General features: G+C 54.0%; 48 protein-coding genes (1 of these 48 only partly in view). 28 read left to right on the top strand and 20 right to left on the bottom strand.

Annotated elements, in window-relative coordinates; translation table 11 throughout:
• Nucleotides 1-291, top strand: the end of a protein-coding gene (gene dusA / locus ACQE3Y_RS14145) for a tRNA dihydrouridine(20/20a) synthase DusA (RefSeq protein WP_426973126.1). The gene continues 756 nt to the left of window position 1, outside the view; only the last 291 of its 1,047 coding nucleotides appear in the window; its start codon lies off the left edge, out of view; its stop codon occupies nt 289-291.
• Nucleotides 292-619: 328 nt separating this feature from the next.
• Here dusA and ACQE3Y_RS14140 read toward each other — a convergent pair whose 3' ends face one another.
• Complete coding sequence (locus ACQE3Y_RS14140; protein WP_426981931.1) at nt 620-1,603, bottom strand: quinone oxidoreductase; 984 nt, start codon at nt 1,601-1,603, stop codon at nt 620-622.
• A gap of 96 nt (nt 1,604-1,699) precedes the next feature.
• Between ACQE3Y_RS14140 and dnaB the strand changes: the two genes are divergently transcribed.
• The 6 genes from dnaB (at nt 1,700) to ACQE3Y_RS14110 (ending at nt 6,779) form a co-directional block, all read left to right on the top strand.
• Nucleotides 1,700-3,106: a replicative DNA helicase gene (dnaB, locus tag ACQE3Y_RS14135; RefSeq protein WP_426981930.1), complete on the top strand. Its 1,407-nt coding sequence runs from the start codon at nt 1,700-1,702 to the stop codon at nt 3,104-3,106.
• A 108-nt stretch (nt 3,107-3,214) separates the two neighbouring features.
• Complete coding sequence (locus ACQE3Y_RS14130) at nt 3,215-3,706, top strand: Lrp/AsnC family transcriptional regulator (protein ID WP_426981929.1); 492 nt, start codon at nt 3,215-3,217, stop codon at nt 3,704-3,706.
• Nucleotides 3,707-3,931: 225 nt separating this feature from the next.
• Complete coding sequence (locus ACQE3Y_RS14125) at nt 3,932-4,546, top strand: YitT family protein (RefSeq protein WP_085069661.1); 615 nt, start codon at nt 3,932-3,934, stop codon at nt 4,544-4,546.
• Between the two features lie 35 nt (nt 4,547-4,581).
• Nucleotides 4,582-5,775, top strand: a complete 1,194-nt coding sequence (locus ACQE3Y_RS14120) for an amino acid aminotransferase (RefSeq protein ID WP_426981928.1) — start codon at nt 4,582-4,584, stop codon at nt 5,773-5,775.
• A 246-nt stretch (nt 5,776-6,021) separates the two neighbouring features.
• Nucleotides 6,022-6,438, top strand: a complete 417-nt coding sequence (locus tag ACQE3Y_RS14115; RefSeq protein ID WP_426981927.1) for a secondary thiamine-phosphate synthase enzyme YjbQ — start codon at nt 6,022-6,024, stop codon at nt 6,436-6,438.
• 2 nt (nt 6,439-6,440) lie between these two features.
• Nucleotides 6,441-6,779 carry an MmcQ/YjbR family DNA-binding protein gene (locus tag ACQE3Y_RS14110; protein WP_085069667.1) on the top strand — a complete coding sequence of 113 codons (339 nt, stop codon included), beginning with the start codon at nt 6,441-6,443 and terminating at the stop codon, nt 6,777-6,779.
• A gap of 35 nt (nt 6,780-6,814) precedes the next feature.
• Here the strand turns inward: ACQE3Y_RS14110 and ACQE3Y_RS14105 are convergent, their stop codons facing one another.
• Nucleotides 6,815-7,879 carry an NAD(P)-dependent alcohol dehydrogenase gene (locus ACQE3Y_RS14105; RefSeq protein ID WP_426973134.1) on the bottom strand — a complete coding sequence of 355 codons (1,065 nt, stop codon included), beginning with the start codon at nt 7,877-7,879 and terminating at the stop codon, nt 6,815-6,817.
• 233 nt (nt 7,880-8,112) lie between these two features.
• Nucleotides 8,113-10,944 carry an excinuclease ABC subunit UvrA gene (gene uvrA, locus ACQE3Y_RS14100; RefSeq protein ID WP_426973135.1) on the bottom strand — a complete coding sequence of 944 codons (2,832 nt, stop codon included), beginning with the start codon at nt 10,942-10,944 and terminating at the stop codon, nt 8,113-8,115.
• Between the two features lie 224 nt (nt 10,945-11,168).
• Here uvrA and ACQE3Y_RS14095 point away from each other — a divergent pair, with 224 nt between their 5' ends.
• Complete coding sequence (locus ACQE3Y_RS14095) at nt 11,169-11,720, top strand: single-stranded DNA-binding protein (RefSeq protein ID WP_426981926.1); 552 nt, start codon at nt 11,169-11,171, stop codon at nt 11,718-11,720.
• A gap of 849 nt (nt 11,721-12,569) precedes the next feature.
• Complete coding sequence (gene traT / locus ACQE3Y_RS14090; protein ID WP_426981925.1) at nt 12,570-13,301, top strand: complement resistance protein TraT; 732 nt, start codon at nt 12,570-12,572, stop codon at nt 13,299-13,301.
• A 45-nt stretch (nt 13,302-13,346) separates the two neighbouring features.
• Here the strand turns inward: traT and ACQE3Y_RS14085 are convergent, their stop codons facing one another.
• The 7 genes from ACQE3Y_RS14085 to ACQE3Y_RS14055 all read right to left on the bottom strand — a co-directional run bounded on the left by ACQE3Y_RS14085 (nt 13,347) and on the right by ACQE3Y_RS14055 (nt 21,974).
• The gene (locus ACQE3Y_RS14085; RefSeq protein WP_426973137.1) at nt 13,347-13,646 is read right to left on the bottom strand and encodes a hypothetical protein; all 300 of its coding nucleotides are present in this window, start codon (nt 13,644-13,646) and stop codon (nt 13,347-13,349) included.
• 99 nt (nt 13,647-13,745) lie between these two features.
• Nucleotides 13,746-15,353: an inorganic phosphate transporter gene (locus ACQE3Y_RS14080; protein WP_426981924.1), complete on the bottom strand. Its 1,608-nt coding sequence runs from the start codon at nt 15,351-15,353 to the stop codon at nt 13,746-13,748.
• Between the two features lie 119 nt (nt 15,354-15,472).
• Nucleotides 15,473-16,480, bottom strand: a complete 1,008-nt coding sequence (locus ACQE3Y_RS14075) for a LacI family DNA-binding transcriptional regulator (protein WP_426973140.1) — start codon at nt 16,478-16,480, stop codon at nt 15,473-15,475.
• 31 nt (nt 16,481-16,511) lie between these two features.
• Nucleotides 16,512-17,921 carry a sucrose-6-phosphate hydrolase gene (locus ACQE3Y_RS14070; protein WP_426981923.1) on the bottom strand — a complete coding sequence of 470 codons (1,410 nt, stop codon included), beginning with the start codon at nt 17,919-17,921 and terminating at the stop codon, nt 16,512-16,514.
• Nucleotides 17,918-19,291 carry a sucrose-specific PTS transporter subunit IIBC gene (locus tag ACQE3Y_RS14065; protein WP_426973142.1) on the bottom strand — a complete coding sequence of 458 codons (1,374 nt, stop codon included), beginning with the start codon at nt 19,289-19,291 and terminating at the stop codon, nt 17,918-17,920. Before ACQE3Y_RS14065 ends, ACQE3Y_RS14070 begins: the two co-directional genes overlap by 4 nt.
• A gap of 32 nt (nt 19,292-19,323) precedes the next feature.
• The gene (locus ACQE3Y_RS14060) at nt 19,324-20,820 is read right to left on the bottom strand and encodes a carbohydrate porin (protein ID WP_426981943.1); all 1,497 of its coding nucleotides are present in this window, start codon (nt 20,818-20,820) and stop codon (nt 19,324-19,326) included.
• A 242-nt stretch (nt 20,821-21,062) separates the two neighbouring features.
• Nucleotides 21,063-21,974, bottom strand: a complete 912-nt coding sequence (locus ACQE3Y_RS14055) for an aminoimidazole riboside kinase (RefSeq protein ID WP_426981922.1) — start codon at nt 21,972-21,974, stop codon at nt 21,063-21,065.
• 373 nt (nt 21,975-22,347) lie between these two features.
• Between ACQE3Y_RS14055 and ACQE3Y_RS14050 the strand changes: the two genes are divergently transcribed.
• The 3 genes from ACQE3Y_RS14050 (at nt 22,348) to ACQE3Y_RS14040 (ending at nt 25,946) form a co-directional block, all read left to right on the top strand.
• The gene (locus ACQE3Y_RS14050) at nt 22,348-23,895 is read left to right on the top strand and encodes a methyl-accepting chemotaxis protein (protein WP_426973146.1); all 1,548 of its coding nucleotides are present in this window, start codon (nt 22,348-22,350) and stop codon (nt 23,893-23,895) included.
• A gap of 144 nt (nt 23,896-24,039) precedes the next feature.
• Entirely contained in the window at nt 24,040-24,867 is an 828-nt protein-coding gene (locus tag ACQE3Y_RS14045; protein WP_426981921.1) for an AraC family ligand binding domain-containing protein, read from the top strand.
• A gap of 113 nt (nt 24,868-24,980) precedes the next feature.
• Nucleotides 24,981-25,946 (top strand): DMT family transporter, encoded by a 966-nt coding sequence (locus ACQE3Y_RS14040; protein ID WP_426973148.1) that lies wholly within the window; start codon nt 24,981-24,983, stop codon nt 25,944-25,946.
• Between the two features lie 918 nt (nt 25,947-26,864).
• Here ACQE3Y_RS14040 and ACQE3Y_RS14035 read toward each other — a convergent pair.
• The gene (locus tag ACQE3Y_RS14035; RefSeq protein ID WP_085069697.1) at nt 26,865-27,263 is read right to left on the bottom strand and encodes a transposase; all 399 of its coding nucleotides are present in this window, start codon (nt 27,261-27,263) and stop codon (nt 26,865-26,867) included.
• 531 nt (nt 27,264-27,794) lie between these two features.
• Here ACQE3Y_RS14035 and ACQE3Y_RS14030 point away from each other — a divergent pair.
• Nucleotides 27,795-29,051, top strand: coding sequence for an oligosaccharide flippase family protein (locus ACQE3Y_RS14030; RefSeq protein ID WP_426973150.1), 1,257 nt, complete (start codon nt 27,795-27,797; stop codon nt 29,049-29,051).
• A 7-nt stretch (nt 29,052-29,058) separates the two neighbouring features.
• Nucleotides 29,059-30,015, top strand: a complete 957-nt coding sequence (locus ACQE3Y_RS14025; RefSeq protein ID WP_426973151.1) for an ATP-grasp fold amidoligase family protein — start codon at nt 29,059-29,061, stop codon at nt 30,013-30,015.
• 68 nt (nt 30,016-30,083) lie between these two features.
• On the opposite strand, the gene ACQE3Y_RS14020 is transcribed toward ACQE3Y_RS14025, so the two are convergent.
• Nucleotides 30,084-30,365, bottom strand: coding sequence for a YjcB family protein (locus ACQE3Y_RS14020; RefSeq protein ID WP_085069703.1), 282 nt, complete (start codon nt 30,363-30,365; stop codon nt 30,084-30,086).
• 539 nt (nt 30,366-30,904) lie between these two features.
• Between ACQE3Y_RS14020 and ACQE3Y_RS14015 the strand changes: the two genes are divergently transcribed.
• The gene (locus tag ACQE3Y_RS14015) at nt 30,905-32,185 is read left to right on the top strand and encodes a diguanylate cyclase domain-containing protein (RefSeq protein ID WP_426981920.1); all 1,281 of its coding nucleotides are present in this window, start codon (nt 30,905-30,907) and stop codon (nt 32,183-32,185) included.
• A 38-nt stretch (nt 32,186-32,223) separates the two neighbouring features.
• On the opposite strand, the gene soxS is transcribed toward ACQE3Y_RS14015, so the two are convergent.
• On the bottom strand, nt 32,224-32,652 hold the full coding sequence (gene soxS, locus ACQE3Y_RS14010) for a superoxide response transcriptional regulator SoxS (protein WP_250651039.1): 429 nt from the start codon (nt 32,650-32,652) through the stop codon (nt 32,224-32,226).
• Nucleotides 32,653-32,740: 88 nt separating this feature from the next.
• Between soxS and soxR the strand changes: the two genes are divergently transcribed.
• The 4 genes from soxR to ACQE3Y_RS13990 all read left to right on the top strand — a co-directional run bounded on the left by soxR (nt 32,741) and on the right by ACQE3Y_RS13990 (nt 37,388).
• Nucleotides 32,741-33,208 (top strand): redox-sensitive transcriptional activator SoxR, encoded by a 468-nt coding sequence (soxR, locus tag ACQE3Y_RS14005; RefSeq protein ID WP_085069709.1) that lies wholly within the window; start codon nt 32,741-32,743, stop codon nt 33,206-33,208.
• A gap of 41 nt (nt 33,209-33,249) precedes the next feature.
• Entirely contained in the window at nt 33,250-33,918 is a 669-nt protein-coding gene (locus ACQE3Y_RS14000) for a glutathione S-transferase (protein ID WP_426981919.1), read from the top strand.
• 263 nt (nt 33,919-34,181) lie between these two features.
• Nucleotides 34,182-35,531: an NCS2 family permease gene (locus tag ACQE3Y_RS13995; RefSeq protein WP_085069713.1), complete on the top strand. Its 1,350-nt coding sequence runs from the start codon at nt 34,182-34,184 to the stop codon at nt 35,529-35,531.
• A 207-nt stretch (nt 35,532-35,738) separates the two neighbouring features.
• A complete protein-coding gene (locus ACQE3Y_RS13990; protein WP_426973155.1) occupies nt 35,739-37,388 on the top strand; it encodes a Na+/H+ antiporter in 1,650 nt (549 codons plus the stop codon).
• Nucleotides 37,389-37,415: 27 nt separating this feature from the next.
• Here ACQE3Y_RS13990 and ACQE3Y_RS13985 read toward each other — a convergent pair whose 3' ends face one another.
• Nucleotides 37,416-38,318 carry a LysR family transcriptional regulator gene (locus ACQE3Y_RS13985; RefSeq protein WP_426981918.1) on the bottom strand — a complete coding sequence of 301 codons (903 nt, stop codon included), beginning with the start codon at nt 38,316-38,318 and terminating at the stop codon, nt 37,416-37,418.
• 107 nt (nt 38,319-38,425) lie between these two features.
• On the opposite strand from ACQE3Y_RS13985, the gene ACQE3Y_RS13980 reads away from it, so the two are divergent.
• Both ACQE3Y_RS13980 and ACQE3Y_RS13975 read left to right on the top strand, forming a co-directional pair.
• Nucleotides 38,426-38,851, top strand: coding sequence for a CidA/LrgA family protein (locus ACQE3Y_RS13980; protein ID WP_426973157.1), 426 nt, complete (start codon nt 38,426-38,428; stop codon nt 38,849-38,851).
• Entirely contained in the window at nt 38,844-39,545 is a 702-nt protein-coding gene (locus ACQE3Y_RS13975; protein ID WP_426973159.1) for an LrgB family protein, read from the top strand. Before ACQE3Y_RS13980 ends, ACQE3Y_RS13975 begins: the two co-directional genes overlap by 8 nt.
• An 81-nt stretch (nt 39,546-39,626) precedes the next feature.
• Here the strand turns inward: ACQE3Y_RS13975 and actP are convergent, their stop codons facing one another.
• The 3 genes from actP to acs all read right to left on the bottom strand — a co-directional run bounded on the left by actP (nt 39,627) and on the right by acs (nt 43,682).
• On the bottom strand, nt 39,627-41,288 hold the full coding sequence (gene actP / locus ACQE3Y_RS13970) for a cation/acetate symporter ActP (protein ID WP_426973161.1): 1,662 nt from the start codon (nt 41,286-41,288) through the stop codon (nt 39,627-39,629).
• Nucleotides 41,288-41,596 (bottom strand): DUF485 domain-containing protein, encoded by a 309-nt coding sequence (locus tag ACQE3Y_RS13965; RefSeq protein WP_085069725.1) that lies wholly within the window; start codon nt 41,594-41,596, stop codon nt 41,288-41,290. The genes actP and ACQE3Y_RS13965 overlap by 1 nt, the downstream gene beginning before the upstream one ends.
• 130 nt (nt 41,597-41,726) lie before the next feature.
• On the bottom strand, nt 41,727-43,682 hold the full coding sequence (gene acs / locus ACQE3Y_RS13960; RefSeq protein ID WP_250651031.1) for an acetate--CoA ligase: 1,956 nt from the start codon (nt 43,680-43,682) through the stop codon (nt 41,727-41,729).
• 511 nt (nt 43,683-44,193) lie between these two features.
• Here acs and gltP point away from each other — a divergent pair.
• The 4 genes from gltP (at nt 44,194) to ACQE3Y_RS13940 (ending at nt 50,209) form a co-directional block, all read left to right on the top strand.
• Nucleotides 44,194-45,495 carry a glutamate/aspartate:proton symporter GltP gene (gene gltP, locus ACQE3Y_RS13955; protein WP_426973164.1) on the top strand — a complete coding sequence of 434 codons (1,302 nt, stop codon included), beginning with the start codon at nt 44,194-44,196 and terminating at the stop codon, nt 45,493-45,495.
• A gap of 162 nt (nt 45,496-45,657) precedes the next feature.
• Nucleotides 45,658-46,575, top strand: a complete 918-nt coding sequence (murQ, locus tag ACQE3Y_RS13950; RefSeq protein ID WP_426981917.1) for an N-acetylmuramic acid 6-phosphate etherase — start codon at nt 45,658-45,660, stop codon at nt 46,573-46,575.
• 292 nt (nt 46,576-46,867) lie between these two features.
• On the top strand, nt 46,868-48,412 hold the full coding sequence (locus ACQE3Y_RS13945) for a methyl-accepting chemotaxis protein (protein WP_426981916.1): 1,545 nt from the start codon (nt 46,868-46,870) through the stop codon (nt 48,410-48,412).
• A gap of 159 nt (nt 48,413-48,571) precedes the next feature.
• A complete protein-coding gene (locus ACQE3Y_RS13940; RefSeq protein WP_426981915.1) occupies nt 48,572-50,209 on the top strand; it encodes a dihydroxyacetone kinase subunit DhaK in 1,638 nt (545 codons plus the stop codon).
• 172 nt (nt 50,210-50,381) lie between these two features.
• Here ACQE3Y_RS13940 and sbmA read toward each other — a convergent pair whose 3' ends face one another.
• Entirely contained in the window at nt 50,382-51,608 is a 1,227-nt protein-coding gene (gene sbmA / locus ACQE3Y_RS13935) for a peptide antibiotic transporter SbmA (protein WP_426981914.1), read from the bottom strand.
• A gap of 312 nt (nt 51,609-51,920) precedes the next feature.
• Here sbmA and ACQE3Y_RS13930 point away from each other — a divergent pair, with 312 nt between their 5' ends.
• The 3 genes from ACQE3Y_RS13930 to ACQE3Y_RS13920 are packed head-to-tail and all read left to right on the top strand — an operon-like array spanning nt 51,921 to nt 55,782.
• Nucleotides 51,921-52,661: a gluconate 2-dehydrogenase subunit 3 family protein gene (locus tag ACQE3Y_RS13930; protein WP_426981913.1), complete on the top strand. Its 741-nt coding sequence runs from the start codon at nt 51,921-51,923 to the stop codon at nt 52,659-52,661.
• Between the two features lie 2 nt (nt 52,662-52,663).
• The gene (locus ACQE3Y_RS13925; RefSeq protein WP_085069742.1) at nt 52,664-54,445 is read left to right on the top strand and encodes a GMC family oxidoreductase; all 1,782 of its coding nucleotides are present in this window, start codon (nt 52,664-52,666) and stop codon (nt 54,443-54,445) included.
• Between the two features lie 11 nt (nt 54,446-54,456).
• Nucleotides 54,457-55,782, top strand: a complete 1,326-nt coding sequence (locus ACQE3Y_RS13920; protein WP_426981912.1) for a c-type cytochrome — start codon at nt 54,457-54,459, stop codon at nt 55,780-55,782.
• Nucleotides 55,783-55,852: 70 nt separating this feature from the next.
• Here the strand turns inward: ACQE3Y_RS13920 and ACQE3Y_RS13915 are convergent, their stop codons facing one another.
• A complete protein-coding gene (locus ACQE3Y_RS13915) occupies nt 55,853-56,176 on the bottom strand; it encodes a cupin domain-containing protein (protein WP_250651024.1) in 324 nt (107 codons plus the stop codon).
• Nucleotides 56,177-56,180: 4 nt separating this feature from the next.
• Nucleotides 56,181-57,365: an oligogalacturonate lyase family protein gene (locus tag ACQE3Y_RS13910; protein ID WP_426973176.1), complete on the bottom strand. Its 1,185-nt coding sequence runs from the start codon at nt 57,363-57,365 to the stop codon at nt 56,181-56,183.
• Nucleotides 57,366-57,671 lie beyond the last annotated feature (306 nt).

Below are 57,671 nucleotides of genomic sequence, written 5' to 3'. Positions count from 1 at the left end.
AACCCTGGCCTGCTGGCGCAGGTCGATCGCGTACTGTTTGGCAGCACTGCGCCGGATGCCGATCCGGTTGCCGTGGTCCGCGCTATGTATCCTTATATTGAGCGCGAACTGGCGCAGGGAACGTATCTGGGTCATGTTACGCGCCATATGCTGGGTCTGTTTCAGGGAATTCCCGGCGCACGACAGTGGCGTCGTTATTTAAGCGAGAATGCGCATAAGGCCGGAGCAGGGATAGAGGTCGTTGAAAAAGCGCTGTCGCTGGTCGCAGATAAGATGACCACCGAAGTCTGACTTGTTTCGCTTATGTTAAAACCCGTGCGGCTGCCGTACGGTTTTTTTTATTTCCACGCTTATGAGCGCCGGCAAAAACCAGACCTTTAGTTTGCTAATTATCAATAAGTTAGCTATCTGAAAGCGGCCAATATGAGGCGTAGATCACAGAGTGACATTTTGCTTCGTTATTTTTCGCAATTAAACATATTTTTTACTTATGAATTCTGCGAGACTATTTCTCGTTGAGTCGAAACACATTATCGTCGCTGTACCCTACAACAGTGCGAATTAAAAAAAGCAAAAGGGCTTCCTTCGGGAAGCCCTTATTGTTTGTACATCCGGCGGCTCAGGGGATCAGCAGGCTGGAACCCTGCGTTGCGCGATTTTCCAGCTGCGTATGCGCACGCTGCGCCTCGCGCAAGGGGAAGCGCTGGCTATCCGGAACTTCTACTTTAATCGCGCCGCTGGCAAGCATCGAAAACAGATCGTTACTGGCGCGCTGCAGCTCGTCCCGCGTGGTGATATAACCGTTAAGTGAAGGGCGCGTCAGGTAAAGCGAGCCTTTCTGGTTCAGAATCGCCAGGTTAACGCCGGTCACCGGACCGGAGGCGTTACCGAAACTCACCATCAGGCCACGTCGCTGCAGGCAGTTAAGCGAGGCTTCCCAGGTTGCCTTGCCTACCGAATCGTAAACCACGCGTACCTTTTTACCGTCGGTCAGCTCGCTGACGCGCTGTGCGATATCTTCTTCACGATAGTTGATTGTGGCCCAGGCCCCGCGATCTTTAGCCAGCCGCGCTTTTTCCTCTGAGCCAACCGTCCCAATCAAATGCGCACCCAGCGCCTTTGCCCACTGACAGGCGATCAGTCCTACGCCGCCAGCCGCTGCGTGAAACAGAAAGATCTCATCTGCCTGCACTTCATACGTTTGCCGTAGCAGATAGTGTACGGTAAGCCCCTTCAGAAACGAGGCCGCCGCCTGTTCAAAAGAGAGGGCATCAGGCAGCAGCGCAATCTTATCCTGATGCACATTATGGATTTCACTGTAGGCGCCCAGCGCAGACTGCGCGTAAACCACGCGATCGCCGGGCTTGATCGCTGTAACCCGGTTGCCAACTTTTGTTACCACGCCTGCGGCTTCGGTGCCGATACCGGAAGGCAGCTCAGGCACAGGATAAAGCCCGGAGCGTACGTAGGTATCGATATAATTGATGCCGATAGCTTTGTTCTCTACCTGCACTTCATCGTCAGCGGGGTCGGAAGGATTGAAGTCGATCCATTGCAGCGTTTCCGGGCCGCCATACTGGGCGATTTGAATACGTTTTGCCATTGTCCCTCCTGCTGGTTTCCAGTTACGACATGACGTCAAGCTGGCGAAAAACGGGTATACTTGCGCGTCACTCACACATTCGGTATTGCATTCACTATGGCAGGAAATAAACCCACCAACAAATCCAACGAGGTTCGCGATCGCCAGGTAGAAGGGCTGAAATTGCCGCCCCATTCGCTGGAAGCGGAGCAGTCGGTGCTGGGCGGGTTGATGCTGGACAACGAGCGCTGGGATAACGTCTCAGAGCGCGTGGTGGCCGAAGACTTCTACAGTCGCCCTCATCGTCTGATATTCAGTGAAATGCAGCGGCTGCTGGAAGCCAGCCAGCCCATCGACCTGATTACGCTTTCTGATTCACTGGAGCAGCGCGGCGAGCTGGATATGGTCGGCGGCTTCGCCTATCTGGCGGAGCTGTCAAAAAATACCCCCAGCGCGGCAAACATCAACGCCTACGCCGATATCGTTCGCGAGCGAGCGGTGGTGCGCGAAATGATCGCGGTAGCGAACCAGATCGCCGATGCCGGTTATGATCCGCAGGGGCGCAGCAGCGAGGATCTGCTGGATTTCGCTGAGTCGAACGTCTTTAAAATCGCTGAACAGCGCGCGAATAAAGATGAAGGCCCGAAAAACATTGAGCAGATTCTTGAGGCGACCGTTTCGCGCATCGAGTCGCTGTATCAGAAGCCGCATGACGGCGTAACCGGCGTAGATACCGGTTATCAGGATCTCAACAAAAAAACCGCCGGTTTGCAGGGTTCCGACCTGATTATCGTGGCGGCGCGTCCGTCAATGGGTAAAACCACCTTCGCCATGAACCTGTGCGAAAACGCCGCGATGCTGCATGAAAAACCGGTGTTGATCTTCAGCCTGGAGATGCCCAGCGAGCAGATTATGATGCGTATGCTGGCGTCGCTGTCACGCGTTGACCAGACACGCATACGTACTGGCCAGCTGGATGATGAGGACTGGGCGCGTATTTCCGGCACCATGGGCATCCTGCTGGAGAAAAAGAACATCTATATTGATGACTCCTCTGGCCTGACGCCAACGGAAGTACGCTCGCGTGCACGCCGCATATTCCGTGAGAATAACGGCTTAAGCCTGATTATGATCGACTACCTGCAGCTGATGCGCGTACCGTCGCTTTCTGACAACCGTACGCTGGAGATCGCTGAGATTTCCCGCTCGCTAAAGGCGCTGGCAAAGGAGCTGAACGTGCCGGTGGTGGCGCTGTCGCAGCTTAACCGCTCGCTGGAACAGCGCGCCGATAAACGTCCGGTAAACTCCGATCTGCGTGAATCTGGCTCGATCGAGCAGGATGCCGACCTGATCATGTTTATCTATCGTGATGAGGTTTACCACGAGAACAGCGATCTGAAAGGGATCGCCGAGATCATTATCGGTAAACAGCGTAACGGTCCGATCGGGACAGTACGTCTGACCTTTAATGGGCAATGGTCGCGTTTTGACAACTATGCCGGGCCGCAATACGACGACGAATAGTATGCACGCTTTGTGCATCTCTTTGGGTCATCAAAAAATTGTGTTGGACATTTGCCGCTTAATTGCGTTTATCTGTAACGATTTAAGCGCTAAGAGCGGCAAATCAAGATGGCACAGCTTGACGATTACGATCTGAAAATTCTGACCTTACTCCAGGCCAATGGGCGCTTAACCAATCAGGAACTGAGCGACCTGGTCGGCCTGTCCGCCTCGCAGTGTTCCCGCCGCCGCATCACCCTTGAGCAGGGAAATCTTATACTGGGCTACCATGCGCGCGTCTCACCTGACGCCGTTGGGCTGGGTATGATTGGCCTGATTGAGGTGCGCCTGATTAATCACACCTCCGATTATGTAGAGAGCTTTCACCACATGGTGGCAGAGCAGAGCGCTATTGTGGACGCTTATAAAACCACCGGTGATGCGGATTATCTCCTGAAGGTAGCCGTTAACAGCCTGGCTGAGCTAAGCGCATTAATCAGCGTGCTGGTGGCGGGGCATCGCAGCGTATCGCACGTTAAAACCTCTGTGGTGCTAAACCGGCTGAAAGAGAACGGTCTGACCATCGCGGCGCCCGCGCTGCTGCACCAAAAAAGTGCCTGACGCACAGTTAGAGTGCATTCAGCGGAGTTAAGCGCACAGTTTGTGCATAAATAGCGCTCAGGGTGCGCAGCTTAAGCGTCATCAGGCTAAACAGAGCAGGTAACGTGCGGTTAATTATTTATTTAATCAGGCGGTTACTGGCAAAGCATCAATTTATGCCGCTAAAGCCTGCCGTTATGGTGCGATTCTTGCTGGCCGTTATCTTTTTCTTCGGTAAACAGCCCTATGGATAATATCGTTCAACCCGCCCGCGTTCCGCACACGCTGCTGGAAGATGCGCTGGCGCTGCTGTTTGGCACGCTGATGGTATCGTTCGGTGTGGTCATGTTAAAGCAGGCTGGCGCACTGACCGGCAGCACGGCAGGCATCGCTTTCCTGATCAGCTATCTGACCTCTTTTTCCTTTGGCACGCTGTTTTTTGTTATTAACCTGCCGTTCTACTGGCTGGCGGTAAAGCGAATGGGGTGGGCATTTACCACCAAAACTTTCTGCGCCGTCGCGCTGGTTTCACTCTTTACCCGGCTGCATCCACTTTTCATTCATTTTGACGCGCTTAACCCGTTTTATGCGACAGTGTTCGGTAACATTATTATGGGCGTTGGGTTTATTGTGTTGTTTCGTCATAAGGCCAGCCTGGGCGGCATCAATATTCTTGCCCTGTGGTTGCAGGATCGGTTTGGCATTCGTGCCGGCAAGCTGCAAATGGCGGTAGACAGCTGCGTGGTTTTGGCCTCATTGTTTGTGGTTTCGCTGCCAATGCTGGCGGCGTCAATCGCTGGCGCGCTGATGCTGAATTTGATTATCGCGATGAACCATCGGCCCGGGCGTTATGAAGTTTGAGCTGATAAAAGAGACTATCACTAGGGAGATTTACCGTGTTTCAAAAAGTTGATGCCTACGCTGGCGATCCGATTCTTACGTTAATGGAGACCTTCAGGCAGGATCTGCGCCCGCATAAGGTTAACCTGAGTATTGGCCTCTTTTACAACGAGCAGGGCATTGTTCCGCAACTGCAGGCGGTAGCCGAAGCGGAAGCGCGTCTGAATGCTCAGCCGCAACAGGCATCACTCTACCTGCCGATGGATGGGCTGGCCAGCTATCGCCAGGCGATTGCACCGTTGCTGTTTGGCGCGCAGCACGCGGCGCTACAGGAAAAACGCATTGCAACGATTCAAACCGTGGGCGGTTCCGGCGCGCTGAAAGTGGGTGCGGATTTTCTGAAGCGCTATTTCCCGCAGTCGCAGGTTTGGGTCAGCGATCCGACATGGGAAAACCATGTGGCGATCTTCGCGGGTGCTGGTTTTGATGTGCATACCTATCCCTGGTATGACGCACAAACCCACGGCGTTAAGTTTGATGATTTTCTTGCCACGCTGAAGTCGCTTCCCGCTCAGAGCGTGGTGCTGCTGCATCCCTGCTGCCATAACCCGACCGGTGCCGATCTGACTAATGGGCAGTGGGATCGCGTTGTTGAAGTGCTACAGGCGCAGCAGCTGATCCCTTTCCTGGATATTGCCTATCAGGGCTTCGGGGCCGGTATGGAAGAGGATGCCTATGCTATTCGCGCCATCGCCGCTGCGGGGATTTCGGCGCTGGTCAGCAACTCCTTCTCAAAAATCTTCTCGCTATACGGTGAACGCGTCGGCGGCCTGTCGGTGGTCTGTGCGGATACGGAAGAGGCGACGCGGGTTCAGGGACAGCTGAAGGCCACGGTGCGCCGCAACTACTCTTCACCACCAAACTTTGGCGCTCAGGTCGTGGCCTGTGTGTTGAATGACGAAGCGCTGAAGACCCACTGGCTGGCGGAAGTAGAAGCGATGCGTCTGCGTATTCTGGATATGCGCCAGGCGCTGGTAACGGCACTGAGCGCCGCGCTGCCCGGCAAAAACTTCGATTATCTGCTGAAGCAGCGCGGCATGTTCAGCTATACCGGACTGAGCGCTCAGCAGGTCAATCGTCTGCGTGAAGAATTTGGCATTTACCTGATCCACAGCGGACGCATGTGCGTAGCGGGCCTGAATCGTAACAATGTTCATCAGGTCGCAGAAGCTTTCGCGGCAGTGATGTAAGCGCAGTCGTTAAAGGCGGTGCCAGCCGCCTTTAACCATTATTCCATTGCCAGACTCCCCGTTTGCCCGGCCACCGGGAAATGTAGCCTCTTCAGTGCAGCATCTTCCTCTTAAACGCATGCAATAACGAAGCGGCCAAAGCGAACCGCAACGTCCAGGCCGTTAATAATTTTTATCTTTTGCAGGTTTACCTTTGCGCCACATGCTGCACACTTAACGGAGTCTTTTAAAAAGGAGTATGGCGTAATGTGGCACCAACAGACCCTGTCGCTAAGCGCGAAAGCGCGCGGCTTTCACCTGATTACCGATGAAATTCTCGGGCAATTGCCGGTAATGCGTGAAATCAATACTGGGCTATTGCATCTGCTGCTACAGCACACTTCCGCCTCACTAACGTTAAATGAGAATTGCGACCCCACAGTACGCAGCGATATGGAGCAGCATTTTATGCGGCAGGTGCCGGAAAATGCGCCTTACCAGCATGATTATGAGGGCGTGGATGATATGCCTGCGCACATTAAATCATCGCTGCTTGGCGTTTCGCTATTGCTGCCGGTTAACCGTGGGCGCCTGGTGTTAGGTACGTGGCAGGGCATCTGGCTGGGGGAACATCGCATACAGGGCGGTTCACGCCGCATTATCGCCACGCTGCAAGGAGAGTAAAAATGAATACGTCAGATCTGCTGTCATATTGTATGAGTAAAGCGGGCGCGGAACAGCGTGTCCACAGCGACTGGAAGGCAACGCAAATCCTGGCGGACGGCGTGTTATTTGCCATGGTGCATGAGCCAGAAGGGCGGCCGGCCGTCTCGCTAAAAACCTCTCCGGCGCTGGCCGATCTGCTGCGGCAGCAGCATGCCGACGTTTTTCCCAGTGCGCATTTGAACAAATCTCACTGGAGCACGCTTTATCTGGATGGCGGTTTAAAAGATTCGCAGATTTACTATCTGGTGGATGCGTCGCTACAGCAGGCGCTGGCGACGAAAGCGGCGGGCAATCATTAAACTGTCGCTGCGGACTGGCCGCAGCGACAAGATTTTTAGGCGGCAGATTCCTGACGCAGCGTATCAATATCGATAACAAAGCGGTATTTCACATCGCTTTTCAGCATACGCTCATAGGCTTCGTTAATCTGGTTCATGGCGATCAGCTCAATATCGGAGGTGATATTGTGCTTGCCGCAGAAATCGAGCATCTCCTGCGTTTCAGCGATGCCGCCAATCAGCGAACCCGCCACGCTGCGACGTTTTAAAATCAGATCAAACACATGTGGTGCCGGATGATCGTTTTCCGGTGCGCCAACCAGCGTCATATTACCATCGCGCTTCAGCAGGTTGATAAACGGATTAAGGTCGTGCTGCGCCGCAACGGTATTCAGAATAAAGTCGAAGCTGTTAGCGTGCTGCGCCATCTGCTGGGGATCTTTAGAAATCACTACCTCATCAGCGCCCAGACGCTTGCCGTCTTCGATTTTAGACGGTGAAGTGGTAAACAGCACCACATGCGCGCCCAGGGCATGTGCCAGCTTCACACCCATATGACCCAGACCGCCCAGGCCAACGATACCGACTTTTTTGCCCGGACCCACGTTCCAGTGGCGCAGCGGGGACCAGGTGGTAATGCCAGCGCACAGCAGCGGCGCTACGCCTGCCGGATCGAGGTTTTCCGGTACGCGCAGCACGAAATCTTCATGCACAACGAGGCTGGTGGAGTAACCGCCGTAGGTGACTTCCTGCGTTTCGCGGTCCTGGCCGTTGTAGGTAGGCACCATACCGTTTTCGCAATACTGTTCCAGACCTTCCTGGCAGCTGGGACAGGTACGGCAGGAGTCAACCATGCAGCCCACGCCAACCAGATCGCCTACGCGATATTTTTGCGTATGAGCGCCTGTTGCGGTAACGCGGCCGACAATTTCATGACCCGGCACGACGGGGAAAATGGTGTTATGCCATTCATCGCGCGCCTGATGCAGGTCTGAATGGCAAACGCCGCAAAATAACACTTCAATTTGTACATCATGCGCGCGCAGTTCACGCGGCTTATAGTCAAAAGGCGCGAGTCTGGATTTCGCATCCTGGGCAGCATAAGCGTGCGTAATATTCATGGTGTCTCCTGTTATTGAAGCCGTTGTAAAGCTAAGGAAAAGCATTGCGCTCCGGTTAAACCGGGCGTTTCGCAGCACGTGCGATAAGAGCTAATAAGGATAACAGCGTGGAGAAGAGCAGCCAGACCTGAAAGTGTCTAAATCTTGCCTGATTCTGCATGAATGCCCAGGAAAGAGGCAAGGCGGGTGAAAAGCCCCTGAGGCAGAGCGCATCAGGGGCGGAGAACAGCCGTTTAGCGCTGTTCCAACAGCGGCTTCAGGAAGCGGGCGGTATGTGATTCTTCACATTTGGCGACGGTTTCCGGCGTACCGGCTACCAGAATCTGCCCGCCTCCGCTGCCGCCTTCCGGGCCAAGATCCACAATCCAGTCGGCGGTTTTCACCACGTCAAGGTTATGTTCAATCACCACGATGGTATTGCCCTGATCGCGCAACTGATGCAGCACCGTCAGCAACAGCTGAATATCAGCAAAGTGCAGGCCGGTAGTCGGCTCATCAAGAATATAGAGCGTCTGGCCGGTGCCGCGTTTCGACAGCTCGCGCGCCAGCTTCACGCGTTGCGCCTCGCCGCCTGACAGCGTTGTCGCAGACTGACCCAGACGAATATAGGAGAGGCCCACATCCATCAGCGTTTGCAGCTTACGCGCCAGCGCAGGCACGGCATCAAAAAATTCACGTGCCTCTTCGATGGTCATATCCAGCACTTCGTGAATGTTTTTGCCTTTGTATTTAATCTCCAGCGTCTCGCGGTTATAGCGCTTGCCTTTACACTGATCGCACGGCACATAAATATCGGGCAGGAAGTGCATCTCTACGCGCAGCACGCCGTCGCCCTGACAGGCTTCGCAGCGTCCACCACGCACGTTGAAGCTGAAGCGGCCTGGATTATATCCGCGTGAACGCGACTCCGGCACGCCAGCAAACAGCTCACGAATCGGCGTAAAAATGCCGGTGTAGGTGGCCGGGTTAGAGCGCGGCGTACGACCAATTGGACTTTGATCGATATCGATAACCTTATCGAAGTTCTCCATGCCGGTAACTTCACGATAGGGCGCAGGCTCGGCAATGGTCGCTCCGTTCAGCTGACGCTGAGCGATAGGAAACAGCGTATCGTTGATCAGCGTGGATTTACCGGAGCCGGACACGCCAGTGATGCAGGTAAACAGCCCGACCGGCAACGTTAACGTCACATCTTTCAGGTTATTGCCACGCGCGCCGCTCAGCTTCAGCACTTTAGTGGGATCGGCCGGTACGCGCTGCTCCGGCACGGCAATCTTTCGCTTGCCGCTCAGATACTGACCGGTCAGCGAGGCTTCTACCTGCATAATCTCTTCGGCGGTGCCTTCCGCCACTATCTGACCACCATGCACGCCTGCGCCTGGACCGATATCGATGATATGGTCAGCGGCGCGGATGGCATCCTCATCGTGCTCGACCACAATCACCGTATTGCCAAGGTCGCGCAGATGAATCAGCGTGTCCAGCAGGCGTTCGTTATCACGCTGATGCAGACCGATAGAAGGCTCATCCAGCACATACATCACGCCAACCAGCCCTGCACCGATCTGACTGGCCAGACGAATACGCTGCGCCTCGCCGCCGGAGAGGGTCTCCGCCGAGCGCGACATAGAAAGATAGTTCAGGCCGACGTTAACCAGGAAGCTCAGGCGATCGCCAATCTCTTTCAGCACTTTTTCAGCAATTTTTGCCCGCTGACCGCTTAACTTCAGGTTGCGGAAGAAATCCATCGCATGGCCGATGCTCATATCAGAAATGGTCGGCAGCGTGGTGTTTTCTACATAAACGTGGCGCGCTTCGCGACGCAGACGCGTGCCTTCACAGGTGGCGCAGGCGCGGTTACTGATAAATTTCGCCAAATCTTCACGTACCGCGCTCGACTCCGTCTCTTTATAGCGACGCTCCATATTGTGCAGCACGCCTTCAAACGGATGACGGCGCACCGAAGTATCGCCACGATCGTTAATATATTTAAATTCGATGCTTTCTTTGCCTGAGCCATACAGGATCACCTGCTGCGCTTTCTCGTTCAGGGTATTGAACGGCGCTTCGACATCGAAATTCAGGTGTTCCGCCAGTGACCGGAGCATCTGGAAATAGTAAAAATTACGGCGATCCCAGCCGCGGATCGCACCGCCAGCCAGCGACAGCTCCGCATTTTGCACCACGCGATCCGGATCGAAATATTGCTGTACGCCGAGGCCGTCGCAGGTAGGGCATGCGCCCGCCGGATTGTTAAATGAGAACAGGCGTGGCTCCAGCTCGCTCATGCTGTAGCCGCAAACCGGACAGGCGAAGTTGGCAGAGAACAGCAGCTCTTCTGCATCGGGATCATCCATATCGGCCACGATTGCCGTACCGCCGGAAAGCTCCAGCGCGGTCTCAAACGATTCCGCCAGCCGCGTCGCCAGATCTTCACGTACCTTAAAGCGATCGATAACCACTTCAATGGTATGTTTCTTTTGCAGTTCCAGCTTTGGCGGATCGGAGAGATCGCACACTTCGCCGTCGATACGGGCGCGGATATAACCCTGCGTCGCCAGATTCTCCAGCGTTTTAGTGTGCTCGCCTTTACGATCTTTCACCACCGGCGCCAGCAGCATCAGGCGCGTGCCTTCCGGCTGCGCCAGCACGTTATCGACCATCTGGCTAACGGTTTGCGCCGCCAGCGTAACGTCATGATCGGGACAGCGCGGCTCGCCAACGCGTGCAAACAGCAGGCGCAGGTAGTCATGAATTTCGGTGATGGTGCCCACGGTGGATCGCGGGTTATGGGAGGTTGATTTCTGCTCGATCGAAATCGCTGGCGACAGCCCTTCGATATGATCGACATCCGGTTTTTCCATCAGCGAAAGAAACTGACGTGCGTAAGCGGAAAGCGATTCCACATAGCGGCGTTGACCCTCAGCATAGAGCGTATCGAACGCCAGTGAGGATTTACCGGAACCTGACAGGCCGGTGACAACGATCAGTTTGTCGCGAGGGATGATCAGGTTGATGTTTTTCAGGTTGTGGGTGCGAGCACCCCGGACTTCAATCTTATCCATTCACATTTCCCGGATTAGCGCAGACTCACCATGCCCGTAACGATACGGCAGGACTAAACAGGTCATTATGGCACAAAAAATAACTGAATGTATATCCAGTAGTCAGTTGCAACCCTGCAAAAAGATCTTCATTATTGGAAGCTTGCTCGGAAGTATGATCGGGCAGCCTGGCGTGATAGAATTTACCGTTTAGACTTAATGAATACTCATCGGGAGACGCGAACATGGCCAGCAGAGGCGTTAACAAAGTGATTCTTGTCGGGAATCTGGGTCAGGATCCGGAAGTGCGTTATATGCCTAATGGTGGAGCCGTAGCGAATATTACGCTGGCTACCTCCGAAAGCTGGCGTGACAAGCAGACCGGAGAGACCAAAGAGAAAACGGAATGGCACCGTGTCGTGCTGTTCGGCAAACTGGCGGAAGTGGCGGGCGAATACCTGCGTAAAGGTTCTCAGGTTTATATCGAAGGTTCTCTGCAAACGCGTAAATGGCAGGACCAGGGCGGCCAGGAACGTTATACCACGGAAGTGGTGGTTAACGTTGGTGGCACCATGCAGATGCTGGGCGGCCGTCAGGGCGGCGGTGCAGGCGCGCCGGCAGGCGGCGCTATGGGCGGCGGCAACAGCAACAACAATAATGGTTGGGGCCAGCCTCAGCAGCCGCAGGGCGGCAGCCAGTTCAGCGGCGGCGGTCAGGCACCTGCTCGTCCGCAGCAGCAGAGCGCACCGGCTAACAATGAACCGCCGATGGATTTCGACGACGACATTCCGTTCTGATCGGCTTGTTTCTGTGAAAATTCGGTGTTTGAAAGCCCTGCTACGGCAGGGTTTTTTTTGAGCTAATTTAGCAGGCAATTAATAAAACCTATCTAAAATCACTCTTTATTTATACCGCTACATATCCAGTGCGGTTTAATTTCACCTGTTCCTTACTTTAAAAAACTGGGTTAGGGTAAACGGCTGTTGGTTTTTTATCCTTTTATCCAGCTTTCGCTTATCTCATGGAATCAGAAGATGCATCGCTTGCCTTGCATAGGGTGGCGTCAAAAAAGCCGATATTTCGATGGCGGCGCGCTAATATAGCGCCGGTTTTACTAAATTAACTTTTCTCGCTCATTCTCTCTGCCTGCTCAGGCTCACAAACCAGCGTCAATAAACACGCCCGGCATATGGCCCATCAGCTTGCAAAATAATAATGCGTTTGAAGAAATTATAATGTGAAAGCTGGATATAAAGCTTTGGCGACTGCTGCCGATAAAAGCAGGTTAATCATTATTTTGCAGATAAAAAAACAGCAGAAGTGAGCGCAAGCTTAGCTGCCACAGCTTTATTTTTATGTTAGATTACGCCGAAATTTCGAAAGGCATGGTGCTGCTTTCTGGCGGCGCGAAGCCTTATTAGCTGAAATGCTGAATTCACTATTTAAAATCTATGTGTGTGAATAGAAATATAACGAAATAGTCACCTTGAGCAAATAATATTTCGCGATTTCTGTTTCGCTTTTTATTTCACGCATTATCAAACTGTGGTTTCACCATAGCGATTATTTGTTTGCATTTTATTGGTAGCAAATAACAACTTTACTCAAATTCGGAGCATTTTGCTCTTTCCATTAAGGACAGGAAAATGGAATATAAAAAACACGCGGTAGTTGCCCTGGCTCTTTCAGCCGTTCTGCTTTCCGGCTGTAGCGCAATGAGCACGGCAATTAAAAAGCGTAACCTTGAAGTAAAAACGCAGATGAGTCAGACCATCTGGCTGGAGCCTTCCTCTGAGAAAACCGTTTATATCCAGGTCAAGAACACCTCTGACAAGGATATGAGCGATCTTCCCGAGCTGCTGGCGCAGGACCTGCGTGCTAAAGGTTATAACGTAGTGAATTCTCCGGATAATGCTTATTACTGGATTCAGGCTAACGTCCTGAAAGCCGACAAGATGGATCTGCGTGAAGCTCAGGGCCTGTTAGGCAGCGGCTATGAAGGCGCGGTTGCAGGCGCGGCGCTGGGCAGCGGTATTACTGCTTATAACAGTAATTCAGGCGGTGCGGTGTTGGGTGCGGGTCTGGCGCTGGGCCTGGCCGGTATGGCAGCGGATGCGCTGGTGGAGGATATTAACTACACCATGGTTACCGATCTGCAGATTTCCGAGCGCAGTAAAGAGAATGTCACCACCGATAATATTGCCGCGCTGCGTCAGGGAACCTCTGGCGTTAAGCTGCAGTCCAGCAAAGCTGATGGCAATCGCATGAAATACCAAACCCGCGTGGTTTCCAATGCCAACAAGGTCAACCTTAAGTTTGAAGAGGCGAAACCGGTACTGGAAGCGCAGCTGGCGAAGTCCGTTGCGGCTATTCTGTAATGCAGCAGGGCGACCTCTGGTCGCCCTGTTTTGCTCTGTCAGCGGTTAACGATTTTCTTGATAGTGTTGTTCACAGCGCTCTTTTGCCTCCTGGCGTAAATCACGCAGGTCCGGCATGCTGTCGCCAGACCCATAACCCATCGTGCCGCTTGTAGCTTCTTGCTTCTCTTCCGCTACGGCAAACTCAAGTTTGCCATCCTGTTGCCAGTCATCGCTATCGCTCTGACGGATAAAGATAAGCGCATATTCCGGCGTCGATTCATCAGCGCCATAAATTTCATATTTATAGGCCGCAGCATCTTCATCGCCCAGTTCCAGCGTATCAATCAGTTGTAAGTCCGCCATCGGTGCCTCCTGTTAACTAAAAGCAAAGTATAGATAATTTATCGTTATCTGAAGGCAAGGAACCGGACTGACGATCCATTGACCTGCCGGGACCGTACGCTAAAGGCGTATAAACAGCATAAACAACAGGGCGGAAATCATAATCGAGACCGGCAGCGTCAGCACCCAGGCGATCAGCAGATTGCGTAACGTCGCCATTTGCAGACCGGAGCGGTTAGCCGCCATGGTGCCTGCCACGCCGGACGACAGAACATGCGTGGTAGAGACCGGCAGACCAAAGGCGTCAGCGGCACCAATGGTGGCGACCGTGACCAGCTCTGCGCTGGCGCCCTGTGCATAGCTTAAATGCGTTTTGCCGATCCGCTCGCCGACGGTAATCACAATGCGTCGCCAGCCCACCATGGTGCCCAGGCCAAGCGCCAGCGCCACCACGATTTTTACCCAAAGTGGAATAAAGCGGGTTGCATTATCCAGCTCGCTTTTCATCGCGTTAAGGTTGTTCTGCATCTCTGCCGGGAACGGCGCTTTTGCCGCCTTTAGCTGCTTAATGCTTTCCGCTGCCAGATACATATCATTACGGGTATTGGCCACCAGCTGTGCCGGAATATTCTCCATCGAACCATACTGCTTGATCTGTCGGCCAGTTTTATCCAGCAGCGCGCCCAGCGCTGGCGCAACCTGCGGATTGTTTTCGCCGCTGCGCATAAACTCCATCAGCACGTCACGCGGCACATACTGCGGCGGCAGCGTATGCTCTGCTGTCAGCTGCTGACTGGTAATCTGCGCCAGTGCCGCCACGCGCGGGATCTGATCGGGCGGGACAGAGCGGTTAAGAGCATAGGCAATCGGCATTGCGCCCACCAGAATCAACATAATCAGTCCCATGCCTTTTTGTCCGTCGTTAGATCCATGGGCAAAAGAGACGCCGGTGCAGGTGAGGATCAACAACGCACGGATCCAGCCCGGCGGCGGCTGTGGTCCTTCTGGCGCGCTATAGAGCTGGCGATTGCGCAGCCATTTTTTCATCACCAGCAACAGCAGCGCAGCGCTGGCAAAGCCAACAAGCGGCGAAAACAGCAGCGCGTAAGCAACATTAAGCGCCTGATCCCAGTTAACGCCTTCCATGCCGCTACGCCCGTTATTGATAGCGTTCGCCACCCCGACGCCAATAATTGAGCCAATCAGCGTATGGGAAGAAGAGGAGGGCAAACCCAGATACCAGGTGCCGAGATTCCAGGTTATCGCAGAAAAGAGCAGGGCATAGATCATGGCGAAGCCATTACCGCTGCTGGCCTGTAGCATTAACTCCATGGGTAGCAATGAAATAATGCCGAAGGCCACCGCGCCGCTGGAAAGCAGCACGCCGCTGAAGTTACATAAGCCGGACCAGAGGATCGCCGCACCGGGCGGCAGTGAATGGGTATAAATCACCGTGGCTACCGCATTGGCGGTATCATGAAAGCCGTTAACAAACTCGAACGCCAGCGCAATCACCAGCGCCAGGCCTAACAGCACAAAAGGAAAGTAGCTGGTAACGACTTGCCCGGACTCTTCCACATCGGCAAACAGGTTCACCCCGGCAAAAACGAGTCCGGCGACGATCAGCACGATCACGGCCAGTGCGGTTTTTTTACTGTGTTTACTGCTCAGATCGGGACGCGCCGACGCAGGCGATGACGCGGCGTGCCAGGTTTGATTCTCGCTCATGACGGGCCTCGCTAAAGAAGTAATATCGCAGCTCTGGAGTGTTACTTGCGCGATATGACAGTGCGATGACCCTAACGGTAAAAAAGCCTCAATTACAGATAATGCCTGGCGACGCGCGATCAGGCGCTGCGCCATTTCAGCCGTGCCGGCAAGTAACGCTGCAGATTTTCCGGCGTTTCGCCTTCCATTAAGGCTGTGACGATTTCGAAGCAGTTCCACGCCAGCATTCGCTCATCCTGTACCACCGTATCGATTTTCACCGACAACGCATCATACAGATAGTGATCGTCAAAGCTGCACAGGCGGATCGGCTGATCCAGCAGGCCATGTTGGCTAAGATAGCGCAGCACGCCCTCTTGCAGACCGCAGGCGGCACAGAACAGCGCCTGCGGTACGCGGCCCAGACGCATATAAAGCTCGGCAAACATCTCATAACCGGAGCTGGCATGGTAATGACCGTGAATAACCCACTCCGGCTTTAACGCCATGCCAGCCCGCGCCAGCCCCTGACGGAAACCTTCCAGCCGATCGCGGGTTGGTGAAATGCGCGGCTGGCCACCGAAGAAATAGAATTCGTCAAAGCCTTCCCGGGCAACGCTTTCAACCAGGCTGGCAGTGGGCTCCACCGCCTCGGTGATCACCAGCGGCAGCGAAGATTCGCCCAGATGACGATCGAACAGCACCACCGGGATCTGCTGATTAATCTTCTGGTATTCCGCATCGTTCAGCATGCTGGATGCCACGATTAACCCATCGACCTGGCGCTGGATCAGGTTATTCACCGCCAGCGTTTCCTGACTGGCGTTCTCATCCGTACAGGCGATCAGCAGCTGTAGTCCGGCATCGCGGCACAGGGTTTCCAGCGCATGGGAAAAGGTGGCAAAGCCCTGATTGGTCATTTCCGGCACTACCAGACCCACGGTATGGCTGCGGGAAGAGTTTAATGCGCGGGCATGAATGCTGGGCTGATAATGTGCCTGGCGAGCAATATCCATTACCCGCTCGCGCGTCGCTTCCGACACGCGCAGTTCCTTGCCTCTTCCGCTGAGAACCAGGCTGGCGGTAGACTTGGAGACGCCCGCCAGCTGGGCGATATCTTTAATCGTGACGCGTTTTGGTTTATTCACTGTCGGCTACATCAGGGTGATTTGATGGCGGTTATACTATCACGCCCGCTTCCAGTCGCCAGTAATGCAGCCTGACATTCGTCTCGCCTTCCAGCCGCAACTGCGGCGTCACCGTGGGAAAATAGCGGCTGGACATCACCGCCTCACCATCGTTGATAAAAATCTCAATGCTGGAACGGTCGCAAAAAATATGCAGACGGGCAAGGCTGCCGTGCCAGTAACGATGCTCTTCAACGCCGCTACGCGGGTTGCGCCGCGACAGTTGTAGTTCTTCTCCATTCCAGCTCAAGCGGAGCGCATCAGCGAAATGCAGCATTAGCGCGCCCTCTGGCTGCATCAGCAATTCGGCGCTGCTGATATCAAGCGGCTCCAGCTGTTGCGCTGCGCCCTGTAATGTCAGCGGTGAATGGCGCAGCTGCTGCAGCTCACGCGCCGGGCGTTGCCGCAGGCTGCCCTGTTCCAGCGTCAGCTCGCGTGGGCAGGTCATTTGATGGATCCAGCCGTAAGCGATGGTGGGCTGATAAAACTCATCGCCATCGGGAATACCCATCCAGCCAAACAGCAGCCTTCTTCCGTCGCTGCTGGCGGTGGTTTGCGGAGCATAAAACTCAAAGCCAAGGTCGAGTTCATGGAAGTCGCCATGCGGGAAACGGGCGTGCTGATAATCCAGTTCACCAATAAAATAGCCGCTCTGAAAGGTATTGAGCCAGCGTTTCTGCTGAGGTGCCAGTCCCTGCGGGCAGGTAATCAGGATATCGCGCTCGCCCAGACGGAAGAGATCCGGGCACTCCCACATATAGCCAAAATCGCCCAGCCCATTAAGCTGGCTGCCGGCGATTTCGCCCAGCAGTTGCCAGCTATGCAGATCTTCACTGCGCAGCAGCAGCACTTTGCCTTCGCCTGCCAGGTTTTGCGCGCCCAGTACCATGTACCACTGCCCGTCGTCATGCCGCCACACTTTCGGGTCACGCACATGGCCGCTGTAACCCTCAGGCAGAGCCAGAACCGGGCCCAGCTTACGACAACTGCCGTCTTCTTCCAGCGTGGCCAGGCACTGCCAGGCGGTGCGGCCTTCCGCAAACTTGACGTTGCCGGTATAGATCAGCGTCAGCACGCCATCATTATCTACCGCAGAACCCGAGTAACAGCCGTGGCTTTCATACTCTTCTGACGGCACCAGCGCGATCGGCTCATGTTGCCAGTGGACCAAATCGGCGGAACGCCAGTGGCCCCAAAATTTTGCGCCGTGTGCGCAGGCCAGCGGATTCCATTGATAAAAAAGATGAAAATCGCCATCAAACTGAATAAAGCCGTTTGGGTCATTCAGCAGGCCCACCGATGGCGCCAGATGCCAGGCCGGGCGATGAGGATCCTGAGCGGCGCGGAGCTGTCCCTGCATCAGCGCCTTTACGGTTTGTTTCAGAAGTGCTGCCTCTTTCATGCGCTGGCCTCAACTTTATATTTCAGCATCAGGGAGAGCAGGAAGCCGATGCCAAAGGCGATCGCCATACCGATAATGTAGTTCACCAGCGAGCTGGCCTGCACAATGGCCATGCCCGGCAGCGCCGTCAGCCCAACCGCCGTCATATTAACGTGACTAATTACCACCCAGGCTCCTGCCGCCGCACCGCCAACGATACCGGCAATAAAGGGTTTCATATAACGCAGATTCACGCCGAAAATGGCCGCTTCAGTAATGCCAAGCATGCCGGAAAAAGCGGAAGGCAGCACAATACTGCGCACCTTAACATCGCGGGTTTTAAACCAGACTGCCAGACAGGCGCCCGCCTGTGCCACATTGGCCATCGACCAGATCGGCAAAAGGAAGTTAACGCCGATTGAGGGATTGCCCAACAGGCCCGCTTCAATGGCATGGAAGCTGTGATGAATACCGGTGACCACAATCACGGAATAGAGACCGCCGAACAGCAACCCTGCCAGCCAGCCCGCATGAGCGATCAGCGTACTCAGCACCAGAGATATGCCATCGCCCAGCGCCCGTCCCGCCGGACCAATGATCAGCATGGCGACAAAACCGGAAATGATTACCGTCAGGAACGGCGTCAGAATAATATCCAGCGCGTCCGGAATAACCCGACGCAGACGCTTCTCCAGCAGGCTCATAAACCAGACGGCCAGCAGCACCGGGAATACCGTGCCCTGATAGCCGATCATTGCCACATCCAGACCGAAAAAATCCATGGTTTTAAAACCGCCCGCCACGCCCCAGGCGTTGGTCAGCGCCGGATGGGTAAGAATCCCGCCCAGCGTTGCGCCAAGATAAGGGTTGCCGCCAAATTCGCGTGCGGCGGTAAAGCCAATCAGGATCGGTAGAATGATAAAGGCCGCCGAACTGAACATATCCAGCATGACAAACAGTGCGCTGTCAGGATTGACCCAGCCGTAGGTCTTCATCATGCCGAGCAGGCCCATCAGCACGCCCGATGCGACAATCGCCGGGATAATCGGCACAAAAATGTTCGACAGCAGTCGGGCGACGCGCTGCGCCGGATTCAGTTTTTGCGTTGCTGCCTGCGCCGTTTCGCCTTTGCTGGCTTCGCTGATGCCTGCCGCCTGAATAAAGGCGGCATAAACCTTATTCACCACGCCGGTGCCGAAAATAATCTGCATTTGTCCAGCATTACGAAAACAGCCCTTTACGCCATCCAGTTTATCGATAGCATCTTTATCTGCCTTAGCGTCATCCACCAGTACCAGACGCAGACGCGTAGCGCAGTGCGCGGCCGATGCAATATTTTCCCTGCCGCCCAATAGCGGTAAAAGCTGCTGCGCAACCTTATTAAAATCCATACTGCCCCCTGTCAGGTTATTTTTGTCTGGTGTCAGAACCAGGTTTCCATCTGCACGCCAATATTCCACTCGCCGCCGGAAGAGAAGCCGCTGCTGCCAAAGGCGTCGTCGCTGGCATAGTTATCCAGCGAGCTATCCCAGTTCATCCAGCTGGCGAAAAAACGAATTTCCGGTCGGGTAAAGAAGTCGCCGATATCGCCGACCTTGAACGTTGGTGCCAGCGTCAGCTTGTAAAAGCTACCGCTAACGCTCTGACGGTTTTTAAAGCCCTGCGGATCAAGATCCATATATTGATAGCTGCCCTCCCAGGCCAGCGCGAAGTTCTGGTTAATTTCCTGGATAAAGCGGGCATTGAACGTCAGCCATCGATAGTCATCGCCCCGCACATAGCGATCGCGGCTTTGCTGCGCCAGCAGCGCCGGAGCAAAGCTCCAGGTGTTATTAATCGCGGTGGTACCGTAGCTGGCCAGACGCCAGGTGTTGGCGTTTTGCGTCAGGTTGCCATCCGAACCAATGCCTTTTACCTCCGCGCCCAGACCGTGGCCGTACAGCAGAGCGCTTTTAGCCTGACCGGCGCGCAGCCCGTAAAAGCTATCGTTGTGCAACGCCGCCATGACATGAAAACCGCTATCACCGGCATTGTCATTGCGAACGCCATTATTGACGCGCTCTTCATTGTCTTTGGCGCGCAGCCCGCTGAGCATAAACTGGAACGGTCCGACAAAGTTATTGGCGGTTACGATATAGTTTTGGATGGTGTTATCCACCGTTTCAATATCGCCAAAGTTGCGGCCGTAAAGAGAAAAGTTGCTGCGTACCCGATCGTTCCAGCGCACGTCATAAATTCCGCCGCCGGTTCCGGCAAGAAACACCACATCCGAGTCCAGCCAGTGAATATCAAAGTTATCGCGATCGAAGCGCTTGCCTGCCCATAGCGTGCTGTTATGGAACGCGCCGGTAAAGGTCGGCAGGCTGCCTAACTCAACGAAAGCCTGACGCAGATTCAGGCTGCTGGTATCTGCCGTCCAGTCGTTGTAGCTCTGCTGACCATCTGCCAGCATCGCTTTAAAGCGGGTTGTAGCACCGTTAGCCAGGCGGGTTTTATGTTCCAGGTTAAGTTCGACATAGGTGTTATTTTCATTGCCGAGTCTCCCTATCGCACCGCCGGTTTCGCCTGCTGGCGTCAGATAGGGACCGCTCTGCGTGCTGGTAGCCGCATCATTCATGATCAGGCCGGATCGTGCATAGCCGTGAAATTCAAACCCTTCGGCGATCTCTGGCGTTTGCGTCGGCGCGTCTGGCACGGCAGCAGTGGTCATTGGCGATGAAGAAGGCGATGGTACGGCAGCTGAAGACGCAGAAGCGGCGTGCACAGGGTTCGCTGCGGCTGGCGGCGCAGTGTTCGTCAATGCTACCGGCTGAGACTTGTCACGCTGCTGTTCAATTCCGGCAACGCGCATTTCTGCCTGGCGGGCGCGTTTTTCCGCGTCGGCCGCGCGCTGCTCAGCCGCCTGTAGGCGAGCCTCCATAGCAGCAAGTCGGGCGGCAAGCTGATCTACGCTGGTATCGGCAAAGGCGAACGGCGTGGTGACCAGGGTAAAAGCAGCAACACCAGCCAAAGGGGTCAAGATGTTCAATTAGGCTATTCTCCAGAGGATTAACAACTTTGCTAAACCGGTTCGACAGGAGGATATTGAAATTGGATCCAGTAGATCAATAAAACTTGCTAACCCGGTTTAGTAATTGTGACCGGGCCAGCAATTTTCTGTTTTTAGTGGGGATCCTGATAAGGCAGGGCGGTCATTGCACCGCGTGCCGTTGTTGCCAGTGCGCCACAGCGTTGGGCGCTGGCGATCGCCTGCTGAAGCTCAACAGGTGAAAGGGGATTGGGATCGCGGATCAGAGCGGCCAGCAGACCGGCAACAAACGCATCGCCTGCACCGGTGGTATCAACTACTTTAACCTGCGGGGCTGAATAGTGGCTCAGTTCGCCGTTCTGCCAGAGCGTCACGCCTGCCTTGCCCTGGGTAACCAACAGCAGAGCGGGACGATAATGCGCGCTGAAGCGGGCAATGCCGTCATGCAGCTCGTTGCTGTCGGTGAGAAAATAAAGCTCTTCCAGCGAAAGCTTTATCACATCTGCTTTCAGCAGCGCCTGAGCGACAACGTCGCGCATTTCCTGTGGATCTGACCAGAGGTCTTCCCGTAGGTTAGGATCGAAACTCACCCAGCCGCCAGCCTGCTGGATACCATCGATGGCACTGAAAGCTGCGCTGCGTGATGGCTCGGCGCTGAGGGCAATCGAACAAAGATGCAGACCTTCGCCTTTCTGAAACACAGGGAGATCCGCCGGGGTCAAAAACAGATCGGCGCTCGGGCGTACCATAAAGGTAAAAGTGCGTTCGCCTTCTTCGTCCAGGCCGACCAGCACCGTTGAGGTGCGTTGGTCCGGCAGCGCACGCATATAACCCGTATCCACATTTTCCTGCTGAAGCGTTTTCCGCAGTAGCTGGCCAAAGGGATCCTCTCCTGTGCAGCCAATAAAGGCGCTGTTTCCGCCCAGTCGGGCGATGCCGACCGCCACATTTGCCGGCGCGCCGCCAGGACAGACTATCAAACGCTGCTCGCCTTCCGGCAGCAGATCCACTACGGCGTCACCCAATACCCAGATACGTTTTGTCATCGCTTCCTCTTAGCTAATCATGCTAAACCGATTTAGCTAATCATGGCACATTTTTCAATGCGGGTGATAGCCCTGCGTAAACGAGCTTTAAAGGAAAAGAATTGCGGAGCGCCAGCCAGCACGGCCTGCATACGGGTAATTCTGGCTGCCTGCGCATCACCGGGCAGAGCTGTTGCGAATGATGCCTGCGGGAACAGGCGCGCGGCGGATAGCGCCCGGCACGCCGTATAAGTTACGTTTAAGGTTTTCGTGCGAAGGATCAATGAAAAGCTCAATAAAAAGTGAAAAACAGTGCTTTGCGCGCATGAACATATAAGAAATTTCTGACTATGGCCGATAAAGAGGGCACCGGTTTTATTCAGAGATCCCTTTAATGACCATCAAACGCTCTTCACTTATTATTCTGATCGCCTTACTGGCAATTTTTCTGTTCAGTTCCGTGACTAACGCTTTCCTGTTTGTGCGCAGCAATAACTCGCTCGACAGTGTGAACAAGGAAATCCGCGTGGTGTTGTCCATCATCGATCCTATCAACCACAGCCGTAACCTCCGTGTGCATCTGATGGAGTATATGAAGCAGCTGGAGAAAGGCGATATTGAGAGTGCCAACGCCAGAATGGCGGGTGTGGAAACGCTGGTGCAAAAAATGGATGATGCCTTTGCCGCCTATGTAAAAGCGCCGCGTCTGAAAGATGAAGATGTGCTGCTGGCTGAGTATCAGCGTGCCTGGCTGGCCTATAAGCAACAGGGAATCGAACCGCTGATCGCCGCAGCGCATAGCGGCGACCAGGCCGGATTCACCAGTCAGCTCACCCAGGTGGCTAAACTGGACCGCCAGTATGAAATTGCGCTGGATCAGGTGCTGGCGTTGCACGAAGCCTACGCGAAACAGCTCAACGCTACCGCTCAGCAGAACTTTAACTTCTCGGTGATCATGCTGGTGCTGTTTGCCGTGGTGTTTGTTTTCATTATTGGCCTGATCTATTTCCTGTTGAAAAAATACCTGCTTGATTCACTGCTGGCAGCGAAAGAGCAGTGCAGCAAAATTGCCGAGGGGCAGTTACAGCATACCGTGCCGGTTAGCGCGACCTCACGCACTGAAATTTCTGAAGTGATGCGCTCTATTGAGCAGATGCGTCTGGCATTGATTCAGATCATTAGCCAGGTACGTGACTCTTGTCACTCCGTAGCCAACGCGTCGCAGGAAATTGCCGTTGGTAATATCGATCTCTCTTCGCGTACTGAGCAACAGGCGTCAGCGCTGACACAAACCGCAGCCAGCATGGAAGAGCTGAGTGCAACGGTAAAACAGAATACCGATAACGTTTATCAGGCAACGCGCCTGACGCAGGAAGCGGTAAAAGCGGCTCAAAGCGGTAACGAAGTCTCGAAAGCGGTGATCACTACCATGAGCGGCATCACACAGAGCTCACGGAAAATCGAAGAGATCACCACCGTGATTAACAGCATCGCCTTCCAAACCAACATTTTGGCATTGAACGCTGCGGTAGAAGCGGCGCGAGCCGGGGAGCAGGGACGGGGCTTCGCGGTAGTGGCCGGTGAAGTGCGCAATCTGGCAAGCCGTAGCGCCGCCGCCGCGCGCGAAATCGAAGAGTTGATTAAAGATTCCGTTACCAGTATCAGCCAGGGATCGCAGCAGGTTACCAAAACCGGCGAAGCGATCGCGAATATCATCGATTCCGTTACGCGCGTTAACGCACTGATGCAGGAGGTTTCTACCGCGTCCGACGAGCAGAGCCGTGGCATTATGCAGATTGAACAGGCGGTAACAGAGATGGATGGCGTGACGCAGCAAAACGCCGCGCTAGTGCAGGAATCTGCTTCTGCGGCTTCTTCACTGGAAGAACAGGTTAACTACCTGAAAAATACCGTTTCGGCGTTCCAGCTACCCGCGCATTAATCAGGCCAACAAGGGCGATAACGTCGCGTCGCCCTTTTCCAACCTGTTTCACAGAAATTGCTGGCAGAGCATAGCCATCTTTTGCGTTATTCACACGCAACTGCCATGCTCTGCTTTCTCTCTTTTTTCTCTCAGGAGTTTAGTGTGCAGGGTGTGCCGCAACAGTTTCCCAGTGAAAAGGATCGCGCCCAGTTTCTTCAGCTTAGCGAGCTGCCCGGCGTTGAACTTTATCAGGCGCATATATCACGCTATGCCTTTGAGCCTCATACCCATGAAGCGTTTGGGATCGGCGCGATTGATTTCGGCGCGGAGCGCTTTCGTTATCGCGGCGCCAGCCATATTGCGGCGGCGCAATCGCTGGTAATGATGAATCCGGACGAACTCCATACCGGCGAATCGCTGGGAGAAGAGGGCTGGCGTTACCGTATGATCTATATCGATCCTGAAACGCTGGAGACGCTGACGGGCGAGCGCGGCTGGTGGTTTACCGAGGTAGTAAAAGAGGAGCCTTTGATTGCTTGCCAGCTTTCGCAGGCGATAGCCGCATTGTGGCGGGCGCCTGATGCACTGACCGCTCACGGTCAGATGCTACAGATTGTGGATCTGTTCCGGCCTTACGCCCGTATTGCGGATAAAGCACCGCAGGAGAAAATGCACCGTTTTGATAAGGTGCGCGACTATTTGCGTGCCAGCTATGCCCAGTCGGTCACCCTGGCGGAACTGGCTGAACTGGTTTCGCTCAGTCCTTATCATTTTTTGCGTCAGTTTAAATATCACTTTCATGTTACGCCGCACCAGATGCTGATGGCCTTTCGTCTGTTTGAGGCCAAGCGCCTGTTGGCGCAGGGTTACAGCGCCGCCGATGTTGCTCTTGGCGTGGGGTTAACCGATCAGGCGCATCTGACACGCGCGTTTGCTCATCGCTATGGCATAACCCCCGTTCGCTACCAGAAGCAGATAGCTGGCCGTTAAAAGCCGTCGACCAGCGCCAGTGATCCTCTCCTGCGCCGATCGCAATCTCCTACAATATTTTCCGCTCAACCTGCGTCACAATGGCCGCTCATATAATTGTTAATGAGACCGCTATGCTTGCAGGAGTACTTTTTGCGCTGGCCGCTGGCCTGCTATGGGGCCTGATTTTTGTTAGCCCGCTACTGGTGCCGGAATATCCCGCCACAATGCTTTCCGCCGGCCGCTATCTGGCCTTTGGAATGATCGCTCTGGCGTTAGCCTGGCACGACCGGCACCGTTTGAAACGGTTATCACGCGGCGACTGGGCAGAAGCTTTCCGTCTGACGCTGATAGGCAATCTTCTTTATTACAGCTGTCTCGCCGCCGCTATTCAGCGTACCGGCGCACCCGTATCAACCATGCTGATCGGAACACTGCCGGTAGTAATAACCATCACTTCAAACCTGTTATATGGTGGTCAGGAGGGGCGCTTAGCCTGGGGTAAGCTAATGCCTGCACTGCTACTGATCGTTGTCGGTTTAGTCTGCGTGAATGTGGCTGAGTTACGCGGCGCGGCGCAACACATTGAATGGGCCAGTTATCTGAGCGGTATTGCCCTGGCGGTTATGGCGGTGATCTGTTGGACCTGGTATCCGCTGCGCAACGCCCGTTGGCTACGCGCTAACCCCGATAAAAAACCGGGGACCTGGGCTACGGCACAGGGCGTGGCAACGCTGCCGCTGGCACTACTGGCCTGGCTGCTGGTAGCCCTGATGATGAACTGGACTATGCCAGGTTTTGCTCTGCCTTTCGGCCCCCGGCCAGAGGTCTTTATTCCTCTGATGCTGGCGATTGGGCTGTTTTGCTCATGGATTGGGGCGCTGTGCTGGAATGAAGCCTGTCAGCGTTTGCCGACGGTGCTGGTAGGGCCGCTTATCGTTTTCGAAACGCTGGCGGGGCTGGCCTATACTTTCATGCTGCGCCAGAGCTGGCCACCGCTGCTCACGCTAATGGGAATTGCCTGTTTAATTATTGGCGTATTGATTGCTATTCGCATTAAACCTGAGCCAATAGTCGCACCGTTGGATATTTCCCCATAATTTACTTAGAAAAAGCGTCCGGTTTAAATAGCTGACCAGGCGCTTTTAAGAAAACCCTCAACGGCTTTTCACCGTTTTTGTTTTGATTTGCGTTAAGTGGCAACGTTTACGTAAAAAAAGCCCGTCCGGGAAATAAAATTTTTGCTGAAAGGGAGCTAATATTGCAGTAGATAAAAATTGGCCCTGATATTAAGATAATACTTAACCTGATAACGGCGGTAACCTGGGTCATTTCTCAACTAACTATCTGATTGTCTTGCCATAAGTGCCCCCTCCTGCGCTATCGGATTTTTCGCTAAAACGTTTCAACCCAGACGCATAAATGTCAAAGTTTACTACTGTATCGCTAATGTGTTGCACATCACATTATGGTAAAAATCGCGATCCAAACATTGCTTGAGTTGCCCTCAACAAGCAGAGCGGTAAACAAAGATCCTCTTACAAAAATCATTAGAAACCTGAAAGTGAAAACGGTTAAGACCATCTTTTGAACGCATTGCAACGTGATAATCATTAACTGTGCTTAATGACTTTACGGCGATCCTATTGTGAGTAGGGTACGGCAAGCAGATAAATCAGACCCCGATTTGCCATAAAAGGCATGGACAAACCGATACAGATTTATCTGGAAAGTATAAGGCAGATTGAAGCGAAATGGACCGTTACAGAGAAGACTATTAAAAGGGCTGAAGTGCTTCCCGGCCGCCTTTCCTGCATAAGTAAAGAAAGGTAAGCCGGGAAATACCTGAAATAAAGGGTTTTAATGTGAGTGTGATAAAAGAAAGCCTAAAAAACAATCGTGCCCAAACTGAAATAGTTCAGGAAAAAATGGTACGAATGGCTTGTTCTTAAAATTTTAATTAATTTCACACATCTTTGCTTATCAGATTTATCCTGAGCGTAGGCATTATTATTTAATCAGTGATTATCACACTGCCCGGAAGGATAGTGATAAACGCTACGGCTAATATCAAGCAGGCGGCAGCTACGGCGTGTACCTATCTCGAAAGTATCCTGTAAATAATTAACTGCTTGCCGCTTATCATTAGTCGTAAAGAAGTTTTTGACCACGCTTTGCAGCATCGCTTTATCAGAACTCAGAATTTGCAGTTCCCGGTTTAGTGCCTGCAGTCTCTCCTCTAACTCTTTGATTTTTCTACCTTCCTCGGAAGATAACCCAGCGTACTTCTTCTTCCAGCTATAAAAGGTCGCTTCAGAAATCCCCAAATCTTCACAGATATCTTTGACCTTAACGCCACACTCAGAAGCTTTAATCGCGTTGGTGATTTGCTCTTCGGTGTATCGTGACTTTCTCATAAATGCTGTTACCTTTCTAATCAATTAATGGATGAGAAAAGCTGCAATAATAAATGGATCTAATCCCCTGGAATATTAAAGCAGCGTTTTAAAGTGCGCGATTTGAATGGCAAGCAATAAGTTAAGTTATCCTGTAGAAATATCATCATGGGATTTCTCTTATTTTATCTTTGGCTTAAACCCATACCTTTCTCAGCACCCAGTTTTGTTATAAATTCACTTCCCGTCAGGTGAACGATTTTGACAATGCTGGCACTCCACCGGAAACTTGCGTAACGGTAAATTTGTGCCAGGGTAGCTTTCAAAAAATAATTTTTATGAAATCGTTTACACAAAATTGAAAAGACCATTTTTTACCAGATAGCCTATGAGAAAAATCTCATGAAAAGGCAAGTAACCGTTATTTAGATAACCGGTAGTGGAATGTGGTTTTTAATCTTGTGCCGCCAGAGTTCACTGTGCGTAATTGTACGTTTAAAACACGGACGTCTTTTTCATATGTGAGAAGTGAGAAATACAAAGGATGCGTCGATGAAATACAGTGTGATGTCCAACGCCGCCTGGATGATATCTGAAAAATTTGTTTCCATATTTGGCGTAATTTTTGTCACGTCTTATGTAGCAAAATCTTTTGGACCCACGGTATTTGGTCAGATGTCTTTTTCAACATCGCTGTTCTCAGTGGTGCAAACTATTGCAATTTTTGGTACTGAAACCCTTCTGTTCAAGCGCATCAGTAAAAGCGCACAGAAAGGGATGCGTCTGATGACCATCGCCAAAAAGCTGCGTTTGGCTTTACTGTTGCTGCTTTCCTTGCCGCTTTTGGTTTGGATGTACTACCACATGCGCGAGAACTATCTCGCCTTTGCGTTGGCTTCGTTTGTAGCGGCGCTGTTTGTTACGCAGGACACCTTTAGCGTTTTTAACAATGCCCAGCTGGCGTCGCGCTTTAATACGATTGCCAACACCGTGGGCATGTTGCTGGGCTTTGCTATTAGCTTTAGCGTTGCCTGGCTAAAGTTGAGCCCGCTGTGGTTGACCTTGTCTATTGTCGCCGTCACGCTGGTACCATACATGATTAAACGGTATAGCTTTTATCAGCGTTACAGTGATGAAGAACCGCCGCCAGGTAAAAGCGGCAGTTATCTGCGTTACTTAATATATGCCGGACTGCCTTTAGCGATTTCGAGCATATTTATTTCAATTCAGATAAAAATGGCGCAATTCTTCCTGGTCAGCGTAGGGACTGCAAGGGATGTTGGGTTATTTAACGCAGCGAATATCATTTCTGCATCATGGATATTTATTCCTGCGGCAATTATTACCTCAAGCTTTACTGAAATATTCAGAGAGCAGTCAGAGAAGGCGTTAAAGCTGACTGCACGGTTGAATGGCTATGTCATGGTTATTTCACTATTGATGCTGCTTATCGTATCCCTTTACGGTGAGAAGATCATTATTACCCTGTATGGGGAAGATTACACACAATCAGGAAGTATCGTTACGTTGTTGTCATTAGCAACTTGCTTTTCGTCAATGGGGACGGTCGCATATCGTTATATGGTCAAAGAAGGAGGTTTTAATTATCTGTTGAAGAAAATTCTCTGTCTGATGTTAATCAGCATACCGCTGGCATGGTTATTAATTACCTGTTTTGGTTTGGTTGGCGCAGCCTGGAGCGTTTTAATCACAGAAATTCTGTCCCTGACCGTAATGAATTACTTCTTTAAGCATGGCGTCATTCGCAAGATCCACGTTTCCTCACTCAACTACAAAACTTACAAATGAGGTTAAAATGTCTAAGTTTAAAGATGAATTAAGAAGAAGCGTTCTTTATTTTGTTAAGAAAATGCCGTGGGCATATCAGGACCGCATTCACTATTTTCGTAAATTTAAAAGACTACCCAACATCCGTGAACCCAAGCTGTTTAATGAGAAGGTTCTGTATCGTAAGTTTGTCAACGGCGACTATGCCCGTTACGGCAAACTCTCCGATAAGTTCACGGTACGCGATTATATTGCTGAAGCGATTGGCGAAGAGTATTTGATCCCACTGGTGCATGAAACCAGCGATCCGACGACGCTGCTGAGCTTGCCTGGCCTGAAGAACACGGTGGTTAAGCCTAACCATGGTTCTAACATGGTAGAAATTTTGTTAGAAGAGCCTGATAGCCTGCAAAAGCAGCTGATCATTAATCGTTGCCAGGAATGGCTGCGTAAAGACTTTTCTGAAGAAGCGCGCGAAATTCATTACCGTTATATTAAGCCGCGCATTCTGGTTGAGCAGTATATCGGCGATGGGAAAAGTGCGCCGATCGATTATAAGTTCCACATGTTCAATAAAAAGGACGGTAATTTTGAATATGTGCTGCAGGTGATCTACAACCGCAGCAATCCGGCGTTGTCGATGAACTTTTACGTTAACAACCTAAAAGAAGCCTGGTACAAAATTCGCGATACGGGTCTTGACCTTAATGGAGTGATGCCGAAGCTGGAGCACGCATTAGCGTTAAGTAAAACCCTGGCGAAAGATTTCGATTATGTTCGTGTGGACTGGTATATCCATGAAGAGCAGGTGTGGTTTGGCGAATTAACCTTTACGCCAGGCGCAGGATTGGTTACCGGCCTCGACCGTGGACTGAATCGGATGATGGGTGAAATGTGGTTGCAGGATCATATCACGCAGCCAACGCCAGGCGCTTCGCCGGATGTGACCGACGTAACGCTGCCGGCGATACTAAAAAAAGTATAGTGGTATTCGGCTGGGTGAATAATAAAAAAAGCGAGCCAGCAAGCTCGCTTTTTTTATCAGGCAATTAATCAGGGCATCGGCCATGCAGGTGGCGTCTGGCTCATGATATTAATAAATGCCTCTTTGGTGATGTTCAGGAAATTATTGAAATTTTCCATACTGAACGTCATCCCCAATAGACCAGCAACAAACCAGCAGGTCAGGCCCACGCCAATGCCGCTAAAAACAAAGGCCATTACCGGATGGCTTGTCTGACGACATTTTGTTTTAAAAGTGCTGGCGAAAAACATTAGTACGGCGCTCAGCAATTCCCAACGCATTACAACAAGGCTGGCGGTAAGCGTAGCCATAATATGCAACCCCTGTGTCTTATCAACCCTGACGCCTGGAAGGAAAAGACAGCGATAAAGATGTCAGGAAGTCTTTATCGGTCATAAACGTAGAGTACTAAAGTGTGATTTGGGTCACATTATAACACTAGATTTTAAAATTTGAACAAAATTTACACCGGCAAAAACGGCTGTTAGCCGTTTAAAAATTAATCGCAGACCAGCACAAAGCGGCGCTCCAGGATGAGTCCTAATCAGACACATTATCGACGAGCAAAAAGAATATAACTAATTGTTTTATCGGCGAATTACAGAGCGATCACCTGCTTTGAGATGAATCTGACCGTCCGTCTTATTGTACCGGGCATGGCATTCAGTCAGTCTTTTTCGAAGTTGCGGGCGCAACCGCTTCGCCCTTTTTATGCACGCCGCTAGCGCTGCGTCTGCCCCTATTATTCAGGACCTATTTATGACCAGGTTGCTTTCTGCTGCTGACATCGGTCTCAGGCATCGCCCACAGCCCAGCACATCGTTTCCCGGCCTCTGTTACGGAGGACGATGTGATTAAATCTCACCCTCACTTTTCTGAAACCGCTCCGGCGATCGCGCGTCCCACACTGCGCAAATCGCTGCAGCGTATTCATCTGATCATTATCGTTGTTTCCATGACGATTTCCTGCATCTCTTTGTCCACGCTTTCCCTGATTGCGTTACGTAACTATGCAGAAAATAACCTGGAGCTATTGGCCTCAACGCTGAGCTATACGGTGCAGTCGGCAGTAATAAAAGGCGACGGACAGATTATCCGCGAAGCGCTGGCGGAAATTGGCGGGCGTGGCTGTCTGGCCGACGGACGGGTGTATGACGGACAGGGGCGGTTATTAGCCAGCTGGCATGAGGCCTCGCATCAGAGCAAAAACGGCCTGGAACGCCTGATTGCGCGCTGGTTTTTTCCGCAGCCGATGAGTATACCGGTGATGCATGGTGGGGAAGAGATTGGAAAGATCTGGCTTATCGGTAACGCCAGTCAGGTTATCCAATATATCTATAAAACGCTTGCCTGGCTGGCTGCCAGCCTGCTGACCACGGCAACGCTGGCTTCACTGCTGTCGCGGCGGATGCATGCCGGGATTATACAGGCGCTGCAAAGTATTACCCTGGTAACCCAGGATGTACGGCAGCGTCGCGCTTTTGGTCGCCGGGTTCCTGCTGCTGAAATCGCTGAGCTACAGGCGCTCAGCCATGATTTTAATTGCCTGCTGGCGGAGCTGGACGAATGGCAAAGCCATATGAAGCGTGAACATGACTATCTGACGCATCAGGCCAGTCATGACAGCCTGACCGGCTTAATGAACCGTATCGCATTTGAACAGGCGCTGACTCAGGCTTTTGCTGATAACGCGCAGCGACAAAGGCTGGCAGTGCTGTTTATTGATGGCGATCGCTTTAAGCAGATCAATGATACATGGGGACATGCGGCAGGCGATGCCATTATTACCGCCACCGCACAGCGGCTGCGCGCGCAGGTAAGAAAAACAGATATCGTGGCGCGCCTCGGCGGCGATGAATTTGCGGTTCTGCTGCGTAATATCACTGAGCCGGAGGAGATAGCCACGGTAGTCGAGCATCTGATGATCAGCATGGAAAGTCCGCTGCTTTTGCCGGACGGCGAGCCAATTATCTGGTCGGTGAGCATTGGCGCAGCGATGGGAAAAAATGCGCGATCCACAGAAGGGTTACTGGCTCAGGCAGATGCTGCTATGTATCACATCAAATCGCTGGGCGGCGGATGGTACTTATCGCCGCTGCTACAAAGCCATCCACAGGCTGAAATAGCCTGAAAGCGGCCCGGCAAACGCGCCGGGCCTGGCTTACGCTTTTAACCGCTGACCGGGCAGCAGATGCCGGTGGTACGCTGGGCGTAACTGCCAATAACATCGTTACGATTATAATTAACGGAACGCTGACGCAGCGCGCTTTGACGACGCATGCTGTGGCGATAGGCCGTGGGCGTTTGTGAAAACTGACGGCGGAATACGCGCGAAAAAGTTTGCTGCGAGTCAAAACCATACTGCATCGCAATATCAAATACCGGACGCTGGGTCAGAGTAAGAGCTTCCGCCGCCAGCGTCAGCCGACGCTCGCGAATATAGCTGCCCAACGTCTGTTTCGTTACGGTACGGAACATACGTTGCAAGTGCCATTTTGAGTAGCCTGCTTTGGCGGCGACTTCATCGATGGACAAGTTTTTATCTAAGTTCTGATCAATCCAGTCAGTCAGAGAATGAATAATGTCGTTATGCATCATGACTACGTCCTTCTGATGAGATTTTAAGCGTTGCGGGTTAATGGGGTGGGAGTATAATTCCTCAAGTTAACTTGAGGTAAAGCGCAAAATGAAAAAAAACAGTTCTCCCAAACCGGTACTGACGCCAGGCGAAGTGGCGAAACGTAGTGGGGTAGCGGTTTCCGCGCTGCATTTTTATGAGGCGAAAGGGCTGATCGCCAGCACGCGCAATGGTGGAAATCAACGGCGCTACAGCCGTGATGTGCTGCGCCGCGTGGCAATCATTAAAATTGCCCAGCGCATCGGCATTCCCCTGGCGACGGTTAGCGAAAGTCTGGCGCATATGCCGGTCGAAAAGCGTATTTCGCCTAAAGCCTGGGAAGAACTCACAGAGCAGTGGCGCGCCGAGCTAACGAAACGGATCGAGACCCTCACGCACCTGCGTGACGATCTTGACGGCTGCATCGGCTGCGGCTGTTTATCGATGCGCGACTGTCCGTTGCGCAACCCCGGCGACCGGCTGGCGGAGAAGGGCACCGGCGCGATCCTGCTCGATCCACAGCGCGAAGAGGAGTAGCCGCTATACTGGAGGCTGGCGCTTAACCACAGGAATCGGTCATGATCGTTGTCCATCATCTCAACAACTCCCGTTCTCAGCGCATCCTCTGGCTACTGGAAGAGCTGGAGCTGCCCTATGAAATCCGGCGCTATCCGCGTCAGGCAAATATGCTGGCGCCGGAGGCGCTGAAACAGGTGCATCCGTTGGGGAAAGCGCCGGTTATCAGCGACGGCAATCGCGTAGTGGCTGAATCGGGCGCGATTCTGGAATATCTGGCGGACCGCTACGATGCCCAACAGCGGTTGACGCCGCAGAATGAAGAGGAAGCGTTGCAGAGTCGTTACTGGCTGCACTATGCGGAAGGGTCGCTGATGCCGCTGGTGGTTATGCGCCTGATCTTCAGCAGAATGGGCAAGCCGCCGGTGCCCTGGCTGTTGCGTCCCATCGGCGCAGCCTTCGGTAACGGCGTGCGCAAAGGCTTTATTGATAAGCAGCTGGCCACGCATCGTGAGTTTATCGAGCGACATCTGACTACCCATAGCTGGTTCGCTGGCGAACGGCTTACGCTGGCGGATTTTCAAATGAGCTTTCCTGTTCAGGGGCTGGCGGCGCGCGGCGGGTTGAATAATATGCCGGCAACGCAGGACTGGCTTGCTAACATTATGCGTCGTCCCGCCTGGCAGCGCGCCATTCAGCAGGGCGGCGAACTCGATCTGGCGGCGGAGTAGCCAGATAAAGAGGACGTAACGGCTCTTCCTTGCGAATTATCCTGGTTCAGGCGTAAACAGCAGTTGAAAATATGCCCGTAAAGGCAGGATAATCGTTTGCCTTTTTACAGGCCACTATTGCGGCCTAATTCGCGCGGCGAAGTAATCGTTTGCTTTTTTTACTGGCGTCTTCTGTTCATTTCACGCCAGCATCTATCCAGGGATATAAAAACGGTGCGTTCTGTCGCCGCGCAGGCTGTCATCCAAAAATAATGAGGTTTTTCATGTCGACTCCAACACAACCCGCGCGTCGCTCGCTTGATAGCTGGTTCCAAATTTCTGCGCGCGGCAGCAGCGTGCGTCAGGAGATCCTGGCGGGTTTAACCACCTTCCTGGCGATGGTCTATTCGGTGATCGTAGTACCGGGAATGCTGGGTAAGGCGGGCTTTCCGCCCGCTGCGGTGTTCGTTTCCACCTGTCTGGTGGCCAGTTTTGGTTCCATTATTATGGGGCTGTGGGCAAACCTGCCGATGGCAATCGGCTGCGCCATCTCACTGACCGCGTTTACCGCGTTTAGCCTGGTACTGGGGCAGCAAATCACCATTCCGGTGGCGCTGGGCGCTGTTTTCCTGATGGGCGTACTGTTTACCCTGATCTCCGCCACCGGCATTCGCGCCTGGATTTTGCGTAACCTGCCGATGGGCGTGGCGCATGGTACCGGCGTTGGTATTGGCCTGTTTTTACTGTTAATCGCTGCAGACGGCGTTGGCCTGGTGGTAAAAAATCCTGCTCCCGGTCTGCCGGTGGCGCTGGGGGATTTTACCTCTTTCCCGGTTATGATGAGCCTGCTGGGTCTGGCGGTGATTTTCGGTCTGGAAAAACGCCGTGTGCCGGGCGGCATCCTGCTGACAATCATTGCTATCTCTTTGATTGGTCTGGCGGTGGATCCGGCGGTCAGCTTTAAAGGGTTGTTTGCCATGCCCAGCCTGCGCGACGCAAATGGTCAGTCGCTGCTGTTCAGCCTGGATATTGGCGGCGCGTTGCAGGCGGCGGTACTGCCAAGCGTACTGGCGCTGGTGATGACGGCGGTATTTGATGCCACCGGCACGATCCGCGCCGTGGCCGGACAGGCTAACCTGCTGGATAAAGACGGGCAGATCATCAGCGGCGGCAAAGCGCTTACCACCGATTCGGTTAGCAGTATTTTTGCCGGCCTGGTCGGGGCATCACCGGCGGCGGTCTATATCGAATCGGCAGCCGGAACCGCAGCGGGCGGTAAAACCGGCCTGACGGCGATTGTAGTCGGTCTGCTGTTTTTGTTGATCCTGTTTATGTCGCCGCTGGCCTATCTGGTTCCGGCCTACGCCACCGCTCCCGCGCTGATGTATGTCGGGCTGTTGATGTTGAGCAACGTTGCGAAAATCGACTTTAATGATTTTGTCGATGCGATGTCCGGCCTGCTGACGGCAGTGTTTATCGTGCTGACCTGTAACATTGTTACCGGCATTATGCTGGGCTTCGGCGCGTTGGTGATTGGTCGTATATTTGCTGGCGAATGGCGTCGGCTGAATATTGGCACCGTGATTATCGCTATCGCTCTGGTGATCTTCTATGCCGGAGGTTGGGCGCTTTGATCGTCCAGGCGCGGCCGCAGTGCCGCGCTTTCCTTTATCTTTCCGTCACTTTCCTCTGATTTCTTTCATCTACAAAGAAATATCCTGAAGCGTAAACGATCGCACGCCATGTTTTTAACAGCTCGATCGTTTTGTTTTACACTGCTACGGGGTAACCCCAGGGTAATCGATTCACATATGCCTGTTGGAAGAGGCTATAAGGAAAGCATGGAAATCTTTTTTACTATTCTCATTATGACGCTGGTGGTGTCACTGTCCGGCGTTGCCGCCCGTATTATCCCGTTCCAGATCCCTCTGCCGCTGGTGCAAATCGCCGCCGGTGCGCTATTGGCATGGCCAACCTTTGGCCTGCATGTGGATTTCGATCCGGAACTGTTCCTGGTACTGTTTATTCCGCCGCTGCTGTTTGCCGACGGCTGGAAAACGCCGGTCAATGAGTTCCTGCATCATGGTCGGGAAATCATGGGACTGGCCTTAATGCTGGTACTGATTACGGTTGTGGGTATTGGCTATCTGATCTACTGGATGGTGCCAGGCATTCCGTTAGTGCCCGCCTTTGCGCTGGCAGCGGTGCTGTCGCCGACCGATGCCGTGGCCCTTTCCGGTATTGTTGGCGAAGGCCGTATTCCCAAGAAGATTATGTCGATACTACAGGGTGAAGCGCTAATGAATGACGCTTCCGGCCTGGTATCACTGAAATTTGCCGTCGCGGTGGCGATGGGAACCATGGTCTTTACCGTCTCCGGCGCGACGGTGGAATTTTTTAAAGTCGCGATCGGCGGTCTGCTGGCGGGCGCTGCGGTCTGCTGGATATTTGGTAAATCGCTGCGTCTGTTCAGCCGCCTGAGCGGTGACGATCCCGCAACACAAACCGTACTGCTGCTGCTGCTGCCGTTTGCCTCTTATCTGATTGCGGAGCATCTGGGCGTATCGGGTATTCTGGCGGCCGTGGCGGCCGGTATGATGATCACCCGTTCCGGTATTATGCGTCGTGCGCCGCTGGCGATGCGTCTGCGCGCCAACAGTGTCTGGCAGATGCTGGAATTTGTGTTTAACGGCATGGTGTTTTTGATGCTGGGCCTGCAGTTGCCGGGCATTCTGGAAACCTCCATTACCGAAGCCAATGCTGATCCTAACGTTGAGCTGTGGATGCTGTTTACCGACATCCTGCTGGTTTACGCCGCCTTGATGCTGGTGCGTTACGGCTGGCTGTGGGTCATGCAGCGCATCAGCAAGCGTTTCCTGAGCAAAAAACCCATGGAGTTCAGCAATTACAGTTCGCGTGAATTGCTGATCGCCTCCGTAGCGGGTGTTCGCGGTGCGATTACGCTGGCTGGCGTGCTGTCGATTCCGCTGTTTCTGCCTAACGGCGAGGCGTTTCCGGGGCGTTATGAACTGGTATTCCTCGCAACCGGCGTTATTCTGTTCTCGCTGTTCGTGGGCGTGATTGTTCTGCCATTACTGCTGCGCGGGATTGATGGCATCGACAAGTCCGTACATCGCCGTGAGCTACAGCAGGCGCGGGCGATCATGGCGGGCGTGGCGATTGACAGCCTGTATAAGATGGAAGAGCGGCTGGCGCATGACACGGAAGAGAATGTGGATAACGAGCTGCTTAAAGAGGTGAGCTCGCGCGTGATCGGTAATCTGCGTCGTCGTGCTGACGGGCAGGGCGATCTGGATAATGCCCATATCGCCGAAGAGCTGGAACGCCGCTTCCGACTTACTGCGCTGCGCGCCGAACGTGCCGAACTTTATCATCTGCGCGCCACGCAGCAGATCAGCAATGAAACCATGCAACAACTGTTGCGCGATCTCGATCTGCTGGAAGCGCTGCTGGTAGAGAAAGATCATTAAAAGCGGCAGGCGGGCACCTTTGCCCGCCTATACCCACAGGGTCGGCGCATCGCCCGGCCAGTATTCACGGCAGCAGTCAATCCACGCCTGCGCGCTGCGGGAAAGATAGCTGCCTTCTCGCCAGATCAATCCCAGCGTCCACGCCAGTTCCGATTCCAGCGGCAGCCACAGCAGCGATTGCTTATCCAGCCGCTGACAGATCGGCTCTGGTAAAATCGCCACTCCCATCCCCGCCTGCACCATCGACGCCAGAAAATCCCATTGTCCACTGCGTACCGCGATCCGCGGCGTCAGGCCTTCACGCTGGAAAGCCTGCTTTAGCTGCCGGTTAAGCGAAAACTCTTCGTTAAAAATCAGCAGCGGGTGCCGGGTGACCTCCGCCAGCGAGACGCTGGTACGCTCCAGCCAGGGCGCGGCGTGCGGCACCAGCACGCACAGCGGATGGCGCATTAGCGTCAGCGTGTTGAGCGGTAGCTGTTCATCTATTGGCAGGGCGGTAAGCGCTAAATCCAGGCTGCCGGAGAGAACCGCTTCCTGCACCGTCAGCCCGCCGGACTCAACGATTTTTAACGTAATGCCGGGATAACGCTGGCGAAATGCAGAGACAGAACCGGCAATTTGCATACCGACCATAGGCGGCACGCCCAGCCGCAGCTCACCGGTTTTCAGCTGATTGATATCGCCAATTTCCTGCTGCAGCTGTTTGAACTCCTGCAAAATCATCAGGCCGCGTTGATAAACCACCTGACCGCTGTCGGTCAGGTGTAGCCGACGGCCTTCACGCAGCAGCAGCTTGCAATTCAGTTCATCCTCCAGCTGACGCAACATTTTGCTGATGGTTGGCTGCGTCACGAATAGCGCTTCAGCCGCGCGGGTAAAGCTTTGCTGACGCACCACCTCAACAAAGTAGCGTAACGCCCGAACATCCATCAACTATTCCTTTTATGCATACTTTGGATAATTTTAATTCATTTTTTTCACCCTTTGCCAGCGCCGTATACTGACAGTCATCACAGAAACAGGGGGAGAAAATCAAAATGGCTCTGGCCTTAAGCCCGCAGAAAACGGGATGGTTGCAACGTTTGCAGGTGCCTGTACAGGTCGCTATTTATGTCGGCCTGTTTATCTGCGCGCAACAGCTGGTGAGTTGGCTGCATCTGCCGCTACCCGCCAATATTGTTGGTATGCTGCTGCTGCTGGCGCTGTTGGCGTTGCGCATCATGCCACTGAAATGGGTCAAGGCGGGCGGCAACTGGCTGCTGGCAGAGATGCTGCTGTTCTTTGTTCCGGCGGTAGTCGCGGTGGTCAACTATGGCGATCTGCTAAAAACTGAGGGCTGGCGTATCTGCGTAGTGATTGCGCTAAGCACCCTGATGGTGCTGGCGGCAACGGCGCTGGTGGTGGACAGAGTTTACCGGCTGGAGATCTGGCTGGCGCAACGTAAGCAGGCGCGCCATGAATAATCTCATTATTAGCCTGCTCTGTTTTATCGCCACGCTATGCATCTACTTTCTTAATAAACGACTCTACCGCCGCTGGCGCAAACTGCTGCTGATGCCGCTGGTGCTGACGCCGCTGCTGCTGGTGGGCATGCTGCTGGTGATGCATATCTCCTGGCAGAACTATATCAGCGAGAGCCGCTGGCTGCTGTGGTTACTTGGCCCGGCGACCCTGGCGTTTGCGGTGCCGGTCTATGAAAACCAGAGCATTATCCGCCAGCACTGGCTTTCGCTGTCGGTTGGCGTGGTCACCGCCACGCTGGTGGCCGTATGCAGTTCGGTCTGGCTGGCGCGTCTGCTGGCGCTGCCGGAAATTATCCAGCGCAGCCTGGCGATACGCTCCATCACTACCCCTTTTGCGCTGGCGGCGGCAAAGCAGGTAGGCGGACAGCCCGATCTGGTGGCGCTGTTTGTGGTGCTGACTGGCGTATTCGGTATGGCGGTCGGCGACGTACTATTTCTGCGGCTGGCGGTAAAACAGGGCATGGCCAAAGGTGCAGGTTTTGGTGCCGCATCACACGGTGCCGGTACCGCGCGCGCTTATGAACTGGGGCAGCAGGAAGGCGTGGTCTCCAGCCTGGTCATGATGCTCTCTGGCGTGGTAACGGTGATCATCGCGCCGCTAATTGGTCAACTGATGTGGGCCGCAGCCCGGTAGCAGGCGCCTTAACGGCGAGGCTAAATAAAAACAGGGCCCGTAGGCCCTGTTGTAAAGGATGATAAAGTTGGAGCGTGACGATCAGTGCGTCTTGCCCTGATCGATACCCAGCCCGGTTTGTGAACGAACAAACTGCGAGTGGAACAGCTGACGCTCCTGGGCGCCTTGCGCCGAATGGTCGGTGACAGAGAACAGCCAGGTGCCGATAAAGGCTGCCAGCATCGAGAACAGCGCCGGATACTCATACGGGAACACCGGAGATTCATGTCCCATCACCTGAACCCACACGGTAGGGCCGAGGATCATTAGTATCACCGCCGTCAGCAGACCCAGCCAGCCGCCCACCATCGCACCGCGCGTGGTTAGCCTCGACCAGTACATCGAAAGCAGGATAATCGGGAAGTTACAGCTGGCGGCGATAGAGAAGGCCAGCCCCACCATAAAGGCGATATTCTGTTTCTCAAACAAAATACCCAGGGCAATAGCCACTACACCCAGCACCAGCACGGTGATTTTCGATACGCGCAGCTCCTCGCGTTCGTTGGCCTGCCCCTTACGCCATACGCTGGCATAAAGGTCGTGCGAAACCGCAGAGGCGCCGGCCAGCGTCAGTCCGGCGACCACCGCCAGAATAGTGGCGAACGCCACCGCAGAAATAAAGCCGAGGAAGGTGCTGCCGCCGACCGCATTCGCCAGATGCACCGCTGCCATGTTGTTGCCGCCAATCAGCGCACCAGTGGCGTCTTTAAACATCGGATTTGCACCCACCAGCAGGATCGCGCCGAAACCGATAATAAAGGTCAGGAAATAGAAGTAGCCCATAAAGCCGGTGGCCCAGAACACGCTTTTACGCGCCTCGCGGGCATCGCTCACGGTAAAGAAGCGCATCAGGATATGGGGCAGCCCGGCGGTACCGAACATCAGTCCCAGCCCCAGCGACAGCGCTGAAATCGGATCGTTTACCAGCCCGCCGGGACGCATAATTGCCTGGCCGTTAGGGTGTACTGCCATCGCCTCGGTGAACAGCGTATTGAAGCTGAAGCCGACCGTTTTCATCACCATAATTGCCATAAACGACGCGCCGAACAGCAGCAGCACCGCTTTGATAATCTGCACCCAGGTGGTGGCCAGCATGCCGCCGAACAGCACATAGAGCACCATCAGAATGCCCACCAGCACCACGGCAACGTGATAATCCAGGCCAAACAGCAACTGGATCAGTTTGCCCGCGCCCACCATCTGGGCAATCAGGTACAGCGCCACCACCACCAGCGAACCGCAGGCGGAAAGCGTGCGGATCGGTTTCTGCTGTAAGCGGTAAGAGGCCACATCGGCAAAGGTATAGCGCCCGAGATTACGCAGCCGTTCGGCAATCAGAAACAGAATGATCGGCCAGCCGACCAGGAAGCCCAGCGAGTAGATCAAACCATCGTAGCCGGAGGTGTAGACCAGCGCGGAAATACCCAGAAACGAGGCGGCGGACATAAAGTCGCCGGCGATCGCCAGCCCATTCTGAAAACCGGTAATATTGCCGCCGGCGGTATAGTAGTCGCTGCGCGATCGGGTGCGTTTCGACGCCCACCAGGTGATCCCCAACGTACCGGCGACAAACACCAGAAACATGATAATCGCCTGGTAGTTCGTTCCCTGTTTTTGCACTGCGCCAGTCAGCGCGTCGGCAGCCAGCAGCGGCAGCGGAAACAGCAGAGCGAGCCCCGCCGTAAAGCGTTTTAGCCCGTTCATTATTTCACCTCATCAAGGATCTGTTTGGTCAGACGATCGAACTCGCCGTTGGCACGCCAGACATAAACGCCGGTGAGCAGAAAAGAGATAACAATCAGGCCGACGCCGATGGGAATACCGCGCGTGACGTTGGTGCCTTCATGCAGCGGGGTTCCCAGCCAGTCGGGCGCAAAGGCGATAAGCAGAATAAAGCCAACATACAGGATGAGCATGATAATGGTGAGAAGCAGCGCAAAACGCTGGCGCTTTTGCACCAGCAGTTTAAAGCGCGCACTCTTCTCTATTCGGGCATAGATAGCGTCGTTCATTACAGCGTCTCCAGAGGTAAGAAAAGCGCAAAGGATTTTTTATCGTGTTATGACGTCTGTTTTTTCCCGGCTGGCAGAACCCGCCGAGTCGCGTGCTGACTACGCCGGGCGGCCCTGAACCGCCCGCCGATTATGGCATGGTAATCCCCTGTTTTTCCTCGAGCAGTTTTTCCACCACGCCGGGATCGGCAAGCGTCGAGGTATCGCCCAGGTTGCTGGTATCGCCCGTGGCGATTTTGCGCAGAATACGTCGCATAATCTTGCCGGAGCGGGTTTTTGGCAGTGAATCAGTCCAGTGCAGGATGTCGGGCGTAGCGATCGGCCCAATCTCTTTACGCACCCAGTTGCGAACCTCCGCATAAAGCTCCGGCGTTGGTTCCTCACCGTGGTTCAGCGTGATATAGGCGTAAATCGCCTGTCCTTTAATTGAATGAGGAATACCCACCACGGCCGCTTCGGCGATTTTGGCATGGGATACCAGCGCCGATTCAATTTCAGCGGTGCCCAGACGATGCCCGGAAACATTCAGCACATCATCCACGCGACCGGTTATCCAGTAATAGCCATCTTCATCGCGTCGCGCGCCGTCGCCGCTGAAGTACATATTTTTAAAGGTAGAGAAGTAGGTTTGCTCGAAGCGTTCATGATCGCCGAACAGGGTGCGCGCCTGGCCCGGCCAGGAATCAACAATGACCAGGTTGCCCTCGCAGGCTCCCTCTTGTGAATGACCCTCGTTATCCACCAGCGCAGGCTGAACGCCAAAGAAAGGTCGGGTGGCCGATCCCGGTTTCAGCTCAGTAGCGCCGGGCAGGGGAGCGATCATAAAGCCGCCGGTCTCGGTCTGCCACCAGGTATCCACTATCGGGCAGCGGCTGTCGCCAATTTTTTTGTAATACCACTCCCAGGCTTCCGGGTTGATAGGTTCCCCCACCGATCCCATGATACGCAGCGAAGCGCGGCTGGTGCCGGCAATCGCCTTGTCGCCTTCCGCCATCAGAGCGCGGATCGCCGTTGGCGCGGTATAGAGTAGCGTTACCTTATGTTTATCAACCACTTCCGCCATGCGGCTTGGCTGCGGCCAGTTGGGCACGCCTTCAAACATCAGCGTCGTGGCGCCACAGGCCAGCGGACCGTAAAGCAGATAGCTGTGACCCGTGATCCAGCCAACGTCAGCGGTACACCAGTAAACATCGGTCGGATGATAATCAAACACATACTTAAAGGTCGTGGCGGCATAGACCAGATATCCGCCGGTGGTGTGCAGCACGCCTTTCGGCTTACCGGTAGAGCCGGAGGTATAAAGGATAAACAGCGGATCTTCAGCGTTCATCTCTTCCGGCTGATGATGGGCGCAGGCGCTGTTCATCAACTCATGCCACCAGCAGTCACGGCCGTTTTGCCAGTTAATTTCATTACCGGTGCGCTTCATCACCACCACATGATTAATGGTGGTAACGCCCGGATTTTTTAGCGCGTCATCAACATTTCTCTTTAAAGGAATGGTACGACCTGCACGCACACCCTCATCGGCAGTGATCACCAGTTTCGCGCTGGAGTCGATAATACGACCCGCCACCGCTTCTGGCGAAAAGCCACCGAAAATAACCGAATGCACCGCGCCGATGCGTGCGCAGGCCAGCATCGCGATCGCCGCTTCGGGCACCATCGGCATATAGATAGCAACGACGTCGCCTTTGTTAATATTCAGTTCTTTAAGAACGTTAGAGAAGCGGCAAACCTCGCGATGTAGATCGCGATAGGTCAGGGTTTTACTTTCTCTGGCGTCATCGCCTTCCCAGATAATTGCCGGATGATCGCCACGCTCATGCAGATGCCGGTCAAGGCAGTTGGCGGCCAAATTCAGCGTGCCGTCTTCGTACCAGCGAATGCTGATATTTCCGGGAGCAAAGGAGGTATTTTTAATTTTGCTATAGGGCTTAATCCAGTCCAGGATTTTGCCCTGTTCGGCCCAGAACGCGTCGGGGTCCTGCACCGATTGTTGGTACATTGCCTGGTACTGTTCCGCATTAATCAGGGTGTTTTCCGCAATATTGGCGGGAACGGGATGCTTAATTATTTGGCTCATGGCTGATCTCCTTGAAGTTGTTAATAATATGTCAATCAAAGGTTAATGACAGCGAGAGGCAGCGCTTTGTTTCCTTTTTGCGCGATAGATCACGGGAATAGTAAATGCGATGAAAAATGCAGGATTTTTATTAGTCTGATGGCAAAACGATAACGCTTCACCTTCTGATTAAGTGTAGGTAATGGCGCGCTGAATTGTTGAAAAAAACAGCAAACGGTATCGCTGCGTTAATGCATAGCTATGCTAAAAGCACGGCCTATATTACTTTTCATAACATAGAGTTAGTGTATCAATAACCTAAAGGCATTTATCTTGCCCTGGCACAATCAGACGAAACAGCGTGTCGGAAAGGTTGCTTTTCGCCCGTTGATAATGGTACTTATCAACGGCCCTTTTCCGGGCGATACCATCAATAACCCTCGATTTTACCGGACTTTGTCCCTTTCCCTTATATGTGTCAGCGTCCGCGCTTCCCAGGCGAAATCAGGGTTTGTTAAGGAAATGAAACACTATGAAAGGTTTTAAAATCAGCCTTGCCTGGCAAATACTGATTGCATTGGTGCTGGGTGTCATCGTTGGTGCGATTTTGCATAACCAGCCTGAGGATCGTGAATGGTTAATCACCAATATCCTCTCGCCCGCCGGTGATATCTTTATTCATCTGATCAAGATGATTGTTGTGCCTATTGTTATCTCTACCTTAGTGGTGGGTATTGCTGGTGTAGGCGACGCAAAGAAGCTTGGACGCATCGGCGTCAAAACCATTGTCTACTTTGAAGTGATTACCACCATTGCCATCGTGGTAGGAATTACCCTGGCGAACGTGTTTCAGCCTGGCACCGGCATTGATATGTCGACGCTGGCAACGGTGGATATCTCTAAATATGAAGCCACTACCGAACAGGTACAGAGTGGAGCGCACAGCCTTGTTGTCACCATTTTGTCGCTGATCCCACAGAATATTTTCGCTGCGATCGCCAAAGGCGATATGCTGCCGATTATCTTCTTCTCGGTGCTGTTTGGTCTGGGCCTTTCATCGCTGCCGTCCGAGCATCGCGATCCGCTGGTGAAGGTGTTCCGTTCGGTTTCGGAGACCATGTTCAAAGTCACGCATATGATCATGCGCTATGCGCCGATTGGCGTGTTTGCGCTGATTGCCGTGACCATTGCTAACTTTGGTTTCTCCTCGCTCTGGCCGCTGGCGAAGCTGGTGCTGCTGGTATACGCCGCTATCCTGTTTTTCGCCTTCGTGGTGCTGGGCACGGTGGCGCGTATGTGTAAGCTGAAAATCACCACGCTGATGCGTATCCTGAAGGATGAGCTGATCCTCTCTTACTCAACCTCCAGCTCGGAAACGGTGCTGCCGCGTATTATGGAGAAGATGGAAGCCTACGGCGCGCCGAAAGCCATTACCAGCTTTGTGGTGCCAACCGGTTACTCCTTCAATCTGGACGGCTCTACTCTGTATCAGAGCATTGCGGCGATTTTTATCGCTCAGCTCTACGGAATTGAGCTTTCGCTGATGGATGAGATCGTGCTGGTGCTGACGCTGATGGTGACCTCAAAAGGCATCGCTGGCGTACCGGGCGTCTCGTTTGTGGTGCTGCTGGCGACGCTGGGTAGCGTTGGCATCCCGCTGGAAGGGCTGGCGTTTATCGCTGGCGTCGATCGCATCATGGATATGGCGCGTACCGCGCTGAACGTAGTGGGCAATGCGCTGGCGGTACTGGTTATCGCCAAGTGGGAAGATCAGTTTGATAACGCCCAGGCGAAAGAATACGAACAGCAACTGCGGCTACAAACCGCACGTTAACAGGCTGTTAGCCTCAACGCCGCCCTGGTATCATGCCCGGGCGGCGTTTTTTTTCGCCCGCAGCAAACCGTTCCACTGCGTACAGTTTCATTCTGATAACGAGTTGCTCATTATAGAGCGTCTAAACCGGTTTGCTGCATGAGCGTATACAAGGGAGTTGCTATGAGTCTCGATCTGTCACGTATGATCACCGAAAGCCGCAATCCGGCCAGTGAAAACATTGATGAACTGGCAACGGAGGCGATGCTGCGCGTTATTAATAATGAAGATAAAAAGGTGGCGCTGGCCGTCGAGGCGATCGTGCCGCAGATAGCGCAGGCGGTAGACGCCATCACCGCCGCCTTTCAGCGTGGAGGCCGCCTGATTTATAGCGGCGCAGGTACCTCAGGACGCCTGGGTATTCTGGATGCAAGTGAATGCCCGCCAACCTTTGGTACCCCGCGTGAGCAGGTTATCGGGCTGATTGCAGGCGGACATCGGGCCATTTTACAGGCGGTGGAAAACGCGGAAGATAATGCAGATATGGGCGCGGCGGATTTACAGTCTATTCAGTTTAGCGAACGGGATGTGCTGGTTGGCATTGCCGCCAGCGGGCGTACACCCTATGTGCTGGGCGCGCTGGATTATGCCAAACGTCAGGGGGCCGTTACCGTGGCGCTGACCTGTAACCCTGACAGCGAGATGGCACGCGTGGCGCAGATTGCCTTAACGCCGGTTGTTGGGCCGGAAGTGGTAACCGGCTCATCACGCATGAAGGCCGGAACCGCACAGAAGCTGGTGCTGAATATGCTGACCACCGGCGCGATGATCCGCAGCGGAAAGGTCTTTGGTAATCTGATGGTGGATGTGGAAGCCACTAATCAGAAGCTGGTGCAGCGTCAGATTAATATTGTCCGGCAGGCGACCGACTGTAGCGCTGAAGCGGCGCAGGCGGCACTGGCGGACTGTAACGGCCACTGTAAAACCGCCATCCTGATGGTGCTGGGCCAGCTATCAGCGGCGGAAGCTACCCACCTGCTGGCGCAGAATCAGGGATTTATTCGTCAGGCGCTAAAACAGGCGCTTGCGCAAAACCTGTAATTTCTCACGGGCAGCTAACGCACAGGGCTTAACAGGTTAGCTGCTTCACCCTGCTTTTTATCCCTTTCATCACGCGCCTTCTCTTACCCTAAATAAAATCTTATAGATGGAATTAACCCCACTCTGCGCTGCATTTTTCGGCAAGCGCCTGCCGTCATGCTTAAATCGGGGCTGCTATCGGCGGGCAGCGCTTTTTTTCCGCTAAAGATCCGCCTGTCAGATGCCGAAACTATAAAAAAACATAATCTATTCACTGTTTCTGACTTTGTGCCCCGTTCAAGGAATTGATTTCATGCGTAACAACCAGCCCGTCACTCATCAGGAGTTTGCGTTTAGCGATGACGCAACGCTGATGTCCACCACCGACCTTAACAGCCACATAACCTATGCCAACGATGCGTTTATTGATGTCAGCGGCTTTACGCCGGAAGAGATCAATGGTCAGCCGCATAACATGGTGCGGCACCCGGATATGCCGCCCGAAGCCTTTGCCGATATGTGGGCCACGCTGAAGCAGGGGCTGCCCTGGTCTGCGCTGGTAAAAAACCGGCGTAAAAACGGCGATCACTATTGGGTACGGGCCAACGCTATTCCGGTGATGCGCAATGATGCCGTGCATGGCTATATGTCGGTGCGTACTAAACCCTCAGCGGCGGAAATCGAGGAGGCGGAAACGCTGTACGGCGATTTTCGTAGCGGAAATCACAAGGGCCGTAAACTGCATCAGGGACTGCTGGTTTACCGTGGCTGGCGACGCTGGCGCTCAATGTTCAAGACCATGCCGCTGCGTTGGCGTATTCGTTCTGCGCTGCTGGCGCTGCTGCCGTTAACTATCGCTGGCGTCTGGGGGCTGGGCGTGACGGCAGGCGCGCTGGGGATATTCAGCATCGGCATGGCTTTGCTGCTGTTCCTTGCCAGCGCCTGGCTGGAGCAGCAGATTTCGCGTCCTCTTGAGCGGGTCTGTCAGCAGGCGCTCAACGTTGCCACCGGCAACAGCCATAAAGTTGACTTGATGGATCGGGTCGATGAGATCGGCACCACGCTGCGTGCTATCGGTCAGCTTGGTCTGATGTTTCGCTGGCTGGTCGATGACGTGAGCGGGCAGGCGATCAATGTCATGAGCGCCAGCGATGCGATGGCGCGCAGCAATGATGAGCTAAGCCAGCGCACCGAACAGGCGGCAGCTAACGTCCAGCAAACCGCCGCCACCATGAACCAGATGACCTCCACGGTAAAAAGCAATAAAGAGAGCGCGGCAGAGGTAAACCAGCTTTCTATTACCACCAGTCAGGCGGCAGAAAAGGGCGGCGAGTCGATGCGTGAAATGGTAAACACCATGAGCGAAATCGCGGAAAGCGCGAAAAAAATCGCCAGTATTATCAGCGTTATCGATAGCATCGCCTTCCAGACCAATATTCTGGCCTTGAATGCGGCGGTTGAGGCGGCGCGCGCTGGCGAGCAGGGCAAAGGGTTTGCGGTGGTGGCCGGTGAAGTGCGGAATCTGGCAAGCCGTAGCGCCAAAGCCGCCAGTGAAATCAAAACGCTGGTAGCAGCCAGCGTGAAACGGGTGGAAACCGGTACCGGGCAGGTCAATCAAACCGGCAGCACTATGCAGGAAATTGTTGGGCGGGTGCAGGATGTTTCAACGCTGATTGGTCAGATTAGCGCCGCCACGGCGGAGCAGGCCACGGCCCTGAGTGAGGTAAGCCAGGCGGTAGAAAATCTGGACGATATTACGCATCAAAACGCGGCGCGTGTACTGGAAGGTGCGGAGGCATCAGGTCGCATGACGCGCCAGGCTACGCGGCTGGTCGAAGCGATCAGCGTTTTTCGCTAACGCGCTCGCCGGGCGATAAGCCCGGCGATTCACGTTTTCCCATGATTAATCTCTGCATGCGCCCGCGTTGCGGATATTTGCTATCGAATCTCTGACAGCTTCAACTACAGTTAAGCTTTGCGCCGCTGCGTCTGGGCGAAACAACACAGAGAGGAAACCATGAGTCAGTTTTTCATGAACGAAAAAAGCGAACTGGTGAACGAAGCGATCGAAGGTGCGTTAATCACCACGCCTTTCCATAACCTGAGCCGACTGGCTGCCGGAGAAGGTATTCGTGTAGTGGTGCGCAACGACTGGGATAAGCGCAAGGTGGCGCTGATTTCCGGCGGTGGCTCCGGTCATGAACCTGCGCACGTAGGCTTTGTGGGAAAAGGCATGCTGACCGCCGCCGTATGCGGCGATGTTTTCGCCTCGCCCAGCGTCGATGCAGTGCTTAGCGCGATTATTAATGTTACCGGTGAAGCGGGCTGCTTGCTGATCGTAAAAAACTATACCGGTGACCGCCTGAATTTTGGTCTGGCGGCAGAAAAAGCGCGGGCGCTGGGTTACAAAGTTGAGCTGGCGATCGTTAAAGACGACATTGCGCTGCCGGACAATCCACAGCCGCGCGGCCTGGCCGGAACCGTATTGATTCATAAGCTGGCCGGTTACTACGCTGAACAGGGCGCTTCGCTGGAAGAGGTCACACAGCGCGCTCAACAGGCTATCGCGGATACCGCCAGCATAGGGCTGGCGTTTGCCACCTGCCATATTCCCGGCGAGCCGCAGGACAACCGCGTAGCGGAAGGGGAAAGCGAACTGGGCATGGGTATTCATGGCGAACCGGGTGTAACAACGCTAAAAACGCAGAACAGTCGTGAAATAGTGCAGATCATGATGGAAAAACTGGCAGAAAAGGTGCCGAACGAGAAACAGGCGCTGCTGCTGCTCAACAACCTCGGCGGTTTCTCAATGCTGGAGTCAGGCGTACTGGCGCGGGAAGCGCTACGGTCACCGCTGGCAAACCGGCTGAGTCACCTGGTTGGCCCGGCGACGCTGGTCAGCTCGCTGGATATGAAGGGTTTTTCCCTGACCACGCTGTTGCTGGATCAGGAACGGCTGCGCGCGCTGCAGGCACCGGTAGAAGCCAGCGGCTGGCAGCCGCTGCAACAGCTAGCTACGCCGTCAATAATAAAGGGCGAAGAGATTAAACGTCCGCCGCAGGCACAGCCCTCTGCAAACGCCGCCGTACAGCGCGTGGTGGACAACGTATGTCAAACGCTGGTGGATCTCGAAAGCGAGCTGAATAAGCTGGATGCCAAAGTAGGCGATGGCGACACCGGTTCTACCTTCGCGGCAGGCGCACGTAAGATCCTGCAGGCCAGCCAGCAACAGGCGTTACCTTTTAATGAACCTGCACGTTTGCTGACGCTGGTGGGTGAACAGCTGGCGGTGGTGATGGGCGGTTCCAGCGGCGTGCTGATGTCGATTATGTTCACTGCTGCCGGACAGCAGCTGGAAGAGGGCCAACCTTTGCCGCAGGCGCTGATGGCCGGACTGGAGCGTATGAAACACTACGGTGGTGCCCGCATTGGCGATCGCACGTTAATTGATGCGCTGGAACCGGCGCTACAGGCGCTGGTGGAAGGCAAAGGGCTGAGCGAGGCCGCCGCTGCCGCGCGTCAGGGCGCAGAATCAACGGCCAGCATGAGCGCGGCGAAAGCCGGGCGCTCTTCCTATCTGAACCAGGAGAGTTTGAACGGCGTTAAAGACCCAGGCGCATACGCCGTTGAGCGCGTGTTCGCTGCGCTTAATTAATGCTGCGTGGTTCGCTGCGCTCAGCCAGGCGTGCCGTCAGTTGAGTAACATACTGGCGCTGCGGCGTAACCCGTAGCGCCAGATTGATATTTTCCATGACCCCGGTGATTTCTGCCATTTCGGCGCTGAGCTTGCCGTTTTCGTACAGTCAGCGATAGCGCTGAGCACGCAATCACTCCGTGAGTTTTGCCGCTATGGTTTCGCCTGCGATAATGCGCTCAAAGCTACGCAACCGTTTGTAAATGGACATCAGGGAGACCAGCGTTGACCAGGAGGCGATCAGATACTGAAAAGAGGCGCGCACCTGATCGAAAACATTGGTGATTTGCTGCAGCAAACCCAACGTCAGGGTGCCAGCAATAATCGCCGGAAACAGAATAAACACGCCAAAAACATTATCAACCTGCAGGTAAAGAATGCGGATAACGTTGAAATAAAGATAATGAAACCACAGGCGAAAATAGTTATAGCGCACCTGGCTAAACAGCTGTTTTACCGTGGGTGGGGCGGCACGTTGAGGATCGTCCTCGCCATAAACCAGCTCTTTACGCCAGGCGGCTTCCACCCGTTGATTACGAAATTCCAGACCCGGCAGCTTGATTCCTACCAGCGCCAGCAGTGCGGTGCCAAACAGCGACCACATCAACGCCGCTACCACCAGTCCGTAGGGCATTGCACCCAGCAGCGGAACGCTTTTGACATGCTTCGACAGAGTGACCAGCACCGGTAAAAATGCTACCAGCGTCATAATGGCCTGAATCAGGCCCACGCCCCAGGATTCCAGCGTGCCGGAAAAGCGCATGGTGTCATCCTGTACACGCTGTGCGGCCCCCTCAACGTGACGCAGCTGCGACCAGTGCGCCATATAGCGGTTGTTCATCGCCGTGCGCCAGCGAAATACCCAGTGGCTGATAAAAAAAGCGTTAAGCACGCCGATGACCACCGCTATCAGTGCAATGCTAAGGAAAGCGCCAATTTGCTGATAAAAAGCCGCGAGCGATACCGAGCCCGCCTTGCTCAGAGCGCGCTGAATTAAATCGTAAAACGGGCCGTACCAGGCGTTAATCGCCACGCCAACCTGCACATCAAACCAGGTCATAAACAGAATCAGCGCTGAACCCAGCACTGACCAGCGCTGCCATGGATGAGGGCTAAAAATAAACCAGCCTGCGGCAAACAGCGCCGTTGTTAGGGCGAAATAGAGATAAAACCACAGCTCACCGGGCTGAACAAAGCGCCAGGCATTATCCGGCAGCGGCTGACTGGCATAAGCGGCGAACGTCGCCAGATGAAATACCAGCTGACTGGCCTCGGTAAACCAGAACACGATCGCTATCAGGCTGAACAGCGTCGCGGTGCTGAAAAACAGCACAGGTCGGGGGAAAAAACAGCTAAACATAAGCACTCCACAGTAAGGATGGCTCTGTTATAGCCTGTGCGATGTTAATCGTCTGTGGAGGGTTGTGACCAGCCGTTACAGAGGGGCTTTTACTGAGCGCGGCAGCGCAAGAGAGATGTCAGCTTAATGTTAAAAAAATTGTGGTGTTTTGTTTTTTGAAGCTAAAGATTTTACAAAATAACTGTTACAATGCGCGCCTTTGTTACCGGTAACAAAACGTTTACTGCCGGAAAAACCCTTCAGTTACTGATAATTACAATAACGATCAGGATCAACAGTTGCGCCGTTAGCAACGAGCGCTAAGGCAATGTCATGTCGCAAAACAAAACAAGCACTTCAAGGCGGGATTTTCTCCTGAAAACCATCACCCTGGCACCAGCCGTGGCGATGGGCACCACCGGGATCGCATCATTTGGACTCAGCAATGGCGCGCAGGCCACCGATAGCGCGCCGCCGGCCGGGCCGCAAACCGCTCGTGATTATCAGCCCGTCTGGTTTTCTGCCGAGGAGTTTGCCTTTATTAAGGCGGCGGTCGCCCGGTTAATTCCGGCTGACGAACGTGGCCCCGGCGCGCTGGAAGCTGGCGTTCCGGAATTCATTGATCGGCAGATGAACACGCCATACGCCACCGGCAATAACTGGTATATGCAGGGACCATTCGATCCTGATGCGCCGAAAGAGCTGGGCTATCAGCTGCCGCTGGTACCGCAACAGATCTATCGCCTTGGTATTGCAGAAGCGGACGCCTGGGCGAAACAGCAACATGGCAAAGCCTTTGCTGCACTGACGCCAGCGCAGCAGGACGCGCTGCTGAGCGAGTTTGAAAGCAACAAGGCCAGCTTTAAACAGCTGCCAGCAAAAGTTTTCTTTGCTTATCTTCTGCAAAATACCCGCGAAGGCTTTTTCTGCGATCCGCTGCACGGCGGCAATCAGCACATGGTGGGCTGGAAGCTGATCGGCTTCCCGGGCGCACGCGCTGACTTTATGGACTGGGTGGAGCGCGGCGAGCGTTATCCCTTCCCGGCGGTATCGATTCGTGGAGAAAGAGCATAAGCATGGCAAACCAGATGAAAAAAGTAGACGCGGTGATTGTCGGCTTCGGCTGGGCCGGATCGATTATGGCGAAAGAACTCACGGAAGCAGGATTGCAGGTCGTGGCGCTGGAACGCGGTCCGCACCGCGATACTTACCCGGACGGCGCTTATCCGCAGGTAATTGATGAACTCACCTATAACGTTCGCAAAAAGCTGTTCCAGGATCTGTCGAAAAGCACCGTGACCATTCGTCACAATCCTTCCCAGACCGCACAGCCCTACCGTCAGCTGGCGGCGTTTTTACCCGGCACCGGCACCGGCGGCGCTGGCCTGCACTGGTCGGGCGTCCATTTCCGTGTCGATCCCATGGAGCTGCGGATGCGCAGCCACTATGAGGAGCGTTACGGCAAAAACTTTATTCCGGAAGGGATGACGATTCAGGATTTCGGCGTAAGTTACGACGAACTGGAACCCTTCTTCGACAAGGCGGAAAAAGTGTTCGGTACCTCCGGCTCGGCCTGGAGTATCAAAGGCAAAGTGGTCGGACAGGGCCGTGGCAACCCGTTTGCCCCCGATCGCTCGGACGATTTCCCGCTGCCGCCGCAGAAACGCACTTATTCCGCGCAGCTGTTTGCCAAAGCGGCTGAGTCTGTGGGCTACCATCCTTACGATCTGCCTTCGGCAAATACCTCTGCGCCTTATACCAATCCCTATGGCGCGCAGATGGGCCCGTGTAACTTCTGCGGCTACTGTAGCGGCTACGCCTGCTACATGTATTCCAAGGCTTCGCCCAACGTCAACATCTGGCCAGCGCTGCGCCAGGAGCCGAAGTTTGAGCTGCGTGATAACTCGCATGTGCTGCGCGTTAATCTGACTGACGATAAAAAACGTGCCACCGGCGTAACCTATGTGGATGCGCAGGGCCGCGAGGTTGAGCAGCCGGCGGATCTGGTGATCCTTTCCGCCTTCCAGTTCCATAACGTGCATCTGATGCTGCTTTCCGGCATCGGTAAGCCTTACAACCCAATCACCAACGAAGGCGTGGTGGGACGTAACTTTGCCTATCAGAACATCTCTACCATCAAGGCGTTCTTTGGCAAGGATGTACATACCAATAACTTTATCGGCGCAGGCGGTGCGGGCGTGGGCGTGGACGATTTCAACGCCGATAATTTTGACCACGGTAAATATGGCTTTGTGGGCGGATCGCCTTTCTGGGTTAACCAGGCGGGCGTGAAGCCGATTTCCGGCTTGCCGGTGCCGCAGGGCACGCCTGGCTGGGGTAGCAAGTGGAAAGCGGCAGTGGCCGATCACTATACGCACCATGTTTCTATGGATGCGCACGGCGCGCACCAGTCTTACCGCACCAACTATCTCGATCTGGATCCGAACTATAAGGATGCCTTTGGTCAGCCGCTGCTGCGCATGACCTTTGACTGGCAGGACAACGACATCAAGATGTCGCAGTTTATGCACGGCAAAATGCGCAAAATTGCCGAGGCGATGAATCCAAAAGAGATCATCGGCGCGCCAAAAGTGCAGGGCACCCATTTCGATACCACGGTTTATCAGACCACGCATATGAATGGCGGCGCCATCATGGGCGAAGATCCGCAAACCAGCGCGGTGAACCGCTATCTGCAAAGCTGGGATGTGCCGAACGTTTTTGTGCCGGGTGCGTCCGCTTTCCCGCAGGGACTGGGCTATAACCCAACCGGCATGGTCGCCGCGCTGACTTACTGGTCGGCCAGGGCAATTCGTGAACAGTATCTGAAAAACCCCGGACCGCTGGTGCAGGCATAAGGATGATGGCGATGAAAAAGGTATTACTGGCGCTGTGCCTGATGACGTCCGCTACTGGCGCAATGGCGGTTGATAACCAGGGCGGCGATTTGATCAAGCGTGGTGAGTATCTGGCGCGCGCGGGTGACTGTGTCGCCTGTCACACCAGCAAAGATGGCAAACCCTTTGCGGGCGGCCTGCCGATGGAAACGCCGATCGGCACCATTTATTCCACCAATATCACGCCCGATAAGGAAAGCGGTATCGGCAGCTACAGCTATGACGATTTCCAGAAAGCGGTACGTCACGGCATCGCGAAAAACGGCGATACGCTCTACCCGGCCATGCCTTATCCCTCTTACGCGGTGGTAAGCGATGAGGATATGCAGGCGCTGTACGCTTACTTTATGCATGGCGTGGCACCGGTGGCGCAGCAGAATAAAGAGAGCGATATTCCCTGGCCGCTGTCGATGCGCTGGCCGCTCTCTGTGTGGCGTACGCTTTTCGCGCCGGACGTGAAGGCGTTTCAGCCGAAATCGGGCGAAGATCGGGAACTGGCGCGCGGACGTTATCTGGTGGAAGGGCTGGGACATTGCGGCGCCTGCCACACGCCGCGCAGCATTACCATGCAGGAGAAAGCGCTGAGCGATGAGAAAGGCAGCGATTACCTTGCCGGCAGCAACGCGCCGATTGATGGCTGGACCGCCAGCAACCTGCGTGGCGATAACCGTGACGGCCTGGGGCGCTGGAGCGAGGACGATCTGGTGCAATTTCTGCGCACCGGTCGCAATGACGATACGGCGGCTTTCGGTGGCATGACGGAAGTGGTAGAGCATAGTCTGCAGTATCTGAGCGATGAAGATATCAAGGCGATAGCGCGCTATCTGAAATCGTTAGGCGCGAAAGATCCTTCGCAAACCGGCTTCCAGCCAGATGACGCGGTGGCACAGGCGCTGTGGAAAGGCGACGACAGCAAAGCAGGCGCGGCGGAATATGTTGATAGCTGTGCCGCCTGTCACCGTACCGATGGCCAGGGCTATAAGCGTTTCTTCCCGGTGCTGCGCGGCAATCCGGTGGTGCTGGCAGACGATCCGACCTCGCTGATCCACATCGTCCTGACCGGCAGCACCTTGCCGGGCGTACAGGGCGCACCAAGTACGGTAGTGATGCCAGGCTTTGGCTGGCGTCTGAACGATCGGCAGGTGGCCGACGTGGTGAACTTTATTCGCACCAGCTGGGGCAACCAGGCCGCGAAGCCGGTCACCGCACAGGATGTGGCCGACGTACGGAAAACGTCATTTGTTTCCAGGCAGCAGGGCAATATTGATATTGAAAAACTGCCACAGGCTGCGCATTAAGCCTGAGCCGTAATCGCACGGCGGCGCATCTTTAACCGGATCCGCCGCCGTTATTTTTTGCGGCACGTGATTACGAAAGGAAATCTTCCCGCTGTGGCGTAAAGGTATCCAGCAGCACGCCTGGCTCCAGGCAGACGCAGCCATGCACCACATCCGGCTTTTTATAGAGCGTATCGCCAGCGCTGACCTCATGGGTTTCGCCATCAATGGTAAACGCGAAGCGGCCTGACAGCACGTAGGTGAGCTGCTCGTGCGGGTGATGATGCAGCGGGCCAACCGCATCTTTTTCAAATGTCACTTCCACCGCCATCATGCCGCCGCCATGCGCCAGGATGCGCCGCGTCACGCCATTGCCCAGATCTTCAACCTGAGTCTGCTCTCTGAAAATAAACATACCGTTATCCATTATCTGCGGGTTGATCGAAAAAATCGTCGCGGATGGCAGCCAGGTAAAGCGCGGGCTGCCCTTCATAATCGGAGGTGAACAGCACCTGGCGATTGTCCGGGGTGAACGATGGATGCGGGTGGGTCACCTGACGATCGCCGTCCAGCACGCGCCACGAACTGTTATGGGCCGCCAGCGCACGATGGCGGCGCGTTTCCACATCAAACAGCCACAGCATCGGATCGTTTTCAATGGTGTAGCCTTTGGTATCCTGCACATCCACTGGTGTACCTGAACCGTCTCCTACCAGCAGCGTGCCATTGTGATTACTCATCAAATGTGAGCAGGCGGGCATGGTCATTAAAACTTCATTATGCTGCGTTACCGGATCGTAGCGGCAGATCTCGCGATCGGGACGATCTTTATGATAGGAGACATAGATCAGCGCCGATCCATCAGGCACCCAAAACTCATGGGTACAGCTTTCGCCAGGCGCATGATCTTTTACCTTGCGCATATTGTCGCCATCCTCGTCAATCAGCCACATACGGGCATCAACCCGATCGTGCGGGCCTTCATGGCAAAAGGCGACGGTATGATCGTCGTAAGGACGATAGATAGGATGGCCCAGCCACAGACGCTGCTCCAGAATGGTTTCCGCTTCACCGGTGCGTAAATCAACGCGCAGCAGGCGGCAGTGCGGATTTTTTTCAAAAAAGGTTTTAAATACCTGCCAGTCGCTGAGCGGTTCCCAGTCTTCGCGATCGATTTCAATGCCGACCAGACTGGTACATTCGCTGTTGGCAACCCAGGTGCCATAGCCTACCCACGCCTGTGGCACGGTGTAAATGGTGACCTCTTCATACGTGTCCAGATCCACACGGCGTAGCTGGCGCTCGTTTTTAACGTAGAAAAGATAGCGATCGTCGGGCGAGAGAAAGCCACCAAAGGTATTATCGCCAGCACCTTCCGTGAGCTGGGTGGCCTGCTGCTGCTTTAAATCAAGCAGATAGTAGTTGCGATGACCATCAAACTCACCGGCAAACAGCAGCTTGCTGCCGTCGTTGAAAAAGCACTTCTGGTAGAAATAGTTGCGGTGGCATAACACCTCTGGCGGCGTTAAGCGCACCATTTCCGCACCGGTCTTCTCATCCTGAAAACGATAGAAGGGCAGATGTAACCGACTCCCCTTTGCCATAGCTTTTTCCTCCCGCCAGGGGTTAATAGAAAATGAAACGCTGTTTCACATTGTGGAGAGCATACCCGGTTCGTGGCGGTTGCCGAGCGTAGCCTGAAGAAAATGTAAGAAAGATCACACAATTTTTCGGGCGGCAGCTAAATGCGCGCGGGTGCGCAAAAAGTAAGTGAAAAAGGGGCCTGAACCCAGAAATGTGAAAACCGTCACAGCAAAAAGTTAAAGCGATCTTTATAAGAAACAGCTAATATTAAATTATGAAACGGTGTTTCATAATTATGAATGCATACCACCGGCAGATAACCAGCC

The organism is Pantoea sp. FN0305 (assembly GCF_050113845.1).
Taxonomy (GTDB): Bacteria; Pseudomonadota; Gammaproteobacteria; order Enterobacterales; family Enterobacteriaceae; genus Mixta; species Mixta alhagi.
The sequence above is the reverse complement of the archived record's forward strand: the minus strand, read 5'-3'. Positions and strand labels throughout refer to the sequence as shown.

Excerpts from the sequence above, each read along its gene's own strand:
- ACQE3Y_RS14140 (WP_426981931.1), bottom strand. The coding sequence starts at position 1,603 with ATGGCAAAACGTATTCAAATCGCCCAGTATGGCGGCCCGGAAACGCTG.
- dnaB (WP_426981930.1), top strand. The coding sequence starts at position 1,700 with ATGGCAGGAAATAAACCCACCAACAAATCCAACGAGGTTCGCGATCGC.
- ACQE3Y_RS14130 (WP_426981929.1), top strand. The coding sequence starts at position 3,215 with ATGGCACAGCTTGACGATTACGATCTGAAAATTCTGACCTTACTCCAG.
- ACQE3Y_RS14125 (WP_085069661.1), top strand. The coding sequence starts at position 3,932 with ATGGATAATATCGTTCAACCCGCCCGCGTTCCGCACACGCTGCTGGAA.
- ACQE3Y_RS14115 (WP_426981927.1), top strand. The coding sequence starts at position 6,022 with ATGTGGCACCAACAGACCCTGTCGCTAAGCGCGAAAGCGCGCGGCTTT.
- ACQE3Y_RS14110 (WP_085069667.1), top strand. The coding sequence starts at position 6,441 with ATGAATACGTCAGATCTGCTGTCATATTGTATGAGTAAAGCGGGCGCG.
- ACQE3Y_RS14105 (WP_426973134.1), bottom strand. The coding sequence starts at position 7,879 with ATGAATATTACGCACGCTTATGCTGCCCAGGATGCGAAATCCAGACTC.
- uvrA (WP_426973135.1), bottom strand. The coding sequence starts at position 10,944 with ATGGATAAGATTGAAGTCCGGGGTGCTCGCACCCACAACCTGAAAAAC.
- ACQE3Y_RS14095 (WP_426981926.1), top strand. The coding sequence starts at position 11,169 with ATGGCCAGCAGAGGCGTTAACAAAGTGATTCTTGTCGGGAATCTGGGT.
- traT (WP_426981925.1), top strand. The coding sequence starts at position 12,570 with ATGGAATATAAAAAACACGCGGTAGTTGCCCTGGCTCTTTCAGCCGTT.
- ACQE3Y_RS14085 (WP_426973137.1), bottom strand. The coding sequence starts at position 13,646 with ATGGCGGACTTACAACTGATTGATACGCTGGAACTGGGCGATGAAGAT.
- ACQE3Y_RS14080 (WP_426981924.1), bottom strand. The coding sequence starts at position 15,353 with ATGAGCGAGAATCAAACCTGGCACGCCGCGTCATCGCCTGCGTCGGCG.
- ACQE3Y_RS14070 (WP_426981923.1), bottom strand. The coding sequence starts at position 17,921 with ATGAAAGAGGCAGCACTTCTGAAACAAACCGTAAAGGCGCTGATGCAG.
- ACQE3Y_RS14065 (WP_426973142.1), bottom strand. The coding sequence starts at position 19,291 with ATGGATTTTAATAAGGTTGCGCAGCAGCTTTTACCGCTATTGGGCGGC.
- ACQE3Y_RS14060 (WP_426981943.1), bottom strand. The coding sequence starts at position 20,820 with ATGGAGGCTCGCCTACAGGCGGCTGAGCAGCGCGCGGCCGACGCGGAA.
- ACQE3Y_RS14055 (WP_426981922.1), bottom strand. The coding sequence starts at position 21,974 with ATGACAAAACGTATCTGGGTATTGGGTGACGCCGTAGTGGATCTGCTG.
- ACQE3Y_RS14050 (WP_426973146.1), top strand. The coding sequence starts at position 22,348 with ATGACCATCAAACGCTCTTCACTTATTATTCTGATCGCCTTACTGGCA.
- ACQE3Y_RS14040 (WP_426973148.1), top strand. The coding sequence starts at position 24,981 with ATGCTTGCAGGAGTACTTTTTGCGCTGGCCGCTGGCCTGCTATGGGGC.
- ACQE3Y_RS14035 (WP_085069697.1), bottom strand. The coding sequence starts at position 27,263 with ATGAGAAAGTCACGATACACCGAAGAGCAAATCACCAACGCGATTAAA.
- ACQE3Y_RS14030 (WP_426973150.1), top strand. The coding sequence starts at position 27,795 with ATGAAATACAGTGTGATGTCCAACGCCGCCTGGATGATATCTGAAAAA.
- ACQE3Y_RS14025 (WP_426973151.1), top strand. The coding sequence starts at position 29,059 with ATGTCTAAGTTTAAAGATGAATTAAGAAGAAGCGTTCTTTATTTTGTT.
- ACQE3Y_RS14020 (WP_085069703.1), bottom strand. The coding sequence starts at position 30,365 with ATGGCTACGCTTACCGCCAGCCTTGTTGTAATGCGTTGGGAATTGCTG.
- soxS (WP_250651039.1), bottom strand. The coding sequence starts at position 32,652 with ATGATGCATAACGACATTATTCATTCTCTGACTGACTGGATTGATCAG.
- soxR (WP_085069709.1), top strand. The coding sequence starts at position 32,741 with ATGAAAAAAAACAGTTCTCCCAAACCGGTACTGACGCCAGGCGAAGTG.
- ACQE3Y_RS14000 (WP_426981919.1), top strand. The coding sequence starts at position 33,250 with ATGATCGTTGTCCATCATCTCAACAACTCCCGTTCTCAGCGCATCCTC.
- ACQE3Y_RS13995 (WP_085069713.1), top strand. The coding sequence starts at position 34,182 with ATGTCGACTCCAACACAACCCGCGCGTCGCTCGCTTGATAGCTGGTTC.
- ACQE3Y_RS13990 (WP_426973155.1), top strand. The coding sequence starts at position 35,739 with ATGGAAATCTTTTTTACTATTCTCATTATGACGCTGGTGGTGTCACTG.
- ACQE3Y_RS13985 (WP_426981918.1), bottom strand. The coding sequence starts at position 38,318 with ATGGATGTTCGGGCGTTACGCTACTTTGTTGAGGTGGTGCGTCAGCAA.
- ACQE3Y_RS13980 (WP_426973157.1), top strand. The coding sequence starts at position 38,426 with ATGGCTCTGGCCTTAAGCCCGCAGAAAACGGGATGGTTGCAACGTTTG.
- ACQE3Y_RS13975 (WP_426973159.1), top strand. The coding sequence starts at position 38,844 with ATGAATAATCTCATTATTAGCCTGCTCTGTTTTATCGCCACGCTATGC.
- actP (WP_426973161.1), bottom strand. The coding sequence starts at position 41,288 with ATGAACGGGCTAAAACGCTTTACGGCGGGGCTCGCTCTGCTGTTTCCG.
- ACQE3Y_RS13965 (WP_085069725.1), bottom strand. The coding sequence starts at position 41,596 with ATGAACGACGCTATCTATGCCCGAATAGAGAAGAGTGCGCGCTTTAAA.
- acs (WP_250651031.1), bottom strand. The coding sequence starts at position 43,682 with ATGAGCCAAATAATTAAGCATCCCGTTCCCGCCAATATTGCGGAAAAC.
- gltP (WP_426973164.1), top strand. The coding sequence starts at position 44,194 with ATGAAAGGTTTTAAAATCAGCCTTGCCTGGCAAATACTGATTGCATTG.
- murQ (WP_426981917.1), top strand. The coding sequence starts at position 45,658 with ATGAGTCTCGATCTGTCACGTATGATCACCGAAAGCCGCAATCCGGCC.
- ACQE3Y_RS13945 (WP_426981916.1), top strand. The coding sequence starts at position 46,868 with ATGCGTAACAACCAGCCCGTCACTCATCAGGAGTTTGCGTTTAGCGAT.
- ACQE3Y_RS13940 (WP_426981915.1), top strand. The coding sequence starts at position 48,572 with ATGAGTCAGTTTTTCATGAACGAAAAAAGCGAACTGGTGAACGAAGCG.
- sbmA (WP_426981914.1), bottom strand. The coding sequence starts at position 51,608 with ATGTTTAGCTGTTTTTTCCCCCGACCTGTGCTGTTTTTCAGCACCGCG.
- ACQE3Y_RS13930 (WP_426981913.1), top strand. The coding sequence starts at position 51,921 with ATGTCGCAAAACAAAACAAGCACTTCAAGGCGGGATTTTCTCCTGAAA.
- ACQE3Y_RS13925 (WP_085069742.1), top strand. The coding sequence starts at position 52,664 with ATGGCAAACCAGATGAAAAAAGTAGACGCGGTGATTGTCGGCTTCGGC.
- ACQE3Y_RS13920 (WP_426981912.1), top strand. The coding sequence starts at position 54,457 with ATGAAAAAGGTATTACTGGCGCTGTGCCTGATGACGTCCGCTACTGGC.
- ACQE3Y_RS13915 (WP_250651024.1), bottom strand. The coding sequence starts at position 56,176 with ATGTTTATTTTCAGAGAGCAGACTCAGGTTGAAGATCTGGGCAATGGC.
- ACQE3Y_RS13910 (WP_426973176.1), bottom strand. The coding sequence starts at position 57,365 with ATGGCAAAGGGGAGTCGGTTACATCTGCCCTTCTATCGTTTTCAGGAT.